This window comes from Collinsella sp. AF38-3AC (genome assembly GCF_003474365.1).
Classification (GTDB): domain Bacteria; phylum Actinomycetota; class Coriobacteriia; order Coriobacteriales; family Coriobacteriaceae; genus Collinsella.
On sequence record NZ_QROM01000008.1, the window covers coordinates 1,345 to 59,015 of the forward strand.

Below are 57,671 nucleotides of genomic sequence, written 5' to 3' on the forward strand. Positions count from 1 at the left end.
GCATGATTCCTCTCAATTCCGTGTCCGAAATCTTGACACAGGTCACACCGGGCACCTCGGCGCGGCCCTCCTGGGCCTCACGGAGACGATTATGGAATCGCCCTCGATTCTCGCTCCCTCGATTACGGTGCGCTCGAGCCCGAGCGCCCTTTTGAGTAGACTGTTCAGCATGGCGGCGTTCCTTCGCGCGTTCATTTTTTCTTTGGTCGGAAAACAACGATACGCGAGGCGCGCCGCCGCTGCTAGGCGGGCAATTTTACCGGGCGGCCAACCCACACAAACCCCCGAAGAGCCTCAAAAACCCACCGTTCGCAGAAGATAAGCCGCACCCCAATACCGTTGCCCGAAGTTTCGGGCGTATGTGGCGTCCGCTATGCCATCATGCGCGTATGGGAATCGTTCTGTCACATACCACGGCACGCGCTGTATACCAAACAGCCAACTCGCTCGCAAGCTACGCGACCGATCCCATACCTATGGAAAAGATCACGGCGTCTGCGCCGACCACATCCGACCTGGAAGCGGCACGAGCATGGCTCAACAGAAAGAATGTCGATTCTGAAAGCATCCATGTGCTGACGTTCTCCAATAATTCCAAAAGGCACCGCAAGGGCTGCATCTGCCACTGCACGCGCTATACGTTTGATGCAGAAAGCTACCTAGAACTCGAGCCGAACGTCTACATCGTCGATATCAAGCTGTGCGCGTTAGAAGCAACAGCCGACCTCAACCTTTCGGAGCTCGTTGAGTATTACTTTGAAATCTGCGGCTCCTACGCGCTTGAAACTTCCAACGAAACTCAATATCGCGAGCGCCCGGCCCTAACCAGCGTTGAAGAGCTCAGAGCCTTCTTTTCAGAGGCGTCGGGGTATCGTGGATCTAATAAAGCCCTTAAGGCACTTTCTTATGTACGCGAAGGCTGTCGCTCCCCACTCGAAACGGCGTTTGTCATGATGCTGACGATGCCCAAGTCAATGGGTGGCTTAGCCATACGCGCTATCAAAACGGATTATCCGATCCCAGTCCCCAAAAGATACGCCGCCCTAACGCGACGGATGGTTTTCTACCTCGACGCGCTGCTCGAGAATTCGATGACCGATATCGAATACAACGGCTTTTACCACGACGAGCCCGAGCAGCAATCAATTGACGAGGAACGCCGCAACACGCTGCGAAACATGGGATATGCCGTTATCACAGTTAGTCGTCATTCGTTTTTCAAGCAGTCCGCTTTTAGACGGGTCATGGAAGCGATTCGCATTCGCGAGAAGATCTGGCCTGGTCGACTCCCGGATAGCTTCGCCATCCTGCAAGAAACTCTTCGTCGATTTGTCTTGCGGCGCTACTTCGAATACGGTCGCCGCGTCCTGGAGGCTCTCAAAGAAGAAGAGTCCGCCAAGCGCGAAATTGCAAGCCAATATCCGCAAGCTGATGACCCGAGCATCAACGATGTGCCCGAACCCGACGACATGCAACACGTCGGGGGCCTTGCTGAAGAAATCAATGGGCCTTGGGAATGCGACATGTCCGCAAAAATCGATGAAAACCGCACGGAAGACGACACGATTATTAATCTGATTGAGAATTCACTCTTCTAAAGTCGATCTCTGCGGATGTCCACCTACATTTTTCGACTTATTCGGCCGCCGATGTGCCGGATTTGCCGCAGCAATGCTCAATATAACTTTAGATAAAACTGATTCTGCAGGAACTCCCGTAGAGAAAGAACTGATTCTCACGGTATTTAACACGATAAAGTACAAATATGAACAGTTCTAATGCTTCTCGAGGCGGCTATCTTAGCATGCTGGCCGAACATCTCAAAATATGTTGGCGAGCATTGCGTCGATGCATCCCAACCCACAGAAAATCACAGAGGTGGCAAGCAGCCATCGAAATTATCGCAAATTGTATTGACATGTGAACATGCGCTCATATAATCGGAAGTAAGTTATATGAGCGCATGTTCATATGAAAGGATATTGCAATGAGCATCCGCGTTGATGAAACGAAACCCGACATCGAGGCCACCGAACCCGCAATCCCCACCACCTGCTCGCCCGAGGACCTTCCCGACGAGGAGCTTCTCTACGACCTCGCCGACCTGTTCAAGGTCTTCAGCGACACCACGCGCATCAAGATTCTCTATGCCCTCATGGGCCGCGAGCTCTGCGTGGCAGACATCGCCGAAGCGACCGAAACCTCGCAGTCCGCGGTGTCGCATCAGCTGCGTACACTCAAGCAGTCGCACCTGGTTAAATTCCGGCGCGACGGCCGAAACATCCTCTACTCGCTCGCCGACGACCATGTCTACACCATGCTCAATCAGGGCATGAGCCACATCTGCGAATAGCGACCAACCACGGTACCAGCGCGGCCTGCACCCAAGCCGCAAATACAGGGAAAGGAACCCACCATGAAAAAGCAGTTTAAGCTCGATGAGATCGACTGCGCCAACTGCGCGCGTAAGCTTCAGGACGAGCTGGCCAAGCTCGAGGGCGTCAAGTCCGTTTCGGTCAACTTTATGACCCAGAAGCTAGCGCTCGAGGCCGATGAAGCCGAGTTCGACGAGGTCCTCGACCGCGTTGTGGAGTTCACCGCCGACGCCGAGCCGGACTGCGAGATCATTCTCTAGCCCAGGTTTACGCCAACACGCAAGGCCGCGCTTGCCGCGGCCTTTGCTCGCGAAATTGTATGAGCGAGTGTTCATACATTCAAATGGGAGGATACGAGTCATGGCCACCGCCGACCCCAAGAAGAAAAAGAAGAAGCGCAAGAAAAAAGAGTCACTCGAGCATAAGCGCAACCGCATCCTGGTAGCGCTGGGCATTTTTGCCGTGGTGTACGCCCTCGATGAGCTCGGCACCCTCACTGCCGCATTCGGCACCCCGGGCGACATCTACGCCAGCTTTGTGCTGTTCCTCGTGCCGTTTTTGATTGCCGGCTACGACGTACTGCAAAAGGCATTCAATAACATCCGCCGCGGCAAGGCCTTCGACGAGAGCTTCCTCATGGCCGTCGCGACCATCGGCGCGTTTGCCATGGTGCTCTTCCCCGACACCGATCCGCACATGGCCGAAGGCGCCGCCGTCATGCTGTTCTACCAGGTCGGCGAGCTGTTCCAGGCATACGCCGTGGGTAAGAGCCGTAAATCGATCAGCGCCATGATGGACATCGCACCCGACTACGCCAACGTCGAACAACCCGACGGCACACTCGAACAGGTCTTCCCCGATGACATCGCCGTCGGCACCGTCATCGTGGTCAAGCCCGGCGAGCGCGTGCCCATCGACGGCGTCATCGTCGAAGGCGAAACCCAGCTCGACACCGCCGCCCTTACCGGTGAGTCGGTCCCCCGCCCGGCCAAAACCGGAGACGATATCATCAGCGGCTGCATCAACATGACGGGGCTCATCCACGTGCGCACCACCAAGCCCTTTGGCGAGTCCACCGTCGCGCGCGTCCTGGAGCTCGTAGAAAACGCCAGCGAAAAGAAGGCGCGCACCGAGAACTTCATCACGCGCTTTGCCCGCATCTACACGCCCGCCGTCACCGGCGCTGCCGCGGTACTCGCGCTCGGCGGCGGCTTGGTCACCGGCGCCTGGTCCGACTGGATCCTGCGCGGCCTGACCTTCCTGGTCGTCAGCTGCCCGTGCGCGCTCGTGATCAGCGTGCCGCTGAGCTTCTTTGGCGGCATCGGCGGCGCGTCCAAGCTGGGCGTTCTCATCAAGGGTTCTAATTACCTCGAGACGCTCGCCGACGTGGACACCGTCGTCTTTGACAAGACGGGCACCCTCACCAACGGCACGTTCTCGGTGGTCGCGGTACACCCCGAGGCCGGCTATACCGAGCAGTCGTTGCTCGAAGTCGCAGCCCTTGCTGAGTCGTTCTCCGATCACCCCATCGCGCAGTCCGTACGTGTCGCCTACCAGGGCGAGGTCGACCCCAAGCGCGTAAGCGACTCCACCAACGACGCGGGCCATGGCGTGACGGCAACCATCGACGGCAAGCACGTCGTCGTTGGCAACGCAAAGATGCTCGCCGCGGCCGGAGTCGAAGCGCCCGATTGCGAGGTCGTCGGCACGATTCTGCATGTGCTCGTTGACGGCGTGTACGCCGGCCACATCGTGATTGCAGACACCGTCAAGGCCGATGCCGAGCAGACGATCAGCGACCTGCACGCCGCCGGAATCAACCGCACCGTCATGCTCACGGGCGACCGCGAGGAAGTGGCTGCTGCGGTGGCCAAGCAGCTCTGCCTCGACGAGTTCCACGCGCAGCTGCTGCCGGGCGACAAGGTCGAGCGCGTTGAAGCGCTGATCGCGGCCGAAAGCGGCAAGGGCAAGCTCGCCTTTGTCGGCGACGGTATCAACGACGCGCCTGTGCTTACGCGAGCCGACGTCGGAATAGCCATGGGCGCCATGGGCTCCGACGCTGCGATCGAGGCGGCGGATGTCGTGCTGATGGATGACAAGCCGTCCAACATCGCCCGCGCGATCCGCGTGGCTCGCAAGACCATGTCGATTGTTTGGCAGAACATCATCTTTGCGCTGGGTATTAAGCTGCTGATCCTTGTGCTCGCGGCGCTCGGCATCGCCAACATGTGGCTCGCTGTCTTTGGCGACGTGGGCGTGGCGATCATCGCTATCCTGAACACCATGCGCGCGATGGGTGTCAAGAACCTGTAGCGTTCGTGGGCTGTCCGGCCGGGACCGGGCTTGGTTTTGAAAACGTCCTCGCGCATGAGGCCCGTCTTTCCTGCTCCTACGGAGCAACGGAAAGACGGGCCTCGCGCTGCGGAGTGTTTTCAAAACCAAGCCCGGTCCCGGCCTGCATTGACACAGCTGGCGGTTCTTGGGCATCGCTTGCTGGCGAGGTTCCTTGTCTGAGTTGAATTTGGTTGGCGGGACCTTTCGTCCCGGCCGCTGTCCCGCGCCTTCGGCGCGGGAGACGCGTCTCTTTGGGATGGAAGGGCGGCGCTGCTGAAAGGATGCTACATCCCGACAGGTTTACTGTGGACTCGGAGAAAGTCCCTTCTGCTAGAAGTCTCTATCCCCTTTTCGCTGGTTCGCGCTTTGCGCGAACTCCGCGCTACTGAGGACCTGTTAGGATTCCGTTGTTGAGTTCGACGTCTCTTCCCTGGCGAGCATAGCCCTCAGCTTCTCGAAGCTTTCCTCACTCAGGCAGTGCTCCATGTAGCAGCCCTCTTGCGACGCGACCTCAGCCGAAACACCCGCATCCTCCAGCAGCCCCACGAAAAAGCAGTGACGCTCCCACATTTGGCGAGCGACCTCCAGACCACGCTCCGTCAGATGAACGTCGCGCTTGCCCATTTCGACATAGCCGTTGCTTTCCAGCGTCGCCATGGCCTTGGAAACGCTCGCCTTGGTTACGCCGAGGTACTCCGCGACGTCGATCGAGCGCACGATGCCCTGACGTTCCGACAGAACGTAGATCGATTCGAGATAGTCTTCTCCGGATTCACGTAGGGCCATGGGCCGCCTTTCGCGATGATTGCTAGTTAGCCGTTGGATACTTTCCACGGCTTACTTTACCGCAAAAGTTGCCCATGTCTTACTACTTTACCTAAAAGTTAGCCGTGTTTCACAAAACGTGCGGGATGAAACAAAATGGGAACGCCCCGCAAGGAGTGTCCCCAGCTGCCGGCAGAAAAGGACCGTCCCCAAGTGCCGAGCCGCAGCTATAGCAGCCCAAAGTGCTTTGCGGCGTTGTAAATTCCGTCGTCGTCCACGGCGGTCGTCACGTAGGTCGCCGCGGCCTTCACGGTGTCCTGCGCGTTGCCCATGGCCACACTCGTGCCCACGGCGGCAAACATCGACAGGTCGTTCTCGCCGTCGCCAAAGGCAATCGCCTCGCTCGCGTCGATACCAAGCCGCTCGAGCGTCGCCGCCACGCCCAGGTCCTTGCCGCCGTTAGCGGGAATAATGTCGCAGAACAGGTCGCACCAGCGCGTGGTGAGCGAATGCGACACGGCGTCGGTCACGATATGTTCGTCGGCCGGGTCCACAAAGGCGCAGAACTGGTAGACCGGTGCGTCAAAGGCGTGCTCAAACGGCTCCTCGTGGTAGACGATTCCCGCGTTGCTGCCAGCCGTCACCACGCGCTCGGACAGGCGGTTCACAAACGAGTTCTCGCCCTGCATGCACAGCGAGTCGTAGCGCCCCTGCGCCACCTGGTCCACAATCACCGCGACGTCGTCCGGATCGATCGGGCAGCTGCGGTAAACTCCCTCGGCATCAAAGCAGTGCTGGCCCGAAAGCGTAATGTACGCATCCCAGCCCAGGTCGAACAGCCAGTCCGGCATCTGGTAGGTCGGACGGCCCGTGGCGATCACGCACGCAATCCCCTGCTCGCGAAAGCTGTCGAGCACCTGCTGCGCCGACGCCGGAATCCGGTGGGTCTTAAAGCTCAGCAGCGTACCGTCGATATCGAAAAACGCGGCTTTGATCATTCTCGCTTACTCCTCGCCCTCGAGCTTTTCGCTCGCCTCGAGCCACGCCATCTCCAGCTCGTCCATGGCGGCGTGAGCCTCGTCGATCTTTGCCTGCTGCTCGCCGAGCGCCGTGTAGTTGGTGGGATCGACCTGGGCCATCGCGGCCTCGGCCTCCTCAACGCGAGCGCGCTGCGTCTCCATCTTGCGCTCGAGCGAGCTCACCTCGCGGCGGAGCTTCTGACGTTCGGCGTTGGAAAGGCCATTGGGCTGCCCGCTCGTCTTGGGCTTTTCGGCCGCAGCTGCCGCGGCACCGGTGTCAAACGTGCCGGTCTTGGCGCTCGGCGCGCCCACGGGCTCGCCCTCGGCGGTAGCGTTGCACAGGCGCAGGTACTGGTCCACGCCACCGGGCATATGCGTCAGGTGGCCGTCGAGCAGCGCCCACTGTTGGTCGGTCACGCGCTCCATCAAAAAGCGGTCGTGCGTCACCAGGATCAACGTGCCGGGCCAGCCGTCGAGCAGGTCCTCGACAATCGCGAGCATGTCGGTATCCAGGTCGTTGCCGGGCTCGTCCAGGATGAGCACGTTGGGTTCGTCCAGGATTGTCAGCAGCAGCGACAGGCGACGGCGCTGGCCGCCCGAAAGATCGCCGATGCGGCTCCAGAGCTGCTGCGTCGTAAAGCCCAGACGCTCGCAGAGCTTCTCGGGCGAAGTCTCCTTGCCGTCGATGACGTAGTACTTCTTATAGTTGCTGAGCACCTCGCGAATCGTGTCGCCCATGAAGGGCTCGAGCTCCTCGAGCTGCTGCGACAGCACGCCAAAGCGCACTGTCTGGCCAATCTTCACGCGGCCGCGCGTGGGCGCAATTTTGCCCTGGATCACATCAAGCAGCGTCGACTTGCCAGCGCCATTCTCGCCCAAAAGACCATAGCGGTCGCCCGCACCAATGAACCAGGTCACGTCGGAGAGTACCTGCTTGGGCGCGCCATCGACATCCGCATAGCCGGCGTCCACGTCGACCACATCGATAACCTGCTTGCCTAGGCGGCTCACGGCGAGGCGCTTGAGCTCCAGCTCGTCACGCACGGGCGGCACGTCGGCGATCAGCTCGCGAGCGGCATCCACGCGAAACTTGGGCTTGGTGGAACGAGCCTGGGCACCGCGGCTCAGCCACGCGAGCTCCTTGCGCGCCATGTTGCGACGGCGCTCCTCGGTAACGGCGGCCATGCGGTCGCGCTCCACGCGCTGCAGGATGTATGCCGAATAGCCGCCCTCGAAGGGATCGACCTGGCCGTCGTGGACCTCCCACATGCTGGTGCAGACCTCGTCCAAGAACCAGCGGTCGTGCGTGACCACGAGCATGGCACCCTGGCCGCGCTGCCAGCGGGCCTTTAAGTGACGCGCGAGCCAGTTGATGGTGCGCATATCCAGGTGGTTGGTGGGCTCGTCGAGCATGAGCACGTCGTAATCGCCGATCAGCAAGCGCGCGAGGTCCACGCGACGGCGCTGACCGCCCGAGAGCTCGCCCACCGTGCCCTCCCAGGGCACATCGCTGATGAGGCCGGCGAGGATCTGGCGCGTGCGGGGGCTCGACGCCCACTCGTACTCGGGGGCGTCGCCCACAACGGCATGATGCACGGTATCAGTATCGACCAGGTCGTCCTTTTGGCCGAGCAGGCCGATCGTGGTGCCGCGGCGATGCGTCACGCGGCCGTCGTCGGGCTCCAGCGTGCCGGCGAGCACGCTCAGCAGCGTCGACTTGCCGTCGCCGTTTTTGCCGACGATACCAATGCGGTCGCCCTCGCCCACGCCGAGCGTCACGCTATCGAAAATATGCTTGGTGGGAAACTCTAGGCTGACGGAATCGCATCCCAAAAGAATCGCCATATGCCCTGCTCCTTCGTAGAAATTCAACGTTGTCCATGATAGCGAAAACCACCACAAAGGGGACAGGCACCTTTGTGGTGGTTTTGGGCAAGCGCACCAGCACACGACACAAAAAGGCGGGCCATCTCCCGCAAGAGATGACCCGCCTCTCCAATCAGTCCCACGGCAACCATGGCCGCCACGGGCCTCAAGCATGTCCCGGACTAGGAGAACATGCCGGTGAGGTAATCATTCAGCCGCTTATCCTTGGGCCGTTGGAAAATCTCGTCGGTCTCGTCGTACTCAACCATATCGCCCATGTAGAAGAACGCCGTGCGATTGGACACGCGCGACGCCTGCTCCATGTTGTGCGTCACGATGACGATGGCGCGGTCGGCAACGATCGAAGACATCAGGTCCTCGATCGCCAGCGTCGAGATGGGGTCGAGCGCCGAACAGGGCTCATCAAACAGAATCACGTCTGGGTTGAGCGCCAGCGTGCGCGCGATGCACAGACGCTGCTGCTGGCCGCCCGAAAGCGCGCAGGCGCTCTTGTCGAGCTTGTCCTTGACCTCGTCCCACAGCGCCGCACCGCGCAGGCTTTCCTCGACCATGCGATCAAGCTCGTCGCGGTCGGTAATGCCGTGACGCTTTGGCGCAAACGTGATGTTGTCGCGAATGGACTTGCGGAAAGGGTTGGGCTGCTGGAACACCATGCCAATGGAGCGACGCAGCTCGTACGTGTTCTCGGTCCTGGTGTTCACATTGCGTCCGCGGTAGTTAATCTCGCCCTCCACGCGGCAGCCGCGAATCTCGCGGTTCATAAGGTTGAGGCTGCGCAAAAAGGTCGACTTACCGCAGCCCGAAGGCCCGATGAGCGCCGTAATCTCGCCCTTGTGGAAGTCGAGCGACGTGTCGTACAGCGCATGGTGGTCGCCATAGTACACGTTGACGTCCTTGGTAGAGAGCACGACCTCGTCGCTCGCGGCCTTGCCGCTCACGCGCACGCGCTTCTCGCTCTCCCCCACACTCGACAGGAAGTCCCGGGTCTCGGACGATGCTGCTTCGGTTGCGGGCGTTGTGCTCATCTCGCTCATTCGGCCGTCATCCTCCTTGCCAGTTGCTTGCCCACGATACGGGCGACTACGTTAAACAGCAGCACGCAAATCATCAGCAGCGCCGCGGTGCCCCAGACGATCTGCTGGGCCTCGGGGCTGCCCTCGCCATAGACCTTGTAGATATGCACGGCGAGCGACTCGCCAGGGCGGAACACGTTCCAGGCACAGGTGGGGCTCGACAGGTTAAAGCTCAAGAAGTTCAGGCGAACCGGCGAGCTCATACCCGAGGTAAAGAGCAGTGCTGCGGCCTCGCCAAACACACGGCCGGCCGAAAGCACGATGCCGGTCACGATGGCGGGCATGGCCTCGGGAATCAGGATGTGCAGCGTGGCCTCCCAGCGGGTAAGGCCCATGGCCAGGCATGCATCGCGCTGGGCCTGTGGCACGTCCTCGAGCGCCTGCTGGATCACGCGCACCAGGATGGGGATATTGAACATGGTGAGCGCGACAGCGCCGGAGATGATGGAGTACTTCCAGCCCAGCTGCACCGAGAACACCAGAAAGCCGAACATGCCGACGACGATGGAAGGCAGCGAGGACAGCGTCTCGATGGCGGTAGAGGCGATGTCGCGGATAGGGCCGTTCGGCGCGTACTCAACCAGGAAGACCGCTCCGCCTAGGCTGATGGGCACCGAGATGATCAGAGTGATCAGCAGCAGGTAGAACGAGTCGAACAGCTGGTAGAGCACGCCGCCCTGCGTTCCGTTGGCGCGCGACGGCTCTGTGAGAAAGCCCGGCTGGAACAGCGTCGAGATGCCCTCGAACAGGATATAGGCCACCATGGAGATGACGATGAGCATGACGATGGCGACGATCGCCGTCAGCACGCCCGTGGCGATGCGATCCTGTTTTTGGACACGCCCGAGCCTCGCCTCGTCGATGTGGATGCGCGTGCTAGCCACGAGCCTTCGCCCCCTTGCGGCCAATGAGATGGATGATCAGGATGAAGATGAGGCTCATGCCCATCAGCAGCAGACCGAGTGCCCACAGGACGTCGTCCTGGGCCGAGCCCTCGGCGTAGACCGCCATGGACGTGGTGAGCGTGGTGGTGATGGTGGACGCCGGCGACAGCAGCGACGTCGGCATGGCCTCGATGCCGCCGATGACCATGCGCACGGCGAGCGTCTCGCCAAAGGCACGCGTCATGCCAAGGATGACCGCAGTCATGAGCGACGGCATGGCGGACTTGAGCACCACGTGCCAGATGGTCTGCCAGCGGGTGTAGCCCAGCGCGAGCGAGCCCTGACGGTAGCTATCGGGCACAGCGCGCAGGCCATCGACCGAAAGCGTGGTCATCGTCGGCAGGATCATGACGGCCAGCACGATGGCGCCGGGCAAGATGCCCAAGCCCGTGCTTACGTGGAAAACGCTCTTCATAAGGCCGACGACCACGTGAAAGCCGATCAGGCCAAAGACAACCGAGGGAATACCGGTCAAAAGCTCAATAAGCGGCTGAAAGACCTTGGAACCAAACTTAGGCTGGATCTCGACCGCAAAGATGGCAGAGCCGATAGCGATGGGCAGTGCGATGAGCGTGGAGAGTACCATGACCGCAAACGAGGTGACGATCAGGGGCAGGGCGCCGGTGTAAGGCAGACCGTTTTCGGCTGTGTTAGCCAGGTCCCACTTGGTACCAGTGAAGAACTCGACGACCGAAACGCCATCCTTAACAAAAGCCGAGAGGCCCTTTTGGGCGACCATGAAGATAAGCGCGGCAACAACAAGCGTCACGAGCGCTACGCACGCGCCCGTGACGCCCAGGCCCACGTTCTCAAGGTCGCGCTTTGGCAGCTGTTTTGCCATTGCAAACCTTTCCGGGGGCGATTACCTATTTAGCGGAGACCTTACCGCTGGCGTCCTTGACGACCTTCATGGCAGAGACGGGGATAAAGCCCTGCTCCTCGACAAGCTTGCCCTGGACGTCGTCGGAAAGCATGAACTCCAGGAAGGCCTTGGTGGCATCGTCTGCGTCCTTGGCGCAGTACATGTGCTCGGTAGCCCAGATCTTGAAGGAGTCGTCGGTGACGTTCTTGCTCTTGGGCTCGACGCCCTCGACCTTGACGGCGTTGAACTTGGAGTCGTCGAAGTGCGAGAAGTCCAGGTAGGAGATGGCGTTGTCGGTACTGGCCATCTGGGTCTGGACGTCGCCGGACTTGTCGAGCTCGGCGTCGCCCTTAAAGTCGACGGCCTCGTCGCCAAAGACGGCGGCCTCGAAGGTGGCGCGGGTACCGGAGCCGGCCTTGCGGTTGAGGACGACGATGGTGGCGTCGTCGCCGCCGACCTCCTTCCAGTTGGTGATCTGGCCGGAGAAGATGCCCTTGAGCTGCTCGAGGGACAGATCGTCGACCGTCACGTTCTTGGAGACGACGGGGCCCATGCCCACGACGGCGACCTCGTGATCGACGAGGTTCTTGACCTGGTCGGCCTCGAGCTTGGTCTCGGCGAAGACGTCGGAGTTACCGATGGTGACGGTGCCGGCGGCGACAGCGGTCAGGCCCTTGCCCGAACCGTTGCCCGAACCGGAGATGGAAACGTCGGGGTTGGCATCCATGAACTTCTCAGCAGCAGCCTCGACGAGAGCCTGGAACGAAGAGGCGCCGTCGTAGGTCACCTCGCCGGAGACGGACTCGGCGGCGACGCTGCCCTTGGCGGTGTCAGCGGCATTGGAACCGCCACAACCAACGAGACCGAGACCGACGATGCTGGCAAGACCACCAGCGAGGCCGAGGAACTGACGACGAGAATAAGCCTGATCGAGCATGATCTTCCTTTCATACATGCGACTCGCGGGCACCCTGCCCGCTTTGCTGTATGGAAAGATACGTTCCCGACCAGGCAACGCCCGCGCCAACTGCGCTTTCTTACGGGCATTTGATAGACCCTTACCGCAAGCGCGGTTCAGCTTTACAAACAAATAACAAACCCGCCGACAAGCATGGTCCACCTTTTACAAGGTAGTCATTGGGGACGTTCTTAAACGACTAGTCATCGGGGACGTTCTTGTTTGACTAGCCATTTAAGAACACCCAACGACTACCTTGGAAACCCCGCAGGTTGAGCATAAGTCAGCGAAAACGCCCCTAAGCGAGCAAGGTGACGTGAAAGAGGAGGAAAGCGTACTTTGGTACGCGACCGACGATTGAACGTCAGATTGCCGCTTAGGGGCGTTTGCAGCGTCGACCCGTTACGCGGTTTGGTAAAACCGCGTAACCTTAAAGTTCGAGTTCGTTGAGACGCAGGATCGCCACGATGTAGATCTTGAGCGCCTGCTTGAGCTGTTCTTCGTTGGCGCACTCGTTGGGGCCGTGCATCTGGCCACCCCATGCGGGCAGCTCCAGGCCGGTCTCCTCGGGGCCAAACGACACGGCGCGGGCAAAGTTGCGTGCGTACGTGCCACCGCCCATGGCAAAGGGTTCGGCATGCTTGCCGGTGAACTCGTTATAGGTATCGATAAGCGCCTTCACGGCCGGATCATCGGCAGAGACCGAGAACGGTACCTTGGCGCGGCCGACGCGATACGTCACGCCAAAGCGGCCCACGAGCGGCTCGAGCTGCCCACGGATGGTATCGGCGCTCGTGCTATCGGGGAAGCGCACGTCGATGACCTGCTCAATGTGGCCATCCGCCACGCGGATGACGCCGGGGTTGCACGTGAGCGGGCCAAACGCGGGGCTCGTCGCGTCGATACCCAGGCCGCGGCCATAGGCATCCGCATGTACAAAGGCCAGAAACTTGACAAACTCATGCTCGGCAGGCGTCAGCAAGCGCTCGTCGCGTGCGGCAAACGCGTCCTCGACCTCGCGCAGGTACGTCACGATCAGGCCAACGGCGTTGATCGTCCCCTCGGGCATCGAAGCATGGCCACCGATACCGTGCGCGAAAATCTGGGCATGGCCGTTCTCGAGCGCCGTGATCTCCAGGCGGTCGGCGTTCTCAACGGGCGCCGGCAGCTCATCGGCGGCAATCGCAAGCTCGCAGATAGACTGCGACGGAATAGCGTTGCTCGCCTCGGCACCGCCCCAGGACACAATGCGCCCGCCGTCAATCTTGGAGCTCACGAACGTCGCCCCAAACTGGCCCTTCTCGGCATTGCAGACCGGGAACTCGGCATCGGGCGTAAACAAAAAGTCGGGGTCTGCGTGGTTCTCCAGATAATGGTGAACATCGGACATGCCCACTTCCTCATCGCAGCCCAGCAGGGCGCGGAAGGTATAGCGCGGGGTAATGCCGTGCTTGAGCAGATAGGCGCCGGCGTAGAGCGACAGTACCGCCGGACCCTTGTCGTCGATCACGCCGCGGCCGAGCAGCCAGCCCTCGCGACGCTCCATCGCAAACGGGTCGGTGTTCCAGCCCGGGCCGGCGGGCACCACGTCCACGTGGCAGATGGTCGCGAGCTGCTTGTCGCCGCGACCGGGGATATCGGCAATGCCCACATAGCCCTCGTCGTCGCTCGTCTGGTAGCCGAGGTTCTGTGCGATGCCGAGCGCGCAATCGAGCGCGTCACGGACCGGGCGGCCAAACGGCGCACCGGGCTCCGCATCGGCAGCAACGGCAACAGACGGGTAGCTCACCAGCTGCTCGATATCGGCGACGACGTCCTCCCAGACCTCGTCGACGTACTCGGCAACACTCTGCTCCACCTGATTCATGGACGACCTCCTTACCAATGAGCGGCGAGCACGCCCGCCCCTCACATTAAGTCCCTAGATAGCGAAAAGTTTAGCAAGCTCGGCCACCGAGTGCACCACCGCGTCTGCACCCGCCGCCTCGTGCTCGCCCGGCGCCGCCGCGCCCGAATAGATGCCGATGCACGGCACGCCCATTGCGTGCGCGCCCTCCACATCGTTAAAGCGATCGCCGATCATCACGGCATCGCCCGCCGTCGCGCCGAGCGCCGCCAGGGCATCGCGAACCGAATCGGCCTTGGTCTCGCGCCCCTGCGACGGATTCATGCCGACCACCGCCTCAAACTGCGAAAGCCCCAGCTCGCCCACCATGTCAATGCACTTTGCCTCCATGCGCGACGTCGCCACGGCCAAGCGCTTGCCCTGGGCGACCAACCCATCCAGCAGCTCGGGGATCCCGTCGAACACGGGATACTCCTCCGGTCCCAGCTCGTCAAAAAAGGCGCGGTACTCGTCGGCCACCACAAGCGACTCCTCGCGCGTAAAGCCGTAAAAGTCATGAAAGCTCTTCCACAGGGGCGGCCCGATCATGCGTCGCAGGTCGCCCATCTGCGCCTCCGAAAACCCGCGCACAGCAAGCGTTTTGCGCGTCGAGGTCATCACCGCCCGGCCCGTATCGGCCACCGTACCGTCAAAATCGAACAGCACGACCGAGCGCTTACCTATCTCCAGTGCCTCCACCGGCACCCCCTCTTCCCCAATTGATGATTTCCACACCAACATTAAGAACTGTTGACTATTCAACAATTAAACCTAGCAATGTGGAATGACTCCACTATACTTGTCGCACTTTGCTCTCAGAAGGCGGCGCACAAGCGCCCCGACGAAAGGTGCAATTATGTCTTTTGCCATCATAACCGACTCCACGTCGGACATCTCCCCCGCCTGCGCCCAAGAACTCGGCATTTACGTGATTCCATTGCATGTGGTTATCGAAGGCGAGGACCTGCTCGACCAGGTGCAGATTACCGCCGAGGAGTACGTCGCCCGCATGGCCGGCTCCAAGCAGCTGCCGCACACGTCGCAGCCGAGCGCTGGCGAGTTCAAGGCGCTCTTTGACCGCGTGCTCGCCGACGGCCACGACAGTGCCATCTTCATTTCGCTGTGCAGCGAGTGGTCCGCCTGCTACGCCAACGCATGTCTGGTGGCTGACACCCATGAGCTCGACGTGCGCTGCGTCGACTCGCGCACCGGCTCGGGCGCTGAGGGCTTGCTGGTGGAATACGCGCTCGCCATGCGCGATGACGGCCGCAGCTTGGACGAGACCGAGGCGCAGATCCGCGCGACGCTGCCCGACGCCCACCTGCTAGTGATTCCCCGCACACTCGAGAACCTCGTCAAGAACGGCCGCGCGCCCAAGCTTGCCGGCCACCTCACGCAGATGCTCAACATTCGCCTGGCCGTTTCGCCGGAGTGGAAATCGGGCGAGATCAAAGTCATCAAAAAGGGCCGCGGCGCCAAGCGCATCGTTGCCAACACCATGGCAGATTGCCTCGACTTTTTGGCCGAGCATCCGGGCGCGAGCGTACGCGTGCTCACAACCGGCGCCGTCGAAGAGCAAGAGCTCGTCAACCAGGCGCTCGCGGGCCAGGACTGCGTCGATGCGGGCACCGGTCCCATCGGCTGCACCATCGCCACCCACGTAGGCGTCGATGCCATCGCCATCAGCTACTGCCCCCGCTACCAACCTGCCAATTAGGGACAGGTTTATTTTGGCAGGTTTTATCTGGGCAAACGTTAAACGCTAAGAAAGGTCTGCCTAGCTAGACAGGACAAGCTGGGACAGTCGAACAGCCGAGGTACACCCAGCCACAGCAAAGCCATCACGCCGGCACGCCCCAACTTAAGGCGCGCCGGCATCTCTTTAGGAATGGCGGCGGTAAAGGGACCGTTTTAGTCGAAAGGCTGCGAATAGCTTCCCATTACGCCGCAACTCAATTGCCGCACAACTGCCCAATTGAGCCATTGCAGGCGATCGATGCTTTATCCAACCCCCTTGCGATACCCCTTGGTCAAAAAATGGCAAATATGAGTACTGCTACAAATTTAGTAGCACCGAAATCTGGCTGAATTTGCATCTCACCGCCAATTTCGAGCGCCATAATGCCCCAAATCGTCATGTTTAGAGGGTTGGTTATATTCGATTTCACTCGATTGGTCTTAAATACTTTACAGATGATATGATGCTGTCGCAACAACAGTACTCATATTTGCCATTTTTTGCCCACCGGTCCTATTCGAAGGCAGTTCCCAGGATCTCCAGCTCGCCCCGCAGCCGCTAAAACCCACTCAATAACAGCTGCCACATATTTTAGCACCAGCCAAACACCACTCACGGAGCCGCACTCCACTATCACCGAACCAAAATCAGAATCGGATGCCCAAAAAACCAAAATAACGTACTCTCATTTTAATGAACCCCAACAAGAACGGCATTTACATGAGCACCGTCACGCATCAATACGCCCTCATCGGGGACACGGTATTCCAATTCAAGGAAGCAGTCGTTCATGTATCTGAGCCGCACGGCCAAATCGTCATCTGCAGCAATGGCCCAGACATCCGTTACGCAACGCTCGAAGAATGGGAGAAAGCTGGCACATCTTTCGATAGACGGACGCAGGTCGAGGGTATCGTCACCAGTGCGAGTCCAGCGCGCGACAAACTCGAGCTCTTTCGCAATCTCTTTACTGGCCGCAAAGATGTTTACGCCCATGGGTACCGCAGAAAAGACGGGGGAATCGGCTATACGCCCGCTTGCGCAAACGAGTGGAAGTCAGGCATTTGTCCCAAAGCAAATCGTCAGAAAACCAAATGCGCTGAATGTGGCAACCGCGTCTTCCCCGAGTTGAGCGATACCGCGATCATCTCCCATTTCAAGGGCAGTGACGACAGACTCCGAGACGTCATAGGTCAATATGTTCTCGATAATGACAGCAACACAAAAGTCCTGGTCATCGACTTTGACGGAGCCGATTGGAAAGAAGCGACAAACGCCATTCGGCGTGTCGCAAAAAACCATGGAATCGATGCTGCGGTCGAGCGATCGAGATCAGGTAACGGCACACATGTCTGGTTTTTCTTCCTAGAGCTCACCAGCGCAAAGATCGCACGAGAATTTGGAAGCAGCCTTATCACCGAAGCAGCGGCGCTCAACAAGACAATCACCTTTGAAGCTTTTGACCGGATGCTGCCCGCGCAGTCCACCATTCCTGAGGGCGGCTTTGGAAATCTCATAGCACTGCCTTTTCAAGGAAAAGCGCAGCGAAAAGGGAACAGTGTATTTGTTGACGAGCAATTTGAGCCCTTTCCCGATCAATGGCTTTACCTTTCGCAAATTCAGCTGATTCCACATGCAACAGTGCAAAAACTGATTGAGAGCATCGACAATAAACCGCATGGAATATCTGCTGCAGTGGTGGGAAACACCGCCGCGCCACATTCTCAGAGGCCGCGAAAGCGGCTTCCGCTCACGCCGCAGGACTTCCCGTCATCGCTGTCCGTCACGCAGGCCGATATGCTCTATATCCCCGAAAAATCTCTGAGTCCCGCAGCTCAAATGGAAGTTCGCAGGCTTGCAACATTTGCCAACCCAGAATTCTTCCGCGCGCAATCTATGCATCAATCGGTATTCGGCAAACCGCGGTACATAGACCTCAGCGAACTTAGAGACAGCTGCGTCGCGATTCCCAGAGGCTGCAAGGCTCAGCTTGAGTGGCTGTTTCAAGAAGCCGGCGTTGCTGCCCACTATTCTGACAAGCGCAAGTCTGGCAATCCAATTGTGATGGCATTTAAAGGGACTCTTCGCCCTGAACAGCAAATTGCCGCCGAACAGATGCTCGGCTATGAAGACGGAATCATGTCTGCACCGACGGGTTTCGGCAAAACCGTCATCGGAGCCTATCTTATTGCTACCATCGGTCTTCCAACGCTCGTCATCGTTCCCAAGACTGCGCTCATTGCCCAATGGAAATCCCAGCTCGAACGGTTTATCGACATTACTGATAACAGAAAGCCAGTCCGAACCCCAAAAGGACGAATCAGTAAAAGGCAGCCGCCGCTCATTGGCCAAATCGGAGGAGGTAAAACCACCATAAGCCATCTCATCGACATTGCTTCATTCCAGTCTCTGTCCAGCAAGGACCCCCAGACCGGAGAACCAATAGCCAAGGAGTTCGTTCGTGATTACGGCCTCGTCATCTGTGATGAATGTCACCATGCAGCCGCACCACAGCTTGAGCTTGTCCTCAAGTCCGCTCCAGCCAAATATGTATACGGCCTTTCTGCGACGCCCGAACGCTCGGACGGACTCACGCGAGCACTCTCAATGCTCTGCGGCCCGCTTCGCCATGTCATTGATCCAAAAACGCAAGCAATCCAACAGGGAATTCAGCGCGTTGTTAGGCCGCGTTTTACCGGAGTTCGACTACCCGCCTACAAACCAGGGGCGTCCTTTAATCAAGTTCTCGATCTCCTGTGTGCGCACACAGCGAGAAACGAAGCAATTGTCGACGATGCCCTCGATACCGCGTCAAACGGTCGACATTCGCTTGTGCTATCCAAAAGGAAAAAACATGCCGAAGAGCTATGTAGGCTGCTTCAAAGCCGCGGACACGAACCCATACTCTTAACCGGAGAAATCGACGCCAAAGAAAGAAAGGCAATACTGAACAGCCTTCCCGGCTTCGAGCATGAGCATCGAATTATCATCGCAACCGAAGGCCTTCTGGGCGAGAGCTTCGACCTGTCTTACCTTGACACTCTGCTCATTGCCACACCGATATCTTGGGACGGCAGCATAACGCAGCAGGCAGGCAGACTACATAGAAGTCACGAGGGCAAGCAGCGGGTTGAGATATTCGACTATGTTGATTTGTCGATACCCATGCTCGCGCGTATGTACCAGAAGAGACTCAAGACCTATGCCAAGCTGGGGTATGAAGTCTTTGCAGCAAATGACAACAAACAGGCCGATCGAAACATCCTCGTTAGGTCGGCAACAGCCGTGGAGGCTTTAGCGGACGACATCGCAAGCGCAACGAAAAGCATTTTTATTGCCGCGCCCTACGCATCCGCCGCATGCCTCGCGAAGCTCGCCGCCGCGCTCACGAGCGCTATTGTCCGTGGGATTGCCCTTGAGATTTCAATTGCCTCGACTCCGCGCGATGACGTAAAAGCGATTTTTGCCGAGATGAACGTCGACTATTCCATCAAAGCCGAAGGGCGCCTGTGCGCGTCAGTAATTGACGAGGAAACCGTCTGGTACGGAGCTATTCCATTACTGGCTTTTCCTAAGAAAGAAGACTGCAGCATCCGTTTCAAAAGCAGCGAAGTTGCAGCCGAGCTTTTAAGCGAAATCCAGCGAAGAGGAGAACCGGAGGTCGCAGCCACGAACGGGACGTCCCCAGCTGTTGCGGTGGAATAGGAGCTGCCTTGCTCAATCGCTCGTGAATCAATTACTATTCCCTCGCGAATCATAAGCGAGCAATCAGCCGTGCGAACCCTGAAACAGTTCGTCATGCGAGCCCATTCTGACCAACCGGATCACAGGATTAGTCTTATGCGGCAAATAGAGAACGACCACGTCGACCAAGCCATCGGATAGATGGAAATCGATGTGACCGTTGTAGTTGCCGCCCGGGTTTGAAAGCTCGTGGGCACCATATTCCGCGGGAAGCGAGCCGTGAGCCGCAAGCTCTGCAACTGCCGCCTTAAACTCGGTTTTTAGCTGCGGATGGATGCGCATCGTCCGTTTGTAATCCGCCTTAAACTGAGCCTCGATTTCAATCTCAAACATCGCTAGCCCTCATCGAGGAACGATATAAGCTCATCAGCGTTATTGAATGACGGGCTGTCGTCTGGCAGAATCCCCAATTCATGAGCCTCGGCGATCACCATGGCACGCCTCGTCGCCTCGTTGGGCGCCTCCGCCCTTCCTACAATCTCAAAAGGAATCTTTCGCTGATTTACAAGCTGCCGAACGGCAAGATTGAGATAGGAATTGAGGCTGAGGCCGACCGAATCCAAGAACTCGGTCGCCTGCTCCTTGAGCCCCTCTTCGATGCGAACCGTCGTAGGCTTAACCGTTGCAGTAGACATACGCGACCTCCTCGCCCTCGTTTTTTGCATCAGTATACCCAATATAAATGGCAACCTGACGTTAGAAAGCATCAGATTGCCATGCATATTCATGTCGCGGTGGGCACGCTCGCCCTATATCAACCCGCTGAGCGCAATGTCGACGGCTTCGTTGAGGTCGTCGGTAATGTGTACTAGATCCGGATCGAGCGGGCTGATCATACCGGCGTCCATCACCGGGCCGTTGAGCCAGTCGAACAGGCCCTGCCAGTACTCGCTGCCCACCAGCACGAGCGGCATGCGCTTGACCTTGTGCGTCTGCACCAGCGTAAGGACCTCGAACATCTCGTCGAGCGTACCAAAACCGCCGGGGAACACGATGGCGCCCGAGCTGTATTTGACGAACATGGTCTTGCGCACAAAGAAGTAACGGAAGTCCATGCCCAAGTTCACGTATTTGTTGAGCCCGTGCTCGTGCGGGAGCTCGATCCCCAAGCCGACCGATTTGCCGTTGGCGCTCGCCGCTCCCCTGTTGGCTGCCTCCATGATGCCGGGGCCGCCACCTGTGATGACCGCCACGCCACGTTGCGCGATCTTGCGCCCGACGGTACGTGCCGCTTTGTAGAGCGGATCGGTCTTGGGCGTGCGGGCGCTACCGAAGATGGTCACCGCAGGTCCGAGCTCGGCAAGCGCGCCAAAGCCGTCGACAAACTCGGCCTGAATGCGCAGTACACGCCACGGATCGGCATGCAGCCAATCGGTCGACTCCTCGGGTGCCAGCAGGTTGGCGTAGGTGTTGTCCTTAGGAATCATGGGGCCGCGCATGACCACGGGACCGCGTCGGTACGTCTCGTCGTAGGCAGGCTCGCCCTCGACGTTCTCATTTTTAATCATGGGTACTCCTATCGAGAAAAAGAAAACGGGCGGGGTCGACGCCATGCGCCAAACACCCGCCCGAACATCAACCATTCGGTATGGTACCCACGATGCATCAAGTGCTTGCAAGCCATCGGTCAGCGGTCGCGCAGCCGATGCCAGCGAATGCAATGCCCGCCGCCGGCCGCGAACAGCTCGTAAGCGAGCCCGGAGCTCTTAGTAATCCACCGCCGCAGGGCTGTTCATCCAGTCGCTCACAAACGCACCGTAACGGCCCTCGATAATGGCCTGACGAGCCTGCTGCATAAGGTTGAGCAAGTAGTAGATGTTGTGCATCGAGAGCAAAATGCCGCCGAGCATCTCCTTTTGCGTGACCATGTGGCGGATGAGCGCACGGCTGTAGCCGCCCGTGCATACCGGGCAGGTGCAGGTGGGATCGATGGGGCCGTCGTCGTGCGCAAAGCGGGCATTGCGGAAGTTGAGGCGACCCTCGCTCGAAAACGCCGTGCCCATGCGGCCGGTACGCGTCGGCAGCACGCAGTCGAACATGTCGATGCCCACGCCCACGCCGCGCACGAGGGTGGTGGGGTTGCCGACGCCCATCAGGTAGCGCGGCTTGTGCTTAGGCATGTACTCGGAAGCCAGCGGCGCCAGCGTCTCGAACATGGTCTCGTGGTCCTCGCCCACCGAGTAGCCGCCGATGCCATAACCCGGAAAATCGCCGCACTCCTCCAGATGGCGCAGCGAGCGAAGGCGCAGGTCCAGGTGCATACCGCCCTGAACGATGCCAAAGAGCGCCTGGTCATCGCGGGTGTGAGCCTTATAGCAGCGCTCGGCCCACATGCTCGACAGCTCAACGGCGCGCTCAACGTAGGCGCGCGTGGCGGGATAACCCGGGCACTGGTCGAGCTGCATGCAGATGTCGGAGCCAAGCTTCATGGCGATTTCCATGTTGTCCTCGGGCGTCCAGAACACGTGGCGGCCGTCGTAATCGTTGACGATAAAGCGCACGCCCTCGTCGGTGAGCTTGACGGCGTCGTTGTGACTAAAGACCTGGAAACCGCCCGAGTCGGTGAGGATGGGGCCGTGCCAGTTCATAAACTTGTGCAGCCCGCCCAGCTCGGCGATGGTGTCCTCGCCGGGACGCATGGACAGGTGATAGGTGTTGGCGAGCACGATCTGGGCGCCGAGCTGCTTGACGGTCTCGGTGGGAATGCCCTTGACGTTTGCCTTGGTGCCTACGGGCATAAAGATCGGCGTCTCGATGTCGCCGTGCGGGGTGTGCAGCACGCCGGCACGCGCGTGCGTGGTCGGGTCCTCGGCGATCAGGTCGAATTTAAAGAGGCTTTGGTCCATAAACTGGAACTCCTTGGTTGCGGCTCATACGCAAACCATTATACGGGCAACCCGCAAGAAGCACCGACTCGACAGAAACTGGTGCATTAAACGACTAGTCGTTGGGGACGTTCTTAAACGACTAGCTGTTGGGGACAGTCTTCAGGGCAGCCTGACAAAGGAGTGCCCCAATCTGCCGGCACTCAGGGACTGTCCCCAAGTGCCGGCAAGAGCGTCCCTTTCGACTAGTCATTTAAGAACGTCCCCAACGACTACATCCAGCGAAAACCCGCCAAAGTGAGCAAGGTGCCTTCAAGCAAAATGGCGCCGCAGGTTGAGCATAAGTCAGCGAGCGGGCCGCATTTGAGGCAAGGTGACGTGAAACGAAAGGGCGCTGACCTTCTGGTCGCGCCCTTGAAGTTGAACGTCAGATTGTCCAAATGCGGCCCGCGCAGCGTCGAGCTGTTACGCAGTTTGGTAAAACCGCGTAACCCTACGGCCGCTGACCCATGCCGCCCTCGAGGGTGACGGTCTCGCCGTTCATGTACTTAAAGTCGGGACCGCAGAGCTGAACGACCACGCGGCCGATCTCCATCTCGACGTCGCCGTAGTGGCCCGCCGGCGGCATGTGGACGTTGGCCTTGAACGCCTCGGGATAGGCATCCTGGAAGTTCTCGAGCGCAGCGGTCCAAGCAAGCGGGCACACGATGTTGACGTTGATGCCGTCGGGACCCCACTCATTGGCGGCGACGCGGGTCAGGCCGCGGATGCCCTCCTTGGCGGCAGCATAGCTGCACTGGCCATAGTTGCCAAACAGGCCGGCGCCCGAGGCAAAGTTGACCACGGAGCCCTTGGTCTCCTTCAGGTGCGGATAGGCCTTCTGCATGTACAGGTAGGTGGCATACAGGCCAGAGTAAATGGCCAGGTTGAACTGGTCCATAGTGTGGTCGGCGATGGTCACACCCGAAGCGCTGGCCTGAGCGTTGTTGACGACGGCGTCGATGCGCCCGAACTCCTCAATCGCCTTGTCGATAACGTTCTGCACGACGGCCTCGTTGTCCTGACCAGCCGAGACATCGGCCTGAACAGGCAGCACCTTGACGCCGTACTCCGCCTCGAGGGACTCCTTGGCGGCCTCGAGCTTGGCAACGTTGCGGCCGGTAATGACGAGGTTTGCGCCCTCCTTGGCAAATGCGATATCGATGCCGTAGCCGATGGAGCCAGCGGAGCCGTCCTTAAGCGTGGCCTTGCCGCCGCCGGTGACGATTACGGTCTTACCAGTGAAAAGTCCCATATAAAGTCCTTTCAAATCGCGGCGGACACGCCCGCCGACTGCGCGCATCCAAATTCACGCGCCAAAAGCTGGAATGTAACTTTAGCGTGTTCAAGCGAAAATAAAAGACCGCGGTAGGCGAACGGCACCACGTCGTTCGGCGAAGGGATTGTCAAGTAAAAACTGGATAAAGCGGCCGAGTTATTGTTATCAGATCGAGCCATCGAACACGTTTTGAAACTTTGCTGCGGCGCGTGGGATGTCGGCGCGAAACTTTATCATAGGGTGACAAACAACGATGAGGAGCACATGCCTATGACAGACGAGCTGGACCCCCAGACTCAACAGCATATTGATGATTCAGCAGGCGCCGTCGACGACTGCGATACTCCTACCTGCGTCGACGCCTCCACCGATGCGCACGCCGGTGCAGATGCGCACGCCGGTGCGGATAAGGCAACAGACACAGACGATACTGTTGAGCATGACGAAAGCGAGCGGCCGAAGCTGAGCCATGCCGAACCTGACACGGAACCCGCACCACAGGCGGCGGGCCCCATCGAGGTGTCTTCGGAAGAAGAGCTCGATGCCGTCATGGACTCCATGATGGATGCTGTCAAAGCGATGAAAGACGCCGTCGCCGATGCCGACGTGGACGCCGAGGAAGAGGAGGCCGCCGAGGCGGCCTCGACCTTCGTGCCCGGCGAGACTCCGGTCGCCGACCAGGGCAGCACCATGCCCTCGTTTCTGCAGCTCGAGCACCCCACGATTGGCGCCGACGCGGTCGATCCGCACGCAGCAGGCTTTTCTGTGGTCGAGGGCGGTACCGGCAATATCGCCGCGCCGCAGGCTGCCGATGCGGATGCTGCCGACACCGCTCGCCCGACCGCCCCGCATTCCCCCGCCGCGAGCCGCGATCTGGGGACCGCTGTCTCGAACACTGCGAACGCCGTGGGCACCTTTATCGCCCAGGGCGCCTCGGCCATGCGTGAGATGAACGCCGCGAAAAAGGCACTTTCCGACGCCCGCGCCCACTTGGCCGAACTTGAGCAGCGCATTGCCGATCAGGCCGAGGAACTCGAGACGCGCCAGGATATCGCAGGCCGCTACGACCAGATCGTCGCCGACCAGCGCCAGGCGATTGCCACGGCCCAAAAGACTGCAGCGGCCGCTGAGATTGACCGTGATGCCCACGCCGCCAAGGCGACAGAGCTCAAGGGCCAGCTCGAACAAATGAAGACAGAGGATGACGCGACTGAACTCCGCTTGAAGGCCGCGCTCGACGCCGTGGAGGCCCGCGAGGCGAGCTCGCGCGAGACCGGCAACCGCCTCGTTCGACGTCTTGAGGATTCCAAGCGCATCCGCGACAAGGTGAAGACCGAGCGAGACGCCGGCATTGCGGCCGCACAACAAACCGTCGACGCCACGCGCGCCCAGCTCGAGACGCTGCGTCATGAGTATGCCGAGCTGCAACGCAATCCCTCGGCAAATCCCGCCAACTATACGGTACGCACCAGCGAGCTCTCGATGCAGATCTCCGACACGGCAGATGCCCTGCGTAAAGCCGAAGAAGATGTCCCGCGTATCACCGCCGACCTTGAGCACTCGCTTGCCGCAGCCGAGCAGGCCGTCGAGCAGGCTCAAGCCCCTATCGCCGACGCAAAGCGCGCGCACCAAGCCGTGACGACCGAAGCCGATGCCGCGCGCGACGAGCTGCAGACGGCGAAAACGGCCGCCGCGACTCGTCAGCGCGAGCTGCGCGAGAAGATCACTGCCGAGGACAAGGCACGCCGTGACCAGGAGCAGACCATCGCCAATGCCCAAGCAGATGCCGCACATGCGCAGTCGATCATCGAACAGGCGACCGAGGTGCACGACCACCCAGAGATCACTGAGTCGCTTGCAGGATCCTTGGCCCGAGACAAAGCCGAGCACGCCGAGACCGAGCGAGAAGTCGCCCAGCTCGAGGCCGCCGAGGACGCGGTGCGCGAACGTACCCGCGACTCCCGCATCAAATTCACCGGCGCCATCGTCTGCATCGTCGCCGCAATCCTGGTGATCATCCTAGTCTGGCTGTTCGCAAGCAAGTAGGCAGGGCACCAAGTAGTCTTTGGGGACGTTCTTAAACGACCAGTCAAACAAGAACGTCCCCAACGACTAATCAATGATGAGAGTGGATAATCTCCCACTTTGAGCCCGCAGAAGGGCCAAAAACGGGAGATTATCCACTCTCATTCCGCAGGTACTCATTTAAGTACGTCCCCAATGAGTGCCACATTGACAGCCAAGGCAAGGCCGATGCTTTGGCAGCGTCAGGTGGTTACGCGGTTCGTAGAACCGCGTAACTAACAAATGAGCATCGCGTCGCCAAAGCTGAAGAAGCGGTAACGCTCCTCGATGGCGGCGGCGTAGGCATCCATGATCTGGTCGCGGGAGGCAAGCGCGCTCACGAGCATCATGAGCGTAGAGCGCGGCACGTGAAAGTTCGTGATCAGCGCGTCGACCACGTGATAGGTCGAGCCGGGCATGAGGTAGAGCTGTGTCGTCGCATTCTCGCGCACCACGATGTCACCGCGGCCGAGCGTGTCGGCGCCGTCCTCGCGGCCTTCAAAATAGCGCGCCGTCACAGCCGGATCGAACACCGGGGCATCCGCATCAAAGGCGCTTTCGAGCGAACGCACTGCGGTGGTGCCGACGGCAATCACACGATGACCCTCGGCCTTGGCCTTGTGCACGGCGTCGACAACCTCCTGCGACACGTGGTAGCGCTCGGTGTGCATGACGTGCTGCGTGGGGTCGTCCTCCTCCACCAGACGGAAGGTATCGATGCCCACCTCGAGCTCGACAGCGGCGAACTTCGCACCCTTGGCCTCGATAGCAGCCATGAGCTCGGGGGTAAAGTGCAGGCCCGCCGTGGGGGCGGCAGCCGAGTGCTCCTCCTTCATGGCATAGACGGTCTGGTACTTCTCGGGATCGCCCTCGTAATCGGTAATGTAGGGCGGCAGCGGCACGTGGCCGGCAGCATGGATGGCCTCGTCGAGCGTGCGCGGGTCGCCGGCGGCATTGCAACCGGCCGGCTCAAATCGCACCAGGCGTCCGCCGCGGCTATCGGTAACAAAGTCGACGACCTCGGCCGTCAGCACCACGGGAGCCCCCTCGGGCGCATGGGCGCCACCGGCACGATACTCAATCTGAGCGCCGGGCTTCAGACGCTTGCCAGGCTTAACCAGGCACTCCCACACGTGGCCCAGTGGATCCACGTCCTCGCGGCGCTTAAGCAGCAGCGTCTCCACCACGCCGCCCGAGCCCGCCTTGCGACCGATCAGACGGGCCGGCATCACGCGCGTCTGATTGATGACGAGTACGTCGCCCGGCTCGATATAGTCGATGATGTCACGGAAGATACGGTGCTCAACGGTACCGCCGTGCTCCAGCGGCGTTCCCGCCTCAGATCCCTTGCGATTCACCACCAGCAGGCGGCAGGAGTCACGCGGCTCGGCAGGAGCCTGGGCGATGAGCTCTTCGGGCAGGTTATAGTCAAAATCATCAGTACGCATAGACACGTCGGATTCTCCTTATATAGCTAAAGTCCGCTCTACATCCTAGCAGGCTGCCAGCTCAAAAGAACTACTATTTGGAAGCTTTGCGCTCGTCACGGATGCGGGCGCGGTCCATGGCCGCCTCGACGGCCGAAAAGCGGCAGCCACAGTAGTTCTGCCGATACATGCCCAGCTCGCGCGAACGACGCGTGGCCTCGGGATAATACGGGCGAAAATCGCGAATCACCGGCGTGAGCCCGCGGGCGGCAGCCAGGCGCTCGAGCACATCATTGCACGTTTCGAACAGCTGATAGGGCGAGACAGCGAGCGTCGTGCCTACATATTCAAACCCGCGCTCCTGAGCCACACGGCATGCCTCGGCCAGGCGTAGGGCATAGCACGTGCGACAGCGACGGGGCCGATCGGCGCCCAGCGGGGCCACGCCGGCCTCCCAGCGCTCACGGTCCTCTCCGGCCTCGATAAGCTCGATGTCGCCGTCGGCACACCACCGGCGCAGCTCGTCCAGACGCCGCCGCCATTCATCGTGCGGCTGAATATTGGGGTTAGTCCAGCAGATCGTGGGCTCAAACCCCTCCTCGCGCAGCAGGCGAACCGGCTCAAGCGAGCACGGCGCGCAGCAAGCATGCAGCAACAACGGCTTCATGGACATCTCCTCCCAATCTTTGCCCAGGGTAGTCTTTTTGGGACGGGGCAATTTTGACTACTTTTGATGTAAAGCAGTTCCAAGATATCTGCATCAACAGGAAAGTAGTCAAAATAGCCCCGTCCCAAAAAGACTACTTTGCGAAAAAGCGTACGCCAAAGGACGTGTCCTCGCAGGCGGCAATGCGGCGGTCGCGCAAAATGGTCCACACGTAATACCAGTCGCCCACACAGCCCGACAAATGCAGGCCAGCCGCCAGGTAGCACAGCAGCGGATAGCCCGAAAATGCTAACCCCAAGGCAAACGCCGCCGTCAGGATCACCGTGGGCGCCAGGCAAATGGCAATGTAGCGCCGGCGCGAATACACAACGCCCTCGGCACAGGCGTAGATCATCGCCGTCTCGCGATTCGCCCCAAAGGTCACATGCGCGCCCGCAGGCGCCAACAGCTTAAAAAACGCGGCGTGTAACAGCTCGTGCACGGCAAATGCCGCCGCCGAAACCGCAGCTAAGCCGACTATCCAGCCCACGACTCCCGTCCAGCCGCCCGCTTCAGCCGCATCCAAGTCCGCAGGCCCGCCCAGCAGCATAAACACCGGCACCAAGCACACGGCAAATACGCCAAGCACGGCCATCCCCCACACGAAGCAGGCGTGCAGAAAATCCTCGTCCTCAAACGCATGTATGTTGGAAATCTCATTCATAGCATCTTAGGATAGCGCCCCTGCCACGCACCTACCCGCATGTGCGATAATGTCGAACGATATGCACGAATTGACCACCGCGCCGCCAGGCCTTGCGCCGGCCGCGCTTTCACCTATGCGAAGGAGTCCCATGGCATCTAAATACTCCATGAACGACCGTCCCAGCTGGCCGCGCCGCGCCATCGTTACCGCTGGCGAGCCCTACGGCAACAAGGGCCTGCACTTTGGCCACGTCGGCGGCGTCTTTGTCCCGGCCGACTTCTTCGCCCGCTTCCTGCGCGACCGCCTGGGCAGCGAGAACGTCATCTTCACCTCGGGCACCGACTGCTACGGCTCGCCCATCATGGAGAGCTACCGCAAGCTCAAGGAGAACGAAGGCTACGACAAGTCCATCGCCGAGTACGTCGAGTCCAATCACTCCCGCCAGGCCGCGACCCTCAACAACTACAACATCAGCTGCGATATCTACGGCGGCTCGGGTCTTGAGCCTGCCGCGCAGATTCACAACGAGGTTACCGCCGAGATTATCGAGCGCCTGCACGAGCAGGGCACCATCTCCAAGCGCTCCACGCTGCAGTTCTACGACGCCAAGGCCGGCACGTTCCTCAACGGCCGCCAGGTGATCGGCCGCTGCCCCATTCAGGGCTGCAAGTCCGAGAAGGCCTATGCCGACGAGTGCGACCTGGGCCACCAGTTTGAGCCCGAGGAACTCATCGCGCCCAAGAGCCAGCTCACCGGCGAGGTGCCCGAGCTGCGCCCGGTCGACAACCTCTACTTTGACCTGCCGGCCTACCTCGACTTTATGAAGACCTATACCGCCAAGCTCGCCCAGAACCCGCAGGTTCGCTCCGTGGTCTCCAAAACCATGGAAGAGTGGCTGCTGCCGGCTCAGCTCTACATTCAGAATAAGTTCCGCGAGGCCTTCGATGCCGTCGAGGATCAGCTTCCCGAGCACACCGTGCTGGAGCCCGAGGGCAACAAGAGCAGCTTTACCGTCACCTTCCCCAGCTGGAAGGAGCGCGACGATGCCCACGCAGTGCTCGCCAACGGTGGCGTGCGCTTCCGCAGCGGCAAGGCGCTCGTGCCCTTCCGCATCACCGGCAACATCGACTGGGGCGTTCCGGTGCCCGAGGTCGATGGCGTCTCCGACGTCACCTGCTGGTGCTGGCCCGAGAGCCTGTGGGCGCCCATCAGCTATACGCGTACCGTGCTCGCGCGCGATGCCAAAGCCGCCGGCGTGACCGAGGGCGTTGCCGCCCAGGATGCCGCCCTCATGGGCGAGCCAGCCGCCGATTCCACGCAGGTCCCCGTGCCCACCTACCAGCACAGCTCGCTCGACTGGCGCGACTGGTGGTGCTCTGACGACGCTCAGATCTACCAGTTCATCGGTCAGGACAACATCTACTTCTACTGCATCGCGCAGACCGCCATGTGGGAGGCCCTGGGTTGGGACCTCACGCAGAGCACCGTCAGTGCCTGCTACCACCTGCTCTACATGGGCAAAAAGGCCAGCTCGTCCTCGCAGACGCCTCCCCCGCCGGCAGACGATCTGCTCAACCACTACACCTGCGAGCAGATGCGCGCGCATTGGCTGTCGCTCGGCCTGTCCGAGAAGCCGGTGAGCTTTAGCCCCAAGGCATACGACACGCGCGTGACCGGCAAGGACAAGGACGGCAACGAGGTGCGCGCCTGCGACGATAAGCGCGTTATCGACCCGGCCCTTAAGGAGAGCGCGCTGCTGACCGGCGTGTTCAACCGCCTGGCCCGCAGCTGCTTCTACGGCGTTGCCGTCAAGGAAGGCGACGAGAGCCCCTATCGCAACGGCTGCATTCCTGCCGGCGCGGCCTCTGCCGCCGTGGTCGAGGCTGCCGAGCAGGCCGCCCTTGCCTTTGAGCAGGCCATGTACAAGTTCGAGACACACCGCGCGCTCGCCGTGTGCGACGACTACCTGCGTGCCGCCAACAAGCGCTGGAGCGACGCCTCCAAGGCCGCCAACAAGCTCGAGGGCGCCGAGGCCAACGCCGCCATGACGCAGGCCCTCATCGACGCCTTTACCGAGCTGCGCGTGGCGACCGTCCTCATGCACGGCATTGTGCCGGCCGGCTGCGAGCTCATCTGCGAGTACTTCGACGTCGACCCGGTCGCCTTCTTTAGCTGGGATAACATCTTTGCCTCCACGGACGAGTTTGTGGAGAGCCTGGGCGAGAAGCCCGGCGAGCACCGCGTGAAGCCGCTGCCCCCGCGCTTCGACTTCTTCAGCAAGCACGAGAGCCAGTACTAGACAACCGGCAAGGCGCAGTAGTCAATCTGGGACGGGGCTTTTTTAGCTACCCGTCCCATCCTTGGCTGCAGCGCTTGCCAAAACAGACGGGATAGCTAAAAAAGCCCCGTCCCAAATTGACTACTTGAGTGGAGCAGGAAGGAAAGACGGATGTCTAAGCCGCGTCGTCGTAAGCAGAAAAAGCAGGTTAAGCCTGAGCTCAAGCTTAGGCAGTTTGCTGCCACCGAGCTTTCCGACCAGCTTGCCACCCAACCCTCCGCCGTCGACCTGCCGCGCTTTATGGTCGACACGGTCGCCGGCGCCTATGCGCCCGCCGATGCCGACCTCATGATCGAAGGCTTTGGCGCCGCAGCCGCACGCCCGGTCACGCTGCGCGCCAACACGCTCAAGGCAACAGCCGAGGACATCGCTGCGGCGCTCGACGCAGCCGGCATCGCCCACAACCCCGTCGCCTGGTACCCAGACGCCTTTATCCTGCCCGAGGCTCAGGTATCCGATCTGTGGGACCTCGACATCTACCGCGACGGCAAAATCTATCTGCAGAGCCTGTCGTCCATGATGCCGCCGTTGGTCCTGGGCGCCCAGGCAGGCGAGGACATCCTGGACATGTGCGCAGCCCCTGGCGGCAAGACGACGCAGATCGCCGCCCTCACCCAGGGACAGGCACACCTCACGGCCTGCGAGATGAGCATTCCCCGCGCCGAAAAGCTTGAGGCCAACTTGGGCCGCCAAGGCGCCAAAAACGTGCCTGTCATGCGCATTGACGCGCGCGAGCTTGACGAGTTCTTCCGCTTTGACCGTATCCTGCTCGACGCCCCCTGCACCGGCACGGGCACCGTTATCAGCGACAACGAAAAGAGCCTACGCGGCCTCACCGAGCAGTTGCTCAACAAATGCGCCCGCTCGCAGCGCGCGCTTCTGGACCGCGCCTTGGGGGCCCTCAAACCGGGTGGCACGCTGGTCTATTCAACCTGTTCGATCTTGCCGCAGGAAAACGAGGATGCCCTGCAAGAGGCCCTCGACAAGCATATGGACTGCGAGCTCATCCCCCTCGACGGCACGCCAAGCGAAAGTGAGGCACGCCGCGCCCAGGAAGCTGGTAAGGAGCCACGTATCGAGTCCAACGCCCTCACCGAGGCCATCGCCGCCGGCCATGTCTCGTCCGTCGCCAACGGTATGCCCGGCACGCTCACCATTCCGCCTAGCCGCGACTTTGAGGGCTTCTACATTGCCCTGATCCGAAAACGCAGCTAGCGCGCGGATCCAAAACTCAACAAGCTATCTCCGTGCGCGTTTGCCCTGCTGGTCGCGATGCTGTTTAAGCATCGCGCGCTCCTTGCGTTCGGCCCTTTTACCCTTAATGGCCGTGACCACAAAGTAGATGACCGCGGCGGCAACGATTGCGCCCACACACAGGCCAATCGAGCCCAACATTGCCGAGAATTCCATACCGCGTCACCTTTCTTTTGCATACGGGACTTTCAAGATAGCACCTCGATTCCCGCCACCACAGCTCCTTCACGTTCGCCGGCCCTTCGGTCTAACGGATGACGCGGCGGGGAAAAATCAACTCGTCAAACGATTTAGCAAGCACAGCGCTGCCGGCACCCTGCCGGCCGTCATCACATAGAATCGAGCCTCCATGGATACCCTCAACGATCTAAACGAGCGCGTCGACGCCTTCGTCGGCACCAGCTCCTTCGACACGCCCACCGCGACAAACGACCAAGCCCCCATCGATGTTCCCGCCGAGGTTCACGAGGACATCGTCGCCTCGGTCGATTTTTCCGAGGTCGAGCTTGCGGACGAATTTACCGAGCCCCAGGTAGCCGTAACTCCCAATGGCCTTTTGCCCATGGAGCCGCTGCCCATCGACGGGCGTCTGCGCAAGGCGGCCCTCCGCATGCCCGATGAGATCGAGGAGGCCAGCGGCTTTACGCTCTTTGGCCGCCGCATCAAGTCACTCATTTACACCACCGATGTCGCGGTTATCCGCAACTCCAATGCCGATGCTGTCTTTGCGGTCTACCCTTTCACGCCGCAGCCCGCCATTACGCAGGCGCTGCTGACCGTCGCCGAGTGCCCGGTCTTTGTAGGCGTGGGCGGTGGCACCACCACCGGCAAGCGCTCCGTGCAGATGGCAGCCGTCTCCGAGATGCAGGGCGCGGCGGGCTGCGTGGTCAACTCCCCCGCCACCGCCGAGATGGTCGAGCACATCACTAACATCGCCGACATCCCCGTCATCGCCACGGTCGTTCGTTGCGACGACGATGCTCACGCCAAAGTGCGCGCCGGCGCCAAGATCCTCAACATCGCAGCCGGTAAGAACACGCCGCAGGTCCTGCGCGAGCTGCGCGAGCACTATCCCAACCTGCCGCTCATCGCGCCGGGCGGCAAGACGCCCGAAAGCATTCGCGAGACCATCGCCGCCGGCGCCAACGCCATCATCTGGACGCCGCCTTCGGCACAACAGCTACAGACCGACATGATGCAGCGTTATCGCAAGATGAAGGAAGACGCCACGCCCGTTATTTCGCGCGAAAATGTACCCATTATTGATCAGGTCGCCGCCGCCGAGGTCAGTCAGGTCGAGAATATGAATCCCGACGTGCCAATTCCCGACGAGGTCATCGAGCGCGTCGCCTCGATCCACGAGCGCGTTGAGGAACGTCGCGCCAACCGCGGCCTCAAGCCGTCACTACACGGCTTTTTCTTCCGCGGAAAGAAACGCTAGCAAAACAACTTGGCCCGCCCCACAAACGTGAGGCGGGCCGTTTTCGTTTGAGCAATCATGCGGCGACGTGATGGGGCAAATTAATCCACGCGCTTGTCGCCCATAAAGAAGAGCGCCACCGTACCAGGCCCGGTGTGCGAACCAATCAGAGCACCGATACTGTTGATCTCAATCTTGCCTTTGAGCTGCGGAACCTGTTCCTCAATCAGAGCCGCAACTGCCTCGGCATCCTCTCGGCACGCCGAGTGCGACATGATGCACTTACCCGAATAATCCGCACCGTCCTGCACGTGTGCCAACATGGTCTTAGCCATCTCGGAAATCGCGCGCTTCTTAGTGCGTATCTTTTCACGTGGCGACAGCCTACCTTCGCAATCGACCGTCATAAGTGGGCAAATCTTAAGCGCCGTGCCGATGATCGCGCTCGCAGCCGAAATGCGACCGCCGCGCAGGTAGCTCGACAGATCGGTCGAGAAGAACCAGTGGTGCAGGTTGAGCTTGTGCTCCTCGATCCAGGCAGCCGTCTCATCGAGTGAAGCCCCGCTATCGCGCACGTCGGCGGCATATTCCAGCAACAGGCCAAAGCCCGAAGACGCCGCCAGCGAATCGATGACGCGCACCTTGCCGCCCTGAGGATAGCGATCCGCGAGCATCTGTGCCGCAACGCAGGCCGATCCATACGTGCCCGAAATACCCGACGACAACGTCAGGTGCAGCACGTCTTTACCCTCGGCAACAATCGGCTCCCAAAACTCCTCATACTCACCCACGCTCACCTGAGACGTCTTGGGCATGGCACCCGCGGCAATCTGGGCAAAAAACTCGTCCGGCGTAATTGACTGATACAGATCGTCCGTATAGACAACATCGTCGATCTCGTAATGAAAACACACGACAGGGATATTGCGCGACGCAAAGAACTCCCGAGTTCGGTCGGCGGCAGATTCACAGGTCAGGACAAAATCACTCATATGAGGCTCCTTACTCATTGCTGCGCAAATTATCGCACAGTGAGCCTACATACGGTACATATGTTCACTATTTACCAAATAGAGCCAGAGGTAGTGAACATCTTTACCGTCATCATCTCTATCGACCCCAGCGGCATGCGTCTGTAAAAACGACCCTACGTCTCCACCCAACCGCCATATCTACCTCAACTAAATCGATTTATCAAACCGTTCGGCCAACAATTCGGCCGTCTATCCCCAATCGAAACAAAAGCGGCGCATACTGATAAACATTTGACGCTGTTTATCAGTTTTACCAACCACATCGGAAGGTGTTTCATGGTCGCATTCGATCGCAATCCGCAAGACTTTAAGTATCTGCGCCTGCTGTCGAGACAGTTCCCCACCGAGCAATCCGCGTTCACCGAGATCATCAACCTCTCGGCCATCCTCAACCTACCCAAGGGCACCGAACATTTTATGAGCGACGTGCACGGCGAGTACGAAGCCTTTATGCACATCCTCAACAACTGCTCGGGCGTCGTGCGCGAGCATGTCGACGAGATCTTTGGCGAAACGCTCTCCTTTGACGAAAAGGGTGAGCTGTGCACGCTCATCTACTACCCGCGCGAGAAGATCAAGCTGGTCCGCAGCCAGCACGAGGATTCCCCCACCTGGTACAAGACAATGCTCGACCAGCTCATTATGGTCGCTCGCTCGCTTTCGAGCCGCTATACGCGCTCCAAGGTGCGTAAGGCCATCCCACGCGATTACGCCTATATCATCGACGAGTTGTTGCACACGCACCCGGACGAGAACAACTATCGCGTGCGCTATCACGAGCGCATCGTGGAGTCCATCCTGGAGACCGCCAGCGCCGACGACTTTATCGAGTCGCTTGCCTCGCTCATCAAGCGCCTGGCTGTCGACCACCTGCACCTGGTGGGCGATATCTTCGACCGTGGCGGCGGCGCTGCCAAGATTATGGACCGCCTGCTCACCTACCATTCACTCGACATCCAGTGGGGCAACCACGACCTGCTGTGGATGGGCGCCGCAGCCGGCGAGCCCGCCTGCATCGCCACGGTGCTGCGCAACAACCTGCGCTACGACAACTACGAAATCCTCGAGAACGACTACGGCATCTCGCTGCGTGAGCTCGTCGCCTTCGCCGACGCCACCTATACCGCCGACGAGTCCATCAGCCCGCTCATCAAAGCCATCAATGTGCTGCTCTTTAAGCTCGAGGGTCAGATTATCCAGCGCCACCCCGAGTTCGATATGGTCGACCGCCTGCTGCTCGACAAGATCGATCACGACACCGGCACGGTCACGCTCGCCGACGGCAGCGTATGGCAGCTCACGACCAATGACTTCCCCACCGTCGACCCGGCGGACCCCTATTCGCTCACGCCCCAAGAGCAGCACATCATCGACAAGCTCGTGTCCGAGTTTGTCACCGCCGATCACCTGCATCGCCATATCGATTTCCTCTATTCCCACGGCTCGATGTACAAGGTCGCCAACGGGAATCTGCTGTTCCACGGCTGCGTACCGCTCAACGAAGACGGCACCTTTGGCAGCATGAACTGTCTGGGCACCTGGCACGCCGGCCGCGATTATTTTGATTTTTGCGACCATATCGCCCGCCGCGCCTGGCGCGTGGGCGACCGCGATGCTCTCGACTGGATGTGGTACCTGTGGATTGGCTTTAATTCGCCCGCCAGCGGACGCCTGGTGCGTACCTTTGAGCGCGCCTATATCGCCGATAAGAGCACCTGGGTCGAGCCGATGGACCCGTACTTTACGCTTACCAAGTCGCCCTCGGTCTGCGACGACATCATGCGCGAGTTTGGTGTCGCGCCCATGGCATGTTCGCCGACCGGTCACATCATCAACGGCCACACGCCCGTTAAAACCACCAAGGGCGAGCAGCCCATCCGCGCCAACGGCAAGCTGCTGGTCATCGACGGCGGTTTCTGTCGCGCCTACCATCCCAAAACGGGCATCGCCGGCTACACGCTCATCTCGAGCTCGCGAGGATGCCGCCTCAAGTCGCACCAGGCCTTTACCACCGTTGCCGAGGCGCTCACCCGCAACATCGATATCGAAAGCGAGACCAACCGCTTTGACGAGGCCGACCGTCGCCGCATGGTGAGCGACACCGATACCGGCGCCAAGATCCGCAGCCAGATCCAGGACCTACGCCAACTGCTCGATGCATATAGAAACGGTGCTATCGAGAAGCGCGCCTAGCCCCGCTTGCGGGGATTGGCTAAACTTGCTGAGTTTGTCATCCCCGCGGCGCAGCGGCGCCACCCTAAGGCAGGTACCATGCAAAAGCTCCTTGCGCAGATCATGAAGTTTGGCGTCGTCGGCGTCATTGCCACCGTCATCGACTTTGGCATCATGAATCTGCTCCACTACGGTCTGGGCCTTAACATCCTGATCGCCAACACCAGCGGCTTTATCGTCTCGCTCATCTTTAACTACGTTGCGAGCATGAAGTACGTGTTTGCACACAAGGAGGGCATGAGCCGCCGCCGCGAGTTCATCATCTTTGTCGTGCTGTCCGTTATTGGCCTGGCGCTCAACGACGGCATGGTGCTGGCCCTCAACGCCGGTCTGGGCCTCGAGGCCAATATCGCCAAGATTTGCGCTACCGCACTGGTCATGGTCTACAACTTTGTAACGCGCAAGATCTTCCTGGAGGGCGAGGAGACAAAATAGCTCCACACCCCTGCAGCATTACGGCGCCCACGGACAACGCGCACTCAGCGCAGTATCGTCCGTGGGCGCCGCTCGTTTACGGGCAATTTTTCAACGTTTGCGGATTAGCTCTTGAAAATTTGGCGAGTTCGTATAGTTCTTGGCAAAGACCTTACGTTTCCCTTGCAAAAGCTCTAAAGTATCCCTGCTCGATTCATCAACGCATTGGATGTGATTACGTGCGCAAGGCGCTGGCACAACCTCATACCAAGCAGTTCCTCAAGTTCGCTGTCGTGGGTCTTATCTCCTTTGGCATCGACTGGGGTATGCTCATTGCGCTCGTCGAGCTTTTCCACCTCGACTTTTTGATGAGCACCACGGTTTCGTTCATCACGTCCGTCGTGGTCAACTACTGGCTCAGCATGAAGTACGTGTTCGACCATCGCGAGGGCATGAGCCGCAAGCGCGAGTTCACGATCTTCACCATCCTGTCGGTGATCGGTCTGGGCCTCAACGACCTGTACATGTTTGTGGGTGTCACGTTTTTGAGCATCGGCTACCAGGCTATGAAGGCCATCGCAACGTTCCTCGTCACCTGGTACAACTACTTTAGCCGTCGCTTCTTCCTTGAGGGCGCACGGTCGTAGTCGATTCACTATTTGCTTGAATGTATAACCGGTTGGAATTCCTATTCCAACCGGTTTTTTATTTGTCGAGGTCCCCGGCAACCCAGTCCAATTCGCATGAAAAACGGGCGGCCCGGATGTTTGTCCGAACCGCCCGTCTGGCGCGCTATGTCGAGGCCCCTAGCCTGTTACGTAATACCAAACCACGTTGTCACCGTTGGAGAGAACGTAGTTGCTGCAGGCCGTCATAGGCGTTGCACCGTTGACGGAGTACATCCAGCCGCTCGTACCGCCGTACTGTTTCTCGGCCAGACCACCAATCGCGGAGACATACGTGCCGTACGACGAGCCATGTGCGTTGACAGAAAGGCCCAGCGCGCACAGGGCATCGTAGGCCGTAGCGCCCTCGTTAAAGGTGAAGGTGCCACCAGAAGACACAGGATTGCCCACGGCGCTTGATGTGACCGAAACCGTCACCGTAACGTAGTTGGACTCCTGCGAGCCGCTCTGGCCGCCCGAGGAGGCGTTTCCACCATTAGAGGATGAGGCTCCATTAGACGACTGGCCACCGCCCGAAGAAGCACCACCAGACACCTTGGAAGTATCGCCGGCTCCCGTATTCTGGGCAGCGGATTTATCGCCAGACTTCTTGCCGTCCTGGTCCTCGGACTTCTTGCTATCCGAGTTTTTGTCCGATTCCTTGTCCGAAGACTCGGAATCGTCCTTGCCGTCGTTCGAACCCTTGAACTCATCTTTTGCGTCATTCGATGACTTGGAATCCTTGGAACTGGCCTCGCCCGAAGTCGTAGTCGAGCCAGACGCCTTGGTGTCCTTGGTGACGACGCTCTCCCCCGTCACGGTCTGAATGATCCAGTCGATGGACCAGGCACCGCTTGTGGAAGGATGGACGAAACCCAGCGAGACGACGATCAGAATGGTGCATGCAGCAGTCAGAACGCCGAGGAGCGCCTTGCGACGAGAGGTGGACGCCGCCGAAGCGGCGCCCTTTTGCTTTGGATCATCGAGCTGGATAAACGAGGAGTCGGGCTGTTGCCCGCTGGTCTCCTTGGGCTTATCGGGCATTACCGTCACCCTTGCCGCGCTTGGTCAGCACGAAGACGGCGATGAGCGCGAGGCCAATCACGCCGGCGGCGATGCCAACGATGGCGAGCGGATTGGTGCCAGTCTCCTGCTCGGAAGCACTAGAGGACTTCTTAGCAGTGGTCGTGGAAACAGCACCCGTATCGGACTTGGAATCGGACTTCTTGTCGGACTTGTTGTCCTTGGTCTCGGTCTTGGTCGACACCGTCGTCTTGGTCGTCGGCTTATGACCCGGGGCGATAGCGCCGCCCTTCGAGCCGGAGCCAGAACCCGCGCCAGCGCCAGCGCCGGAACCAGTACCGGTACCAGAACCGCTGCCGCCATTGGAACCAGCGCCGCCATTACCGCCAGGGTTGGTGGCATTCTTTGTCCACTTGGCATACAGCGTCAGGTCGGCCGTCACCGGCGTGCTAAAGTCATACGCCTGCATGCAAGCCTCATCGGCATACCAACCGCCGAAAGTGTAGCCGTCGCGCGTCGGATCGGCCGGCTTGACCAGCTTGCCATCGGCCGTAGCAACAAACTTAGTATCGCAAACAGACCCGCCGTTGGAATTAAAGGCAACCGTCCAAGACTCGACAGCTCCAAGCTTAAACAACGTGCCCGAATCATTGATGTAGTACAGGTTGCCAGATGCATCGGCAATGACCGGAGAGTCGCAGTGCTGGTAATGGCCAGCTGCATCATAAATCTGCGTCGCCTCTGCATCGCCGAGCGTATAGCGATACACGCCACCACCAGCAGAGTAGTTGACGTAATCCTTGCTATCCGCGCTGTTAACAGTGAAGTACACATAGGTCTTGCCGCCCCGAACGCTCACCAGCGGAGTAGCAGCAATACCGTTGAGGCCAGCCGGCAGCGCCTTGCCGTCGGCAGCAGCGACCATCGTGGTCTTACCCGTCTTCAGGTTATAGAGAACCAGAGCAGAGCCAGTAGCCGTCTGTCCGCCGACAATCAGATTGTCACCAGACACCGCAGGGGCGCTCAGATTATTCGTAAGGCCCAGATCAACCGTATTCTGTTCACTCAGCACGCCCTTCGCCGAAAGCGAAATCACATGGAGCTTTCCGTCGTGCGTCATCTGATAGAAGGTCGAACCATTGGACGGATCGGCGACACAGTCGGCGTTCGCGAGAGCGCCGAGCTTCATGGTCGAAACGACATCGCCCGTCGTCTTATCAATGCACTTAAGCGTACCCGCGCTCGTAGGAACGATGGCATACTTATCTGTCAAAGCCGCACCAGTCCAGTAATAGCCCTCGGCAGGGTCGATGTTCTGCCAAGAAACTTCGCCCGTGGCAATCTTAATGCGCGCAAAGGAGCCGTTGCCGTAGGTCGCGTTGTAATTCTCGTCATACGAAATATCGACCGAGCCTACATAGACGTATTCGCCGTCCGAAACGACAGTGCAGGAGCTCTGCGTCAAGTCCGTCAAACCAGGCGTCAGCCACTTGCAGATCAGCTTGTCTGCAGTAATCGCCTGGGCCGCACCGCCGTTGAGCGGAACGATGATAAGGCCATTGGTATAGATCGGACGAGAGGTATAGCTCACCTTGGAGGCAAGCGGCGCAGAGGCAACCTTTTTGCCCGTGGACGAATCGATCTTAATGAGCTCATTCTCGGTCGCGATGTACACAAAGCCGTTAGCGATGACAGGTTCGCTGCAGTTGGCATACTGCTGACCAGACTCGGCCTTCCAATCGAAGGCCCACTTAAGACCGGCGGCCTGCGCAGGCGTCTTGGCATCCGTTACGGTCGAACCGTTGCCACTGTTGCCGTAGCCAGCCCACTCGGCATCCCAATCAGGAGTCGTCGCACTCGGGTCCACGACAATCTTGTCGGGATCGGGCATGGGCGCACCATCGGTCGTATAGGCAAACGTAACCTTGTCGCCGCTCGTGAGCGTGACCTGGTTGGCGCAGAGAGATGAGGGCTTTCCGTTGATATACAGGTGCCAATATTTATTGGTCGCACCATCATGGCCGTACGCCCTGCCTTCGAACGGCGAAGTAATGGACCAGTATGCACCACTCTGGGAGGCCTTGTAATCAATGCCCTTCGCCTTCAGAACCGTCTCAATAAGGTCCTGGGCCGTAGAGCCTTCGGGCAGGGAAACATTGCTTGCTGAGCCCCAGCGAGTATTGTTGCCGTTGACATCGGGACCGATAACATCGACAGACCCAAGAACCTGGCCAGGAAGGGCATCGCTGTCGCCAGCATACATAAAGGTGACGGCGTCACCCTCATGGAGCTTGTAGGCACCGGCGCCAACGTCGGCGAACTTGTACTTTGCGTCGGACTTGCCCTTTACGTAGAAGCGCCAATAGCTATTGGTCGCAGCATCATAGCCACAATAGGACTTACCATCGAAGGGCGAATAAATGCCGTTGAGGAACCAGCCCCAAGACGATTCGCCAGCATCGAGAGTAAGGCCGACCTGCTCAAGTAGATCCTTAGCGGTGGAGCCTGCCTTGAGGCTCGTCTGGCCCGTCGAAGCCCAAACCTGCTGCTTGCCGTCCTTGTCCTTACCGAGGACCTGAACGGAAGCATGGACAGAATCGGAGGGCAACTGGTCGCCCCAGCCACCGTAGAACCACGTAACGGTATCCCCAGCATGAATGGTGACATTGTCTGCCGGGTAGTCGCTCGACTTGCCGTTGATAAACAGCTGCCAATAGGTCGAATAATCTTGGGGCGTACCCAGCTCAACACCGTTGTACTTAAGACTCAGAATGAAGGAGCCCGCAGCAACGGCGTCAATATCATTCGCCTCGAGCGCGGCCTTCGTAAGGTCAAGCGCGCTCGAACCGGACGTCACCACATACTGCGCGTTGTCGACCCAGGTCTGAGTCTTGCCCTGTGCATCGCGACCAATGACGGTCACATTTGCGGCAACCTGGTCCTTAACGACAGGGGACGCGCTACCAGCCGTATAGGCAAACTCAATCTTCTGCCCCTGGGTGAGCTTGACGCCGCTCGCGCCAACCGAGGAAGACGCGCCGTCGACAAACAGCTGCCAGAAAGCATAAGTCGTCGGATCGTAGGCAAGCGCGCGACCATCGCTCGGGGATGTGATGCTTTCGAGGTAGAAACCGTATGCCGTGTTCGGTTCGTACTTCGCCTTGAAGCCCGTCTTCTCCTGCAGCTTAATGAAGGCATCCGCGGCCGTCGAGCCCTCGTCGAGCTTGAGCTGCGTAGGTGCCACCCAGGTCTGAGCCTTGCCGTCGGCATCGGTGCCGATAATCGAGAACGAGACCTCGACTTGCTTCTTGGCGACATCGCCGGTTTCTGTCGGGTTCTCTGCCTGAACGGTAGCCGCGGCGGCAGATCCTGCTTGGCCAGCGGGCGCCGTCGAAGACTGCTCACTCGTGGCAGGGCTCTCCCCCGTCGCCGAGCCTTCGTCGCCAGTTGCTGCCTCTGTTGTGTCGGCACTAGCTGCAGGCGCGCTCCCGGAATCCGAAACCTCGGCCTTGCCCTGGTCGGCAGTACCGCCCGCGGCCCCCGCGCCCTCACTCGGCGTCGCAGCCTGAGCCACAGCCTCGGCAATGCCCTCGGCGCCCTCGGCCCACAGCTGAGCCGGCGTGGTGCCAAAGACCATCGCGAAGGCCAGGAATGCCACCAGGCAGCGCTTGGCTACACCGCGTGCAATCGCGCCACGGCGATGCAACGAGGCGCGCTCGCGCTCGTCCTCAAACATATCCATTTGTCCCCCATTGTCTGTACTTGAAGCGTTGCCTTGAGGCTGCCCCACGTCATCGCGCATGTTGCGCTCGAGCTCCCCCATCGGGGTCCCCTTTCCCTCCAGAGCCCTATGCACACCGGCGGCATACGCCGCAGCCGCATGCAAGATGGGAGGCGATCCGACTTAACCTTAACGGCTCAGGCGCGCCGTCCGATCTGCGACGCGAACATCCCGAGCCAAGAGGAATTACGGTTACTGGTACAGCCGGGGACTTGCACCCCGATTCTCCCAAACGCGCAGGAAAACCGCGCATTCGTGCGTCTCCGCACCACCATCTAGGCCATCTATTATTACTGTCAATATGCTATCACGCAAAAGGGCCTCGCACGCAGGCGAAGCCCAAGGTAAAAGCTATTGTTTGCGATAGGAAAATGCGGTGACAGTCGCAGCCTCTAGTGCTTGCCGCCGTGACTGTTGAGCCAGATATTGCGGCCCAGCATAAGCGCCAGCACCAGCGCGCTCACGTAACCCAAAAAGCCAATGACCGGGATACCAAACACAACCGGCTCGATGCGCGCGTAGTACACCACCGACGAACCGATAAACAGGCCGGCAATCACAATTGCCATCGACATGCGGTCGATAATTCCACCCAGCTGTCGCAGCGCCTTATCGCTGCTCATGATCTGCGTGTTCACCTTAAGCTGGCCGCGCGTGAGCATGCGCGAGGCCAGGCCCAGATACTCGGCCGCCTCGAGCGAGCCCTTCACCGCGCGATAGCTGCTCGCGGCAAGATCGCTCCCCATATCGCGCACGCGCGCATAGGTGCTTTTCTCGTTTTTAATATGCGTCTGGATGATCTGGATCATGTTGACGTTGGGCATGTACTCGGTCAGCAAACCCTCGAGCGTCACCATGCCGCGCGCGAACATCGTCACCACGCTCGGCAGCTCAACGTCATTCTTACGCGCGAGGTTTAACAGCGAGGTCAAAAACTCGCCGATATCCAGATCCTTCAGGTCAAGGCCCGCAAAGTCAGCCACGATAAAGTCAAGATCGGACAAAAACGCTGAATGATCGAGCTCGGCCGAGTCGCCACGCGTCACGGCGAAGCGCATGAGCGAATCCTTGAGCTTGGGCACGTCGCCCTCGGCCACGGCGAAAATCATGTCCTTAACGATGCCACGATCGTGGCTCGACATGCGTCCGACCATGCCCAAGTCGATAAAGTAAACGATGCCGTCCTTGAGGATGATGTTTCCCGCATGCGGGTCGGCATGGAAAAAGCCGTCATCGAGCACCTGCGTCGAGTAGTCCTCGACAATCGCGGCACCGATCTTTTCCAAGTCATAGCCCTCGGCCACCAAGCGTTCAGGATCGGCGATCGAAATGCCGTCGACGTAGTCCATAACCACCACGTGCTCGGTGCACAGGTCCAGATAGGATTTAGGGCACGTCACGCCATGAACGCTCTTGTGGAACTCGTAGAAGTCGTTGAGGTTTTTTGCCTCGGCCAAAAAGTTGGTCTCTTCGCGAAACGAGGTCCACAGCTCCTCGACCACGCCGTGCAGGTCCACAAACTGATCGGTGTTGACGAACTTGGAAACGATACGCACCACCGAGCGGATGATATCGATGTCCTGTGCCATAACCTGCTGCGCACCTGGGCGCTGCACCTTAACGGCCACGTCCTCGCCCGTCACCAGGCGGGCGCGATGCACCTGCGCAAGCGATGCACTACCAAGCGGATTTGGGTCGATCGCATCGAACATCTCCCCCAGGCGCAGGCCGTATTCTTCTTCCAGACAACTGAGTACGACCTCGTACGGCACCGGCTCCACGTCAGAGCGCAGACGACGCAGCTCGTCGCAAAAGCGTTGCGGCAGAATCTCGGACCGGTTGGCCAGAATCTGCCCCATCTTAACGAACATGGGGCCGAGTTCCTCGAGCAGGCGGCGCAAACGAACCGGCGTGAGGTTATCCCACACGCGGTACTTTTTGACCAGGCGAACAATCTGCCCGATGCGCTCGCGGCGACCCGCCGGCGTGAGCTGGTATTCCTCATCCGGCGCCATCGCCTCGGGCTCCTCGGGGACCATATCGACAGCGCGCGGCTTCTTGCGAGCGCCCGAGACGGCGGCATCGACCTCATCGACAACCGCCGCCTCGTCACCCAAGGGATCTAGATTGTTGTAATCGGTGGTGGAATCTGCCATCTGCGCTGCTACTCGGCCTCTTCGGTATCCTTCGCATCGTCGGGCTCAACGGACTCGACGGGCACCGAGGTCACGTTGTCCTCGACCGAATCGACGATGTCGCGCACATGGGCCAGGAAGGCCGTGCGCTCGGGAGCGGTCATAACGCGGACGCGAGCCAGAATGAGTTCGTCGAGCACGCGCTGGGCCGCGGTCTCGCCCTGCATGCCCAGACGCTCGGTCAGGTCGGAGATAGTGCCACCAGCCTGCTCGAACATGTCGGACACGCTGCGGGCGATATCGGGGGCGCCTGCGTCCTTGCGCACCTGCTCACCCTTGGTATTAAGGTCGTCGAGAACCTTCTTGCTGCCCTCGACGGCAACGGCGGCGGCGCCGAAGCCCACGTTGATGGCACCGTTAACAAGCTGATCGAGTTTCATAACCATGGTTGGCTCCAATCACAAACAACTGCATTGGCGTTCTTGTACCCAAGATTGAGCGAAAGCGACAAAGCGTTTTAGTGCTATACGATCGACGGGAAATCCCTACCTCACGTTGTCGTTCATCGCGAAAGAGTTCTTCATGGCGCAGCTCGTGGTGTAGAGCACCTTGCCCAGCAGAGCATCGGTCTCCACCCGCACGCGCTCGGCAAACTCCTCGTTGGCGCGGGCGAGCTCGGCAGGCACTTCGGCCTCGGGCAGAACGGCTGCGGCAGCATCGACGTCATGGATCTGCTTGTGGCCCATGCCACCGACCTTCTCCTGATAGTCCTCCACGGCGCGGCCGCACTCATGGAAGCGAACGTCAGCCAGCGCGCCGATCAGGCGGTTGGCCCAGTAGAAGTTTTCGGACGTCACGCGAGCCTGTGTATCGGCATAGTACTCGGGCATGGTCTCGACGTTGGCGTACAGCGGAACCAGCGCGTTAAACGAGTTGGAACCAAAGGCCATCCACTGCACGGCGCGATAGGCCGGCTGCGCATAGGGGCGCAGCTGCAACACGGCGAGCTGGCTGTTGCGGTTGATGCCGATGGGGCGATAAGCGCCACGCGTGGCAGGCGTGCCCTTGCTGCCGTAGCAGTCGTACTCCGTGCCCTGGTAGTGGCTCGAAAGCACATACTTAATGTCCTCGATGGTCACCTTGCGCTCGGGCACGCGGCTCCAGGGGATATCGTCGCTCTCGGGCGTGTAGTCGGCGTCGGGGCCGTCCCACACATCGCTGGGGTTGAGGCAGCGCTGCATGTACCACGCGCGCGGCGTGTTGTAGACATGATCGCTGTCGCTGTGCGAGCCAAAGGCCTCGCGCGGGTTAAAGACCACAGCCGGACCGTCGCCCTCAACGCCCAGCGTCAGGTCCAGATGCCACTCGGCCATCCAGGAGCGCAGGTCGGCAGAGCACATGTGGTTGACCTGGGCGCCCTCGGCGTCATCCAGGTCAAAGCTGTCGATACCCAGCTGATTGGGCATGGTCACATAGGCGTCATCAGGCACACGCTTGGCAATCCAGTGGTGACCGCCGATGGTCTCGAGCCACCAGATCTCGTCCACGTCGCTAAAGGCGATGCCGTTGTTCTCGTAGGTGCCGTAGCGCTCGAGCAGGTCGCCCAGGATACGAACGCCATCGCGGGCAGACTTAGCGTACGGCAGGACCAGGGTCACCATGTCCTCCTCGCCCAGGCCACCAGACTGCGCCGGCACATAGCCGTCCTCACCCTCGTTGCCCTTGGCGGGCACGTAGTCGACAAGCGGATCGGCGCCACGGACGCGCTCGTTGGTGGTAAGCGTCTCGGTTGCAGACATGCCAACGTTGAGCTCGTTGAAGCCGGCCTCGGCCCAGATGCCGTGGCCCGGGATAACGTCAGGGACGCTTGTGTAACGCATGGGATTGTCGGGCAGCTCAATGGCTAGGTGGCTCAGGACACTCGTGTAGACACGCGGCTGCTCGTCGGGATGCACCACGCACATGCGCTTGGGCTCAAACACCCCGTTGGACGAGTCCTCGTTGCGGGCGACAAGGGTCGACCCGTCGTAGCTCGCGTTCTTACCAACCAAAATCGTTGTGCACGGCATGCGCATCCTCCTTGAGCGAAGAAATCAAACGATAACAGTGTATCGCTTCGCCGCAGAAAGGGCGAAACCACGGCGCTGGCAACCCCTGTGGTCAAAAAATGCCAAATATGAGTACTGTCACCAATTTAGTAGCAGCAAATTTCCTTGTAATAGGTGCCGAAAATCCCCATTTGTCCAAAAGTAGGACAACGTTATTCCCCATAGGTTCAATAAAATGGGCTCCCTAGCGAGAATAAATATCGCTAGGGAGCCCAAAAGACATAAAACATATGTGACTATCTTGGCAACAGTACTCATATTTGACGTTTTTAGACCACGTGGTATATCGCTAACCCCTCAAACAGCCCAAAACGCCTATTTCGATGCGCGCTCCGACGCCTCAATCACGTGTTTAGCGAGAATCGCCGTCGTTACAGCGCCCACGCCACCCGGCACGGGAGTAATTGCGCCAACGATCGGCTCCGCGGCAACAAAATCGACGTCACCCACCAGCTTGCCAGCGTCCTCATCCCAGTTAATGCCAACATCGATGATCGTCTGGCCCTCGCGAACCGCATCCGCGCCAATCGTGCGCGCACGTCCAACCGCGGCAACAACAATGTCGGCAGCACGGCACTCGGCAGCAAGGTCGCGCGTATGCGTATGGCACGTCGTCACGGTGGCATTGCGAGCCGTAAGCAAGGCGGCAACGGGACGGCCAATCACCAGCGACCGACCAACGACCGCGACCTTGGCCCCATCCAGCTCAACGCCGTAATGATCAAGCAAAGCAAGCACGGCTTCGGCTGTGCAGGGGGCAAAACCCTCGCCGCGCCCCGAAAGCGTGGTGAGCAGCGAAGCCGGCGTCATGGAGTCAACGTCCTTGGCAGGATCGAGTGCTGCGGCAACTGCATCCTCGTCAAGGCCGGCGGGCAGCGGGCGGAACATCAGACAGCCATGGACAGCTGGGTCGGCGTTAATGTCCTCGATGGCCGTCAACAGCTCGTCCTGCGAAACATCGGCAGAAAGCAAAACGCGACGAGCCTCAATCCCCACTTTTTCGCAGCGCTTGAGGGCGCCACGCTCGTAGGATAGATCGTCCTCGCGCTCGCCCACACGCACGACAGCAAGCGTCGGAACAATGCCGCGCTCGCGCAAAGCCGCGCAGCGAGCAGCGAGATCCTCAGTCAAAGCGCGGGCAACGGGAGCGCCTTTAAGCAGCACGGCCATGGCTATCCCCTCTTCCTTGCGGCGTCGGCGGCACGGCGCGCCAGCGCATCGGCGCGCGGCAGCCACGTATCCAGCAGCTCATCACACGCCGCCTCGAGCTCCTCGGCGCGCGCCCGGTCTTTCATAGACGTGGTATTGGCAAAAAGCGTCAGGCTCGCGCCCTGCATGGCGGCGCGGCAGAACACGGCACCGCACGCCACGTCTGACAGCAGCTGACGCGAGCCCTTGTCGGCCATGTCCTCGAGCAGTGCCAGCGCGCGTCCGCAGGCATCCATAATCCGATACGGAGGCATGGCCGCCACGCGCAACGCATCCTGAATCGCCGCGGGTCGAGCCGGATCATCACGAGGAATACCGTATGCCGCGGACACCTGGCCGTATGCACGAACATCCTCGGCAACCAGACCCACAAGTTCCTGCGCCAACTCATCAGCCTGGGCAAACGCGCGCGTCAGGTCATCCGCACGATCAGCAAGCGCGGGATTAGTCGCACCGTAGCGGGCAACCATTCCGCACAGCGAGGCGCCCAGCGCGCCCACAAAGGCGCTCGCACTGCCGCCGCCGGGCACCGGCTCGCGTGCGGCAAGCGCTTCGGCAAACTCTCGACAGGTTTTATCCATCATCTCTTGGCTCATGCGCACGCACCTTCAAGTCATATACATCGGTCGGGCGGCAACCGCCAACCAACCGCATCGAACACGTAATGGTGCTAAGTCTAGCCCATAAGCACATGAGCGTCAGCGCACCTGGCCATCGCGGATTTCTATGGCACACGATAGGCGGCAGCGACGCAAACATGAGACACATGGCCCACGTTTCGGGACTCTCGGACGGCGGCAACTGGGGCATACATATAGATAAGGAGCCCCATGCTGGGGCAACGCTCGCCACGGCGCCGGACAAAGAACGGAGGAATCACCGCACAGCAAATAAAGCCATCAGTGCATGCGCAACCGCCGATTGGCGAACCGCTGCACACGATGCCCCTAACAGACAAGGAGGACGCCACCATGAAGAAAAAGACCCTATCAATCCTTTCCCTTTGCATCGCCCTCTTTGCCGCATTTGCCCTTGTCGGCTGCGGCGGGAGCGCATCGGGCGGGGGCGGCAGCGCCGCCAAGAGCGAGAGCAAGGAAAAAGCCCCCGTTGCCAAGAAGACCGACTTTATCTGGTTTAAGGTCGAGATGCCCGAGGGCGTCGGCGTAAGCGACTCCGCCGGCAAGAATGCAGATAGGATTCAGCTCACCTTCCCCGAAGATGAGAACGCCTCGGGCGATCGCTTTATCCCCGTTTGGAAAAAAGCGCTGACAGCTGAGGAGTCCCACGCCGACCAGGCAGAAAAGAAGGGGGATACGTTCCAGTGGAAGGATGGCGGATCCGTCGAGTATAACGGCAGGACATGGCTCGTCGGAACGTACGAGGACAACAGTGGCATCTCAACACTCCTCTTTACCGACGTTGAACCGGGAAGCGTCTACGTCCTTATCTCAAACTTCGAACTGCACAAGAAAGAAGCCGAGGCACTCCTCAACTCCATCGAGTTCCCCGATGACATGGCGGAGGCGGTTTCCGAGGCACGCGAAGTCGAGATTTCGAGCATCGAGATCAAGCATTAGGGGCTCGCACGCAGCATCGCATGCGCAGTCATTACATGATCGGACGCCCAGCCGGGGGAGGATCGGATCAGCCGGTCCTCCCCTACTTATATCGCGACATATTGCCACTTGTCGGCGCAAATCCGGCCCCAAGAATGGGACATGTGGCCCACCCGAACGAGCCGCTCGCGCGTACAGTAAAGACAGGTAATCCATGGACGGTTACAGACCGAGGAGGACACGACCATGAAAAAGAAAGCCTTTGCGATTCTCACCCTCTGCATCAGTCTCTTTGCCGCAGTTGCCCTGGCAGGCTGTGGTGGAAGCGGCGGCGCCGCCGGCAGCGGTGGGGGCGGCGGCGCAGAAAAGCCGGCCGTGGACATGAGGACCGACTTCATCTGGTTTAAGGTCGAGGTCCCCGAGGGCGTCGAGATCACCGACGTCGCAGGCGATACCGCCGACAGGGCCCAGTTTAAGTTCACCGAGAGCGAGCACGCCAGCGACCGCTTCATCCCTGTCTTCGACTCTGACAAGAACGCCGACGAGCTGTTCGACTACGAGGCAAAGTGGAAGGCCAACTCCGGATGGACCGAAAACGACCCCGTTAAATACAACGGCAAGACCTGGCGCAGTGCTTACTTCACGCACTCGGGCGGCGTAACGACTGAGTACTTCACCGACGTTGAGGGCGGCAGCGTCTACGTGCGCATCGACAACGTCGAGGAGCACAAGGACGCCGTCGAAGCCATGATGAAGTCCCTGGAATTTGCCGACGACATCGCCAAGGCAAAGACCGAGGCCATGGACGTCAAGCTCGAGGATATCGAGATCAAGCGCTAAAGCTCCAACGGCATGCAGCAGCGCCGTTTTAGCTCAGCCGGGATGCAAGGTGCGACTCCTTGCATCCCGGCTTTTTGTGTTCGAAAGCGCCCGGTCACATCACCATGTTCAACGCATTCACAAACTCCTGAGCTTGGAAGCGGCTGCTCGGGCTAAAGACACAAGCAGTCAACAACCTGTTGCGCAGGAAAACGTCGCGGCCCTTGACCCTGTTGACCCCCGTGATGTCCTTAAGATAGACAATCTCGGTGTGCTTGCCGCCGAGAACGCCCTTCTTAAGCACCTCAAGGCGATTCGGGTAGATCTTAACGTCTTTAAACCTACCCGAACCTTTGTCCTGGAATAGCAGCGTATTGTTGTCCATGCGCGTCACTCCCGTGGGGCTCGCTAAAACTGTCTCTATGGTCACATTTTAGTCACCGCAAACCCTTTTCGCGGTCGCGCACGGAGCACCAAATCGTGTCCGCACGAGCAAATAAACTAATACCGCAAGGACTATAAGCCGTTATCCAAGGATGGTGAAATAAAACAAGGGATTAGCAATGGCTAAGATTTAAGTCTAAAACCCTTAGTAAGTGCTAATATATAGTTATTGAAAGAGGCTGAGATGCAGAGACGCGAATTGATCCGTATCCTCGAAGAAGCCGGCTTCATCTCGAAAGGAAGCACCAATCACGAGAAGTTCGTCAAAGGCGACAAGCTCGTGCTCGTGAAACGCCATCGAGAGATCGAGGAGCAAATTGCCAAAAGAATCCTAAGGCAGGCAGGGCTTCGATAGCTCATCCTCATCACATTACGCATCGCTTTTTAAAGGAGGTCTTACATGGTTTACGTATGGGAATTCGAGTTCTTTGATTCGGACGGCGTTGTCGACGCTGTGCCATGTGGCTCGCTGGGCGGAGGTGGAACGTTCGGATCCGACCTAAACGACGCTGTCGAAAGCGCCGCTGATTTTCTCGCATGCATGGTCGATGACCACCTAATGGGCGGCGTTGACCTGCCTGCGCCGGACTTTGGCCACGAGCCGCAGCACAGTGGCAAGATTATCGCCGTGGCCGTCAGTCGCGAACTCAACGATATCCCCGCCGTCACCGCAGCGGATGCCGCGCGCATACTTGGCGTTAGCTCGGCAAGAGTATCGCAACTGATAAATGCTGGACTGTTGGATTCATGGAAGGATGGCACCAAGCGCATGGTATCCAAAGCTTCCATCGAGGCACGACTCGCCGACGCTCCAAAGGCAGGACGCCCAAAAGAAATGCCTGTTGCCGTGTAAAGAGACGTCTAGGCATACCATTTTGGCATATTGACTATTGAGTTCTCTCGATTCGCGACGCACTGCGTCGCGAATCGAACTGAACATATTGCCGCAGGTAGCCGCGCATCCTCAATCCAAAGTACGAGAGGTGTTTCCCATGACAGACAGACCGAAAACAACGCTACGCGACTGTATTTACGGGCTTGCCGTCGGCGACGCGTTGGGCGTTCCCTACGAGTTCAGGCCCCGCGGCACGTTCGAATGCACGGACATGATCGGCTACGGCACGCATGGGCAGCCCGCCGGCACTTGGAGCGACGACACATCTATGACGCTTGCCACCTGCGACTCGATTAGGGAGCTCGGGCATATCGACACCGCAGACATGCGCGACAAGTTCGTAAGCTGGATTGCCCGTGGCGAGTATACGATTGACGGCGTTTTCGATTACGGTGGTACGACCGCCTGCGCCTTGCACGCCGGCAAAGGTGGCTCCGGCGAGCGCGACAATGGCAACGGATCGCTCATGCGCATCGCTCCCCTGGCGTTCACCGATGCGACGGACGAAGAGGTCAGCAAGGTCTCCGCGATTACGCACGCCCACAGAACGTCAACCGACGCATGCATCATATATGTCGAGCTGATGAGGGATGTGATGAACGACGTGCTCCCCTCGTGGGCACTCCATCTGAAAGGCGTGCCCGAGCACGAAATCAGGTCCGGCGGCTTCGTGCGCGACACGCTTAAAGCCGCTACCTGGTGCTTTGTCAACACCAACAGTTACGAAGATTGCGTGCTTGCCGCCGTCAACCTGGGCGACGACACCGACACCACCGCAGCCGTCGCCGGCGCCCTCGCCGGCACGGCCTACGGTCTCAAAACCATCCCACAGGAGTGGGTCGACGCCCTATGCGGAAAAGAGCTGATTGAGAGCTGCCTGTTTTAGGGCGCCATTCAAGAAATAAGGCAGGAGGCGTCATGGAGAGGAAGATCGCAAATATAGACGAGTTCCAAGTGGACGAAAACGGGATTCCGCTATTTCCAGCAGGACTGAAGGAAGAAGCCAACCTCTATGTCCTCCCCGACGGGCGTTACCTCCCCTGCGGGGTCTACCGGACCGAAGATGGCGGCTCGCTCATTTATGAGCCATCCGAACTAAGCTTCTTCGGGCAGATGCTTGCCCAATTCAAAGAGAGCTAGAGGCTTGATTGCCCGTTAGGTCGACACTGCTCCAAACCAGGGGGCAGGCTATCCTCCACCGCGGCCCGTGAGGTAGAATTATGATTGCCGCGGAATCCGCCTGCGGGCAACGCTCCGATCTCCGATTGGGGTGAAGCCTATGAACTTGTTTCTTGAAATCCTGCGCCTCTCGATGTATGTGACCGGCATTGCACGGAACCTCTACTCGATCTGGCAGGAATATAAGCAGTAACGGATAGCGAAGGGAGTCATAAAGAAAGGGCCGGTTGCAGCCGGCCCTTAAGACACTTGTACCTGCGTTGCCCGCGTCTCCGAAGTGTGACTAGCTAAGGAGCGGGTTCCGCGGCACATCCTGATTTTACCCAGTGGCAAGACTCTTTTACAGCCGTTCCACCGTTTATTTACATCTGCCAACATGGGCGGGATGTTTCGCACTCTCGCGAACCAACCGGCACCATTCCCCTACTTACCAAAAATCGCAGCGAACAAGCCCCTGCGCTTGGGCCTTTCTTCTCGGTAGGAACCCTCGGCAACCGCTGATACCTGGCGCGGTTGCTCGCCGTCTCCACGGCGCACGATCTGGTATAGGAACGGCGATTTAACGTATTTGACCTCGATGGGCGTGGCATGCACGGTGCTTTCGCTCGACAGCATCACGTTGGGATTGAGCGGTGCCACCACATGCGTCTCGCGCTTGTCGCTAAACACTACCGCCGCCGCGCGGCCCGTCTGGCCGTTTACGGCAATGCGCACCTGTTCGCCATCGCGGCTGTCCGTCGCCGGACGATCGACAAAGTAGACCGGTACCATCACCAGGCCGTCCTTATGTTTGCGGGCCTTACGCGCCCAGGTGCGGATGCTCTTTTTATTGAGCCCCAGCACCGCCTCGGCATCGTTGCCGGCAATGTCGAGCGCTAGCTTGTCAATGACCACCTGGTCCTTGGTGGACGCATCGACGGAGACAATCCGGAAGTCGCCTTCTTGCATGGCCGGGTCAAACGGCCCAACCTTGGCAAAGTCCCACGGCTCCAGAATGCCCATAAGGCGAACGTCCAGGTAGTTTGCCCTGGGATATGCCCAGTCGAGCACCTCGTAGTACACCAGGGTTTCCTTGTTCAGGCCTTTGCCCGGGAAGGACGCCATCATGCGAAGATCCGCAAGTGCCATGGGGAAGTAGAAGAGCATCATATCGTTTTGGATCGCATCTTCCACATCGTGGCCGGCAAAGGCATCTGGGTATTGGCGTACCAGCTCAAGCGCATTGGCACGCGCCTGCTGCGGCGTTATCTCGCAGGGAATACCCTGCTCGGGCACATATTCCGCACCAACGCCCATGGTCAGACGCTTGCTAAACGTCCCCGGCTTGAGCAGTTCAGCGACACCGATTTTATTGCCGCACGAAGGGCACTCAAACACGCGCTGGGTTGACTCACCCTCAAAGGACGCTCCGCAGAAGGGACAAGGAATACTCACATGCGTGGCCTCTTGGAACTCCTGCGCCGTGCCGCGATCCTCCCACAGCAGATGTTCCAGGACCGACTGATTGCGCCAGTGCGAATTAAAGAAATACCAGTCCGGGTCCTCCGGGCGCTCGAGCTGCGAGACGTGCGTGAGCTTAAGCAGCCCATCGACAACCGTCAGCGGCGCATGGCGAATGCCCAAGGCGCTTTTGGGCTCCCCCGCATCGGCCTGCCACGGAATGACCGCACCGCAATAGGCGCACTCAAAGCTGCGCTTAGCCTGGTGTGAGTACATGGGGCCGCCGCAGTTTTGGCATTTAATAGCAAACATCTCATCCATGGAAACGTCCTCCTTTGCACAGGGGCTGTCGACATTAAGTATGTCGAGTAAACAGTCACATGCCCATACCCATGTGGCCCAAAATGGACCACCCAGGCAGACGAGAAGACTCACTCGTTAGCACCGGCAGACTATTGCTGCATTTTCTGATCATCGGTGCACGGCGCCCCCGCGCGAGCTACACTATCCCCTTAAACATGATTGTGAGGACGATCGCCATGCTATTTGTTCATCGACTGGTACATAAACTTGTTCCCGGCAGCGAGGGCGAGCCGGTCGATGCCGGCACCCGCACCAACGCGGGCTTTGCCGCAAGCCTCATCTGCATTGGCCTCAACATCACCCTGTGCCTGGCCAAGGGCATCGCGGGCCTGCTCGCCGGTTCCGTCTCCCTCATCGCCGACGCTTTCAACAACCTCTCCGATGCCTCGAGCAACATCGTGAGCCTGCTTGGGTTCCGCCTTGCCAGCCGCCCGGCAGACGAAGGTCACCCCTATGGCCACGGCCGCTATGAGTACCTAGCCGGCCTATTCGTCGCCGTCCTGGTTTGCGCCGTCGGCATCAACCTGATCCTCGAGTCGGTCACTAAGATCATCAAGCCTTCCCCCACCGCATATTCGGTGCTCTCCTTAGCCGCCCTCGTCTTGTCCATGCTCGTTAAGCTCTGGATGGCCGCGTTCAACCGCGCACTGGGCAACCGAATCGATTCCGAGACGCTCATCGCCACAGCACAGGACTCCAAAAACGATGTCATCACCTCGGGCGCGGTCTTGACGGCAGCACTTATTTCGCAAACGACCGGCTTTGACCTCGATGGCTGGGCAGGCCTGGGCGTGGGCATCTTCATCTGCATCAGCGGCATGGGCCTCGTGCGCGACGCCATCAGTCCACTGTTGGGACAGGCACCCAGCCCTAAGCTTGTTCAAGCGATTCGCGACAAGATCATGTCGTATCCGCAGGTCCTGGGCACGCACGACCTCATGGTGCACGACTACGGCCCCGGCCGCCAGTTTGCCAGCGCCCACGTGGAGATGCCCGGCGAGGGCGACGCGTTTGAGCACCACGAGATCCTGGACACCATCGAGCACGACATCAAGCGCCAGATGGGCATCGACATCACGCTGCACAGCGACCCCATCGCCACCACAGGCGACGACCTGCGCGGCTGGGTCAAGCGCGGCGTCATGCAGATCAATCCCGCGCTCTCCATCCACGACCTGCACGAGCACGACGGGTTCGTTTCGTTTGACCTGGTGCGTCCCGACGGCTTTGACATATCCGACGAGGAGCTGCTGGAGCTCGTCACGCGCATCGTGCACGAGCGCCGGCCCGATGTCTCGTGCGTCGTCACATTTGACTCGGGCTTTAGCTCGCCCGAGCGTCCGGCAGAGCAGCTGTAACCCCGCTCCGCTCGGCCGCTAGTTTCCCTGTGCACCCAAAATGCCGTTTTGTAGGGCGTTCCAGGCATCTGTCGCCATGTCTCCCAAGTTCTGCGCGGTATCGCCCAGGTTTTGTGTCGTATCGCCCAGCTCTTGCGCCTTGTCTCCCAATTCCTGCGCCTTGTTGCTCAGGTCCTCCAGCATGTTGGAGCTCGAGCTGTCGGTGCCGCTTTGGCCGTCGGACGAGTTGCCCGAGCTGTTCTTATGCGTGAGTTGAATTTCAAGGTTACCGTTGTCGTTATAGTAGGCAGAAGTAACGACCCAGTTGGCATCGACGACGGGCGTTGAGCCATCATCAGTCAGAACCACGGCATTCGAAAGATCAGCGCCGCGCGACTTGAGAATCTTTTTGGCGTTGGACCAGTACTGTCCCGGGATATCGCCCAGCTCTACTGCACCCACCTGGGCGACCTCTGTCTGCTCGGCCGTCGTGCTGGTTGTAGCACCTCGCTTGTTGAGCATGCCCGACACAATGGCGAACACAATCGAGAGGGCAAAGAAGATCGCCAGCACAATGAGGATCTTCTTGATCACGCTCGACGAACGCGACGGCTTCTTCTCCTCGTCCTCGCCATATTGCGGAATCGACTTGGGGTACTCGCGATACGGCTCCCGCGACCCGTAGCGAGGCTGCGCCGTGCGAGGCATATACGTCGTCTGCTGAGGCTGCGAAATGGGATTCTGCGGCAGGTCATCATAGGGATTCGGCGTCGAGGCGGCATAAGAATCCTGCGGCGCGTAATCAAACGGGTCCGGAGCTGCGTTGCCATAGGGGCCATGCGAAGATGCAGCGTAAGAATCCTGCGCCGTGTCGCCATAGTCCATAACCCGGGTGGGCTCGGCAGAAGGCTGCGTCGCGGCGGGGTCGGTATAGCCGGGGTTGGGAACAACGCGGGTCGCATCGGCGCTATCGCCAGCCTGCGCGGAACCGTAGCCGCCCATCACGGTTGTCTTGTCCTGATCCATGCAACGATTCCTTTCCGTCGCCCGTAAGCATCAAGTTATCCATGCATTCTACCCGCGCAAAAGCCTATGATGGGCAGAGCCCGTCGGTATCTACAAGACAAGCGCGGCCAGAAACAAAAGCCCCGCCGGGCCTTGGTAGGCGCGGTGGGGCGGGCAAGCGGCTATGAGCAGCAGGCTTAGAACAGGCCGGTGATGTTGCCGTCGTTGTCGACGTCGATGTTCTCGGCCGCGGGAACCTTGGGCAGACCCGGCATGGTCAGAACGCTGCCGGTCAGCGCGACCACAAAGTGGGCACCGGCGGAAACCTTGAGCTCGCGTACCGTGATGCGGAAGCCCTCAGGAGCGCCCAGCGCCTTGGCGTTGTCGCTAAAGCTGTACTGGGTCTTGGCAACGCACACCGGCAGGTTGCCAAAGCCGTTCTCGCGCAGC

At 59.7% G+C, this 57,671-nt stretch carries 50 protein-coding genes (1 of these 50 running past the window's edge); 20 read left to right on the plus strand and 30 right to left on the minus strand.

Annotated elements, in window-relative coordinates:
• Positions 1–476 precede the first annotated feature (476 nt).
• From DW029_RS06280 to DW029_RS06295, 4 genes are all read left to right on the plus strand, one after another.
• The gene (locus DW029_RS06280; RefSeq protein WP_118345577.1) at positions 477–1,598 is read left to right on the plus strand and encodes a hypothetical protein; all 1,122 of its coding nucleotides are present in this window, start codon (positions 477–479) and stop codon (positions 1,596–1,598) included.
• 389 nt (positions 1,599–1,987) lie between these two features.
• The gene (locus tag DW029_RS06285) at positions 1,988–2,353 is read left to right on the plus strand and encodes a helix-turn-helix transcriptional regulator (protein ID WP_055285819.1); all 366 of its coding nucleotides are present in this window, start codon (positions 1,988–1,990) and stop codon (positions 2,351–2,353) included.
• 63 nt (positions 2,354–2,416) lie between these two features.
• Positions 2,417–2,635 carry a cation transporter gene (locus DW029_RS06290; RefSeq protein WP_118345578.1) on the plus strand — a complete coding sequence of 73 codons (219 nt, stop codon included), beginning with the start codon at positions 2,417–2,419 and terminating at the stop codon, positions 2,633–2,635.
• 100 nt (positions 2,636–2,735) lie between these two features.
• On the plus strand, positions 2,736–4,688 hold the full coding sequence (locus DW029_RS06295; RefSeq protein ID WP_199582578.1) for a heavy metal translocating P-type ATPase: 1,953 nt from the start codon (positions 2,736–2,738) through the stop codon (positions 4,686–4,688).
• Between the two features lie 417 nt (positions 4,689–5,105).
• Here DW029_RS06295 and DW029_RS06300 read toward each other — a convergent pair whose 3' ends face one another.
• From DW029_RS06300 to DW029_RS06340, 9 genes are all read right to left on the minus strand, one after another.
• Entirely contained in the window at positions 5,106–5,495 is a 390-nt protein-coding gene (locus DW029_RS06300; RefSeq protein ID WP_117735567.1) for a metal-dependent transcriptional regulator, read from the minus strand.
• Between the two features lie 206 nt (positions 5,496–5,701).
• Positions 5,702–6,472, minus strand: a complete 771-nt coding sequence (locus tag DW029_RS06305) for a Cof-type HAD-IIB family hydrolase (protein WP_117735566.1) — start codon at positions 6,470–6,472, stop codon at positions 5,702–5,704.
• Positions 6,473–6,478: 6 nt separating this feature from the next.
• Positions 6,479–8,338, minus strand: coding sequence for an ABC-F family ATP-binding cassette domain-containing protein (locus tag DW029_RS06310; RefSeq protein WP_117735565.1), 1,860 nt, complete (start codon positions 8,336–8,338; stop codon positions 6,479–6,481).
• A 203-nt stretch (positions 8,339–8,541) separates the two neighbouring features.
• Positions 8,542–9,414 (minus strand): phosphate ABC transporter ATP-binding protein PstB, encoded by an 873-nt coding sequence (pstB, locus tag DW029_RS06315; protein WP_199568982.1) that lies wholly within the window; start codon positions 9,412–9,414, stop codon positions 8,542–8,544.
• Positions 9,411–10,337 (minus strand): phosphate ABC transporter permease PstA, encoded by a 927-nt coding sequence (gene pstA / locus DW029_RS06320; protein ID WP_199582580.1) that lies wholly within the window; start codon positions 10,335–10,337, stop codon positions 9,411–9,413. Before pstA ends, pstB begins: the two co-directional genes overlap by 4 nt.
• Complete coding sequence (pstC, locus tag DW029_RS06325; protein ID WP_117735562.1) at positions 10,330–11,238, minus strand: phosphate ABC transporter permease subunit PstC; 909 nt, start codon at positions 11,236–11,238, stop codon at positions 10,330–10,332. Before pstC ends, pstA begins: the two co-directional genes overlap by 8 nt.
• Positions 11,239–11,263: 25 nt before the next feature.
• On the minus strand, positions 11,264–12,196 hold the full coding sequence (locus DW029_RS06330; RefSeq protein ID WP_117735561.1) for a phosphate ABC transporter substrate-binding protein: 933 nt from the start codon (positions 12,194–12,196) through the stop codon (positions 11,264–11,266).
• 451 nt (positions 12,197–12,647) lie between these two features.
• Entirely contained in the window at positions 12,648–14,084 is a 1,437-nt protein-coding gene (locus DW029_RS06335; RefSeq protein ID WP_117763135.1) for a M20 family metallopeptidase, read from the minus strand.
• Between the two features lie 54 nt (positions 14,085–14,138).
• Positions 14,139–14,801 (minus strand): HAD hydrolase-like protein, encoded by a 663-nt coding sequence (locus DW029_RS06340; protein WP_233502261.1) that lies wholly within the window; start codon positions 14,799–14,801, stop codon positions 14,139–14,141.
• A 157-nt stretch (positions 14,802–14,958) separates the two neighbouring features.
• Here DW029_RS06340 and DW029_RS06345 point away from each other — a divergent pair, with 157 nt between their 5' ends.
• Both DW029_RS06345 and DW029_RS06350 read left to right on the plus strand, forming a co-directional pair.
• Positions 14,959–15,819 carry a DegV family protein gene (locus tag DW029_RS06345; RefSeq protein ID WP_158572627.1) on the plus strand — a complete coding sequence of 287 codons (861 nt, stop codon included), beginning with the start codon at positions 14,959–14,961 and terminating at the stop codon, positions 15,817–15,819.
• Between the two features lie 741 nt (positions 15,820–16,560).
• The gene (locus DW029_RS06350) at positions 16,561–19,545 is read left to right on the plus strand and encodes a DEAD/DEAH box helicase family protein (RefSeq protein ID WP_158572628.1); all 2,985 of its coding nucleotides are present in this window, start codon (positions 16,561–16,563) and stop codon (positions 19,543–19,545) included.
• Between the two features lie 63 nt (positions 19,546–19,608).
• Here DW029_RS06350 and DW029_RS06355 read toward each other — a convergent pair whose 3' ends face one another.
• The 5 genes from DW029_RS06355 to DW029_RS06375 form a co-directional block, all read right to left on the minus strand.
• A complete protein-coding gene (locus DW029_RS06355) occupies positions 19,609–19,917 on the minus strand; it encodes a type II toxin-antitoxin system YafQ family toxin (protein WP_117734477.1) in 309 nt (102 codons plus the stop codon).
• A 2-nt stretch (positions 19,918–19,919) separates the two neighbouring features.
• Entirely contained in the window at positions 19,920–20,219 is a 300-nt protein-coding gene (locus tag DW029_RS06360) for a type II toxin-antitoxin system RelB/DinJ family antitoxin (protein WP_117794542.1), read from the minus strand.
• Between the two features lie 114 nt (positions 20,220–20,333).
• Positions 20,334–21,092, minus strand: a complete 759-nt coding sequence (locus DW029_RS06365) for a TIGR00730 family Rossman fold protein (RefSeq protein ID WP_117794543.1) — start codon at positions 21,090–21,092, stop codon at positions 20,334–20,336.
• Positions 21,093–21,290: 198 nt separating this feature from the next.
• On the minus strand, positions 21,291–22,430 hold the full coding sequence (gene tgt, locus DW029_RS06370) for a tRNA guanosine(34) transglycosylase Tgt (protein WP_117742993.1): 1,140 nt from the start codon (positions 22,428–22,430) through the stop codon (positions 21,291–21,293).
• A gap of 472 nt (positions 22,431–22,902) precedes the next feature.
• Positions 22,903–23,703 (minus strand): SDR family NAD(P)-dependent oxidoreductase, encoded by an 801-nt coding sequence (locus DW029_RS06375; protein ID WP_118345582.1) that lies wholly within the window; start codon positions 23,701–23,703, stop codon positions 22,903–22,905.
• Positions 23,704–23,997: 294 nt separating this feature from the next.
• Between DW029_RS06375 and DW029_RS06380 the strand changes: the two genes are divergently transcribed.
• Positions 23,998–25,773 carry a hypothetical protein gene (locus tag DW029_RS06380; RefSeq protein WP_118345583.1) on the plus strand — a complete coding sequence of 592 codons (1,776 nt, stop codon included), beginning with the start codon at positions 23,998–24,000 and terminating at the stop codon, positions 25,771–25,773.
• A gap of 254 nt (positions 25,774–26,027) precedes the next feature.
• Here the strand turns inward: DW029_RS06380 and queA are convergent, their stop codons facing one another.
• From queA to DW029_RS06395, 3 genes are all read right to left on the minus strand, one after another.
• Positions 26,028–27,239: a tRNA preQ1(34) S-adenosylmethionine ribosyltransferase-isomerase QueA gene (gene queA / locus DW029_RS06385; RefSeq protein ID WP_117742995.1), complete on the minus strand. Its 1,212-nt coding sequence runs from the start codon at positions 27,237–27,239 to the stop codon at positions 26,028–26,030.
• Positions 27,240–27,312: 73 nt separating this feature from the next.
• Complete coding sequence (locus DW029_RS06390) at positions 27,313–27,885, minus strand: epoxyqueuosine reductase QueH (protein ID WP_117734471.1); 573 nt, start codon at positions 27,883–27,885, stop codon at positions 27,313–27,315.
• A 133-nt stretch (positions 27,886–28,018) separates the two neighbouring features.
• On the minus strand, positions 28,019–28,588 hold the full coding sequence (locus DW029_RS06395; RefSeq protein ID WP_117734470.1) for a DUF3267 domain-containing protein: 570 nt from the start codon (positions 28,586–28,588) through the stop codon (positions 28,019–28,021).
• Between the two features lie 130 nt (positions 28,589–28,718).
• Between DW029_RS06395 and DW029_RS06400 the strand changes: the two genes are divergently transcribed.
• The gene (locus tag DW029_RS06400) at positions 28,719–30,869 is read left to right on the plus strand and encodes a class I tRNA ligase family protein (protein ID WP_117742996.1); all 2,151 of its coding nucleotides are present in this window, start codon (positions 28,719–28,721) and stop codon (positions 30,867–30,869) included.
• Between the two features lie 150 nt (positions 30,870–31,019).
• The gene (locus DW029_RS06405; RefSeq protein WP_117798685.1) at positions 31,020–32,123 is read left to right on the plus strand and encodes an RsmB/NOP family class I SAM-dependent RNA methyltransferase; all 1,104 of its coding nucleotides are present in this window, start codon (positions 31,020–31,022) and stop codon (positions 32,121–32,123) included.
• A gap of 24 nt (positions 32,124–32,147) precedes the next feature.
• On the opposite strand, the gene DW029_RS11260 is transcribed toward DW029_RS06405, so the two are convergent.
• Positions 32,148–32,318 carry a hypothetical protein gene (locus DW029_RS11260; protein WP_158557554.1) on the minus strand — a complete coding sequence of 57 codons (171 nt, stop codon included), beginning with the start codon at positions 32,316–32,318 and terminating at the stop codon, positions 32,148–32,150.
• A 193-nt stretch (positions 32,319–32,511) separates the two neighbouring features.
• Between DW029_RS11260 and DW029_RS06410 the strand changes: the two genes are divergently transcribed.
• Positions 32,512–33,603, plus strand: a complete 1,092-nt coding sequence (locus tag DW029_RS06410; RefSeq protein ID WP_117734467.1) for a hypothetical protein — start codon at positions 32,512–32,514, stop codon at positions 33,601–33,603.
• 80 nt (positions 33,604–33,683) lie between these two features.
• Here DW029_RS06410 and DW029_RS06415 read toward each other — a convergent pair whose 3' ends face one another.
• Positions 33,684–34,574, minus strand: coding sequence for a DegV family protein (locus DW029_RS06415; protein ID WP_117734466.1), 891 nt, complete (start codon positions 34,572–34,574; stop codon positions 33,684–33,686).
• Positions 34,575–34,892: 318 nt separating this feature from the next.
• Here DW029_RS06415 and DW029_RS06420 point away from each other — a divergent pair, with 318 nt between their 5' ends.
• From DW029_RS06420 to DW029_RS06430, 3 genes are all read left to right on the plus strand, one after another.
• On the plus strand, positions 34,893–36,809 hold the full coding sequence (locus tag DW029_RS06420; RefSeq protein WP_117734465.1) for a fructose-1,6-bisphosphatase: 1,917 nt from the start codon (positions 34,893–34,895) through the stop codon (positions 36,807–36,809).
• 78 nt (positions 36,810–36,887) lie between these two features.
• Positions 36,888–37,283 (plus strand): GtrA family protein, encoded by a 396-nt coding sequence (locus DW029_RS06425; RefSeq protein ID WP_117734464.1) that lies wholly within the window; start codon positions 36,888–36,890, stop codon positions 37,281–37,283.
• Between the two features lie 218 nt (positions 37,284–37,501).
• Positions 37,502–37,909: a GtrA family protein gene (locus DW029_RS06430; protein ID WP_022095123.1), complete on the plus strand. Its 408-nt coding sequence runs from the start codon at positions 37,502–37,504 to the stop codon at positions 37,907–37,909.
• 159 nt (positions 37,910–38,068) lie between these two features.
• Here DW029_RS06430 and DW029_RS06435 read toward each other — a convergent pair whose 3' ends face one another.
• From DW029_RS06435 to DW029_RS06465, 7 genes are all read right to left on the minus strand, one after another.
• Entirely contained in the window at positions 38,069–38,971 is a 903-nt protein-coding gene (locus DW029_RS06435; RefSeq protein WP_117734463.1) for a DUF4430 domain-containing protein, read from the minus strand.
• Entirely contained in the window at positions 38,961–42,692 is a 3,732-nt protein-coding gene (locus tag DW029_RS06440; protein ID WP_158572629.1) for a DUF4430 domain-containing protein, read from the minus strand. Before DW029_RS06440 ends, DW029_RS06435 begins: the two co-directional genes overlap by 11 nt.
• Positions 42,693–43,123: 431 nt before the next feature.
• Positions 43,124–44,887, minus strand: a complete 1,764-nt coding sequence (locus tag DW029_RS06445) for an AarF/ABC1/UbiB kinase family protein (RefSeq protein WP_117763146.1) — start codon at positions 44,885–44,887, stop codon at positions 43,124–43,126.
• Between the two features lie 8 nt (positions 44,888–44,895).
• Positions 44,896–45,312 (minus strand): hypothetical protein, encoded by a 417-nt coding sequence (locus DW029_RS06450; RefSeq protein ID WP_055250902.1) that lies wholly within the window; start codon positions 45,310–45,312, stop codon positions 44,896–44,898.
• 99 nt (positions 45,313–45,411) lie between these two features.
• A complete protein-coding gene (locus tag DW029_RS06455) occupies positions 45,412–46,935 on the minus strand; it encodes a C69 family dipeptidase (protein WP_117763147.1) in 1,524 nt (507 codons plus the stop codon).
• Between the two features lie 354 nt (positions 46,936–47,289).
• Positions 47,290–48,144, minus strand: coding sequence for a bifunctional 5,10-methylenetetrahydrofolate dehydrogenase/5,10-methenyltetrahydrofolate cyclohydrolase (locus DW029_RS06460; protein ID WP_118345585.1), 855 nt, complete (start codon positions 48,142–48,144; stop codon positions 47,290–47,292).
• Between the two features lie 2 nt (positions 48,145–48,146).
• Entirely contained in the window at positions 48,147–48,779 is a 633-nt protein-coding gene (locus DW029_RS06465; protein WP_118345586.1) for a cyclodeaminase/cyclohydrolase family protein, read from the minus strand.
• A gap of 375 nt (positions 48,780–49,154) precedes the next feature.
• Here DW029_RS06465 and DW029_RS06470 point away from each other — a divergent pair, with 375 nt between their 5' ends.
• Positions 49,155–49,760: a hypothetical protein gene (locus tag DW029_RS06470; RefSeq protein WP_117763150.1), complete on the plus strand. Its 606-nt coding sequence runs from the start codon at positions 49,155–49,157 to the stop codon at positions 49,758–49,760.
• A 225-nt stretch (positions 49,761–49,985) separates the two neighbouring features.
• Complete coding sequence (locus DW029_RS06475) at positions 49,986–50,579, plus strand: hypothetical protein (RefSeq protein WP_117763151.1); 594 nt, start codon at positions 49,986–49,988, stop codon at positions 50,577–50,579.
• Between the two features lie 94 nt (positions 50,580–50,673).
• On the opposite strand, the gene DW029_RS06480 is transcribed toward DW029_RS06475, so the two are convergent.
• Positions 50,674–50,943, minus strand: coding sequence for a hypothetical protein (locus DW029_RS06480; RefSeq protein ID WP_117794557.1), 270 nt, complete (start codon positions 50,941–50,943; stop codon positions 50,674–50,676).
• Between the two features lie 243 nt (positions 50,944–51,186).
• On the opposite strand from DW029_RS06480, the gene DW029_RS06485 reads away from it, so the two are divergent.
• From DW029_RS06485 to DW029_RS06500, 4 genes are all read left to right on the plus strand, one after another.
• Positions 51,187–51,357 (plus strand): type II toxin-antitoxin system HicA family toxin, encoded by a 171-nt coding sequence (locus DW029_RS06485; protein ID WP_117763153.1) that lies wholly within the window; start codon positions 51,187–51,189, stop codon positions 51,355–51,357.
• A gap of 45 nt (positions 51,358–51,402) precedes the next feature.
• The gene (locus DW029_RS06490; RefSeq protein ID WP_117743008.1) at positions 51,403–51,855 is read left to right on the plus strand and encodes a helix-turn-helix domain-containing protein; all 453 of its coding nucleotides are present in this window, start codon (positions 51,403–51,405) and stop codon (positions 51,853–51,855) included.
• Positions 51,856–51,994: 139 nt separating this feature from the next.
• Positions 51,995–52,783 carry an ADP-ribosylglycohydrolase family protein gene (locus DW029_RS06495; protein ID WP_117798673.1) on the plus strand — a complete coding sequence of 263 codons (789 nt, stop codon included), beginning with the start codon at positions 51,995–51,997 and terminating at the stop codon, positions 52,781–52,783.
• A 32-nt stretch (positions 52,784–52,815) separates the two neighbouring features.
• On the plus strand, positions 52,816–53,037 hold the full coding sequence (locus DW029_RS06500; protein WP_117743010.1) for a hypothetical protein: 222 nt from the start codon (positions 52,816–52,818) through the stop codon (positions 53,035–53,037).
• Positions 53,038–53,499: 462 nt separating this feature from the next.
• On the opposite strand, the gene DW029_RS06505 is transcribed toward DW029_RS06500, so the two are convergent.
• Positions 53,500–54,837, minus strand: coding sequence for a hypothetical protein (locus DW029_RS06505; protein ID WP_118345587.1), 1,338 nt, complete (start codon positions 54,835–54,837; stop codon positions 53,500–53,502).
• Positions 54,838–55,055: 218 nt separating this feature from the next.
• Here DW029_RS06505 and DW029_RS06510 point away from each other — a divergent pair, with 218 nt between their 5' ends.
• Positions 55,056–56,237: a cation diffusion facilitator family transporter gene (locus DW029_RS06510; protein WP_117763155.1), complete on the plus strand. Its 1,182-nt coding sequence runs from the start codon at positions 55,056–55,058 to the stop codon at positions 56,235–56,237.
• Between the two features lie 18 nt (positions 56,238–56,255).
• Here DW029_RS06510 and DW029_RS06515 read toward each other — a convergent pair whose 3' ends face one another.
• Both DW029_RS06515 and DW029_RS06520 read right to left on the minus strand, forming a co-directional pair.
• A complete protein-coding gene (locus DW029_RS06515; RefSeq protein ID WP_117794563.1) occupies positions 56,256–57,242 on the minus strand; it encodes a hypothetical protein in 987 nt (328 codons plus the stop codon).
• 176 nt (positions 57,243–57,418) lie between these two features.
• Positions 57,419–57,671: the end of a formate--tetrahydrofolate ligase gene (locus DW029_RS06520; protein ID WP_117763157.1), read on the minus strand. 1,415 nt of this gene lie beyond the right edge of the window; only the last 253 of its 1,668 coding nucleotides appear in the window; its start codon lies beyond the right edge, outside the window; it ends in the stop codon at positions 57,419–57,421.

Bases quoted from the DNA above. Each gene is read 5' to 3' on its own strand.
- DW029_RS06280 (WP_118345577.1), top strand. From the start codon at position 477: ATGGAAAAGATCACGGCGTCTGCGCCGACCACATCCGACCTGGAAGCG.
- DW029_RS06285 (WP_055285819.1), top strand. From the start codon at position 1,988: ATGAGCATCCGCGTTGATGAAACGAAACCCGACATCGAGGCCACCGAA.
- DW029_RS06290 (WP_118345578.1), top strand. From the start codon at position 2,417: ATGAAAAAGCAGTTTAAGCTCGATGAGATCGACTGCGCCAACTGCGCG.
- DW029_RS06295 (WP_199582578.1), top strand. From the start codon at position 2,736: ATGGCCACCGCCGACCCCAAGAAGAAAAAGAAGAAGCGCAAGAAAAAA.
- DW029_RS06300 (WP_117735567.1), bottom strand. From the start codon at position 5,495: ATGGCCCTACGTGAATCCGGAGAAGACTATCTCGAATCGATCTACGTT.
- DW029_RS06305 (WP_117735566.1), bottom strand. From the start codon at position 6,472: ATGATCAAAGCCGCGTTTTTCGATATCGACGGTACGCTGCTGAGCTTT.
- DW029_RS06310 (WP_117735565.1), bottom strand. From the start codon at position 8,338: ATGGCGATTCTTTTGGGATGCGATTCCGTCAGCCTAGAGTTTCCCACC.
- pstB (WP_199568982.1), bottom strand. From the start codon at position 9,414: ATGAGCGAGATGAGCACAACGCCCGCAACCGAAGCAGCATCGTCCGAG.
- pstC (WP_117735562.1), bottom strand. From the start codon at position 11,238: ATGGCAAAACAGCTGCCAAAGCGCGACCTTGAGAACGTGGGCCTGGGC.
- DW029_RS06330 (WP_117735561.1), bottom strand. From the start codon at position 12,196: ATGCTCGATCAGGCTTATTCTCGTCGTCAGTTCCTCGGCCTCGCTGGT.
- DW029_RS06335 (WP_117763135.1), bottom strand. From the start codon at position 14,084: ATGAATCAGGTGGAGCAGAGTGTTGCCGAGTACGTCGACGAGGTCTGG.
- DW029_RS06345 (WP_158572627.1), top strand. From the start codon at position 14,959: ATGTCTTTTGCCATCATAACCGACTCCACGTCGGACATCTCCCCCGCC.
- DW029_RS06350 (WP_158572628.1), top strand. From the start codon at position 16,561: ATGAGCACCGTCACGCATCAATACGCCCTCATCGGGGACACGGTATTC.
- DW029_RS06355 (WP_117734477.1), bottom strand. From the start codon at position 19,917: ATGTTTGAGATTGAAATCGAGGCTCAGTTTAAGGCGGATTACAAACGG.
- DW029_RS06360 (WP_117794542.1), bottom strand. From the start codon at position 20,219: ATGTCTACTGCAACGGTTAAGCCTACGACGGTTCGCATCGAAGAGGGG.
- DW029_RS06365 (WP_117794543.1), bottom strand. From the start codon at position 21,092: ATGATTAAAAATGAGAACGTCGAGGGCGAGCCTGCCTACGACGAGACG.
- tgt (WP_117742993.1), bottom strand. From the start codon at position 22,430: ATGGACCAAAGCCTCTTTAAATTCGACCTGATCGCCGAGGACCCGACC.
- DW029_RS06375 (WP_118345582.1), bottom strand. From the start codon at position 23,703: ATGGGACTTTTCACTGGTAAGACCGTAATCGTCACCGGCGGCGGCAAG.
- DW029_RS06380 (WP_118345583.1), top strand. From the start codon at position 23,998: ATGACAGACGAGCTGGACCCCCAGACTCAACAGCATATTGATGATTCA.
- queA (WP_117742995.1), bottom strand. From the start codon at position 27,239: ATGCGTACTGATGATTTTGACTATAACCTGCCCGAAGAGCTCATCGCC.
- DW029_RS06390 (WP_117734471.1), bottom strand. From the start codon at position 27,885: ATGAAGCCGTTGTTGCTGCATGCTTGCTGCGCGCCGTGCTCGCTTGAG.
- DW029_RS06395 (WP_117734470.1), bottom strand. From the start codon at position 28,588: ATGAATGAGATTTCCAACATACATGCGTTTGAGGACGAGGATTTTCTG.
- DW029_RS06400 (WP_117742996.1), top strand. From the start codon at position 28,719: ATGGCATCTAAATACTCCATGAACGACCGTCCCAGCTGGCCGCGCCGC.
- DW029_RS06405 (WP_117798685.1), top strand. From the start codon at position 31,020: ATGTCTAAGCCGCGTCGTCGTAAGCAGAAAAAGCAGGTTAAGCCTGAG.
- DW029_RS11260 (WP_158557554.1), bottom strand. From the start codon at position 32,318: ATGGAATTCTCGGCAATGTTGGGCTCGATTGGCCTGTGTGTGGGCGCA.
- DW029_RS06410 (WP_117734467.1), top strand. From the start codon at position 32,512: ATGGATACCCTCAACGATCTAAACGAGCGCGTCGACGCCTTCGTCGGC.
- DW029_RS06415 (WP_117734466.1), bottom strand. From the start codon at position 34,574: ATGAGTGATTTTGTCCTGACCTGTGAATCTGCCGCCGACCGAACTCGG.
- DW029_RS06420 (WP_117734465.1), top strand. From the start codon at position 34,893: ATGGTCGCATTCGATCGCAATCCGCAAGACTTTAAGTATCTGCGCCTG.
- DW029_RS06425 (WP_117734464.1), top strand. From the start codon at position 36,888: ATGCAAAAGCTCCTTGCGCAGATCATGAAGTTTGGCGTCGTCGGCGTC.
- DW029_RS06435 (WP_117734463.1), bottom strand. From the start codon at position 38,971: ATGCCCGATAAGCCCAAGGAGACCAGCGGGCAACAGCCCGACTCCTCG.
- DW029_RS06440 (WP_158572629.1), bottom strand. From the start codon at position 42,692: ATGGATATGTTTGAGGACGAGCGCGAGCGCGCCTCGTTGCATCGCCGT.
- DW029_RS06445 (WP_117763146.1), bottom strand. From the start codon at position 44,887: ATGGCAGATTCCACCACCGATTACAACAATCTAGATCCCTTGGGTGAC.
- DW029_RS06450 (WP_055250902.1), bottom strand. From the start codon at position 45,312: ATGGTTATGAAACTCGATCAGCTTGTTAACGGTGCCATCAACGTGGGC.
- DW029_RS06455 (WP_117763147.1), bottom strand. From the start codon at position 46,935: ATGCCGTGCACAACGATTTTGGTTGGTAAGAACGCGAGCTACGACGGG.
- DW029_RS06460 (WP_118345585.1), bottom strand. From the start codon at position 48,144: ATGGCCGTGCTGCTTAAAGGCGCTCCCGTTGCCCGCGCTTTGACTGAG.
- DW029_RS06465 (WP_118345586.1), bottom strand. From the start codon at position 48,779: ATGAGCCAAGAGATGATGGATAAAACCTGTCGAGAGTTTGCCGAAGCG.
- DW029_RS06470 (WP_117763150.1), top strand. From the start codon at position 49,155: ATGAAGAAAAAGACCCTATCAATCCTTTCCCTTTGCATCGCCCTCTTT.
- DW029_RS06475 (WP_117763151.1), top strand. From the start codon at position 49,986: ATGAAAAAGAAAGCCTTTGCGATTCTCACCCTCTGCATCAGTCTCTTT.
- DW029_RS06480 (WP_117794557.1), bottom strand. From the start codon at position 50,943: ATGGACAACAATACGCTGCTATTCCAGGACAAAGGTTCGGGTAGGTTT.
- DW029_RS06485 (WP_117763153.1), top strand. From the start codon at position 51,187: ATGCAGAGACGCGAATTGATCCGTATCCTCGAAGAAGCCGGCTTCATC.
- DW029_RS06490 (WP_117743008.1), top strand. From the start codon at position 51,403: ATGGTTTACGTATGGGAATTCGAGTTCTTTGATTCGGACGGCGTTGTC.
- DW029_RS06495 (WP_117798673.1), top strand. From the start codon at position 51,995: ATGACAGACAGACCGAAAACAACGCTACGCGACTGTATTTACGGGCTT.
- DW029_RS06500 (WP_117743010.1), top strand. From the start codon at position 52,816: ATGGAGAGGAAGATCGCAAATATAGACGAGTTCCAAGTGGACGAAAAC.
- DW029_RS06505 (WP_118345587.1), bottom strand. From the start codon at position 54,837: ATGGATGAGATGTTTGCTATTAAATGCCAAAACTGCGGCGGCCCCATG.
- DW029_RS06510 (WP_117763155.1), top strand. From the start codon at position 55,056: ATGCTATTTGTTCATCGACTGGTACATAAACTTGTTCCCGGCAGCGAG.
- DW029_RS06515 (WP_117794563.1), bottom strand. From the start codon at position 57,242: ATGGATCAGGACAAGACAACCGTGATGGGCGGCTACGGTTCCGCGCAG.